53 protein-coding genes, 2 tRNA genes and 3 rRNA genes are annotated in these 57,671 nt (G+C 39.4%); 40 read left to right on the top strand and 18 right to left on the bottom strand.

Annotated elements, in window-relative coordinates; genetic code table 11:
- Window positions 1-100: 100 nt before the first annotated feature.
- A complete protein-coding gene (dnaA, locus tag G8E00_RS00005) occupies window positions 101-1,492 on the bottom strand; it encodes a chromosomal replication initiator protein DnaA (protein WP_166221147.1) in 1,392 nt (463 codons plus the stop codon).
- A gap of 662 nt (window positions 1,493-2,154) precedes the next feature.
- Between dnaA and rpmH the strand changes: the two genes are divergently transcribed.
- The 6 genes from rpmH to G8E00_RS00035 all read left to right on the top strand — a co-directional run bounded on the left by rpmH (window position 2,155) and on the right by G8E00_RS00035 (window position 6,767).
- A complete protein-coding gene (gene rpmH, locus G8E00_RS00010; RefSeq protein ID WP_000831329.1) occupies window positions 2,155-2,289 on the top strand; it encodes a 50S ribosomal protein L34 in 135 nt (44 codons plus the stop codon).
- Between the two features lie 38 nt (window positions 2,290-2,327).
- Window positions 2,328-2,720 (top strand): ribonuclease P protein component, encoded by a 393-nt coding sequence (gene rnpA, locus G8E00_RS00015; RefSeq protein ID WP_166012822.1) that lies wholly within the window; start codon window positions 2,328-2,330, stop codon window positions 2,718-2,720.
- Window positions 2,721-2,729: 9 nt separating this feature from the next.
- Window positions 2,730-3,050, top strand: coding sequence for a membrane protein insertion efficiency factor YidD (gene yidD, locus G8E00_RS00020; protein ID WP_166012823.1), 321 nt, complete (start codon window positions 2,730-2,732; stop codon window positions 3,048-3,050).
- Between the two features lie 5 nt (window positions 3,051-3,055).
- A complete protein-coding gene (yidC, locus tag G8E00_RS00025) occupies window positions 3,056-4,807 on the top strand; it encodes a membrane protein insertase YidC (RefSeq protein WP_166012824.1) in 1,752 nt (583 codons plus the stop codon).
- Between the two features lie 92 nt (window positions 4,808-4,899).
- Window positions 4,900-6,264 carry a tRNA uridine-5-carboxymethylaminomethyl(34) synthesis GTPase MnmE gene (gene mnmE / locus G8E00_RS00030; protein ID WP_166221149.1) on the top strand — a complete coding sequence of 455 codons (1,365 nt, stop codon included), beginning with the start codon at window positions 4,900-4,902 and terminating at the stop codon, window positions 6,262-6,264.
- Between the two features lie 143 nt (window positions 6,265-6,407).
- The gene (locus G8E00_RS00035) at window positions 6,408-6,767 is read left to right on the top strand and encodes a NirD/YgiW/YdeI family stress tolerance protein (RefSeq protein WP_166012826.1); all 360 of its coding nucleotides are present in this window, start codon (window positions 6,408-6,410) and stop codon (window positions 6,765-6,767) included.
- A 52-nt stretch (window positions 6,768-6,819) separates the two neighbouring features.
- On the opposite strand, the gene G8E00_RS00040 is transcribed toward G8E00_RS00035, so the two are convergent.
- On the bottom strand, window positions 6,820-8,010 hold the full coding sequence (locus G8E00_RS00040) for an MFS transporter (protein WP_166221151.1): 1,191 nt from the start codon (window positions 8,008-8,010) through the stop codon (window positions 6,820-6,822).
- Between the two features lie 367 nt (window positions 8,011-8,377).
- Window positions 8,378-8,644, bottom strand: coding sequence for a metal/formaldehyde-sensitive transcriptional repressor (locus G8E00_RS00045; protein WP_166221153.1), 267 nt, complete (start codon window positions 8,642-8,644; stop codon window positions 8,378-8,380).
- An 89-nt stretch (window positions 8,645-8,733) separates the two neighbouring features.
- Here G8E00_RS00045 and dmeF point away from each other — a divergent pair, with 89 nt between their 5' ends.
- Window positions 8,734-9,723, top strand: a complete 990-nt coding sequence (gene dmeF, locus G8E00_RS00050; protein WP_166221163.1) for a CDF family Co(II)/Ni(II) efflux transporter DmeF — start codon at window positions 8,734-8,736, stop codon at window positions 9,721-9,723.
- Between the two features lie 120 nt (window positions 9,724-9,843).
- Complete coding sequence (locus G8E00_RS00055) at window positions 9,844-10,545, top strand: DsbC family protein (RefSeq protein WP_166012830.1); 702 nt, start codon at window positions 9,844-9,846, stop codon at window positions 10,543-10,545.
- A 76-nt stretch (window positions 10,546-10,621) separates the two neighbouring features.
- On the opposite strand, the gene G8E00_RS00060 is transcribed toward G8E00_RS00055, so the two are convergent.
- The 3 genes from G8E00_RS00060 to guaD all read right to left on the bottom strand — a co-directional run bounded on the left by G8E00_RS00060 (window position 10,622) and on the right by guaD (window position 13,150).
- Window positions 10,622-10,873 carry a GlsB/YeaQ/YmgE family stress response membrane protein gene (locus tag G8E00_RS00060; RefSeq protein WP_166012831.1) on the bottom strand — a complete coding sequence of 84 codons (252 nt, stop codon included), beginning with the start codon at window positions 10,871-10,873 and terminating at the stop codon, window positions 10,622-10,624.
- 186 nt (window positions 10,874-11,059) lie between these two features.
- Complete coding sequence (gene hpt, locus G8E00_RS00065) at window positions 11,060-11,587, bottom strand: hypoxanthine phosphoribosyltransferase (protein ID WP_166012832.1); 528 nt, start codon at window positions 11,585-11,587, stop codon at window positions 11,060-11,062.
- A 246-nt stretch (window positions 11,588-11,833) separates the two neighbouring features.
- Window positions 11,834-13,150: a guanine deaminase gene (gene guaD / locus G8E00_RS00070; RefSeq protein WP_166012833.1), complete on the bottom strand. Its 1,317-nt coding sequence runs from the start codon at window positions 13,148-13,150 to the stop codon at window positions 11,834-11,836.
- A 167-nt stretch (window positions 13,151-13,317) separates the two neighbouring features.
- Here guaD and G8E00_RS00075 point away from each other — a divergent pair, with 167 nt between their 5' ends.
- Window positions 13,318-13,791, top strand: a complete 474-nt coding sequence (locus G8E00_RS00075) for a hypothetical protein (RefSeq protein WP_166221165.1) — start codon at window positions 13,318-13,320, stop codon at window positions 13,789-13,791.
- Window positions 13,792-13,859: 68 nt separating this feature from the next.
- On the opposite strand, the gene G8E00_RS00080 is transcribed toward G8E00_RS00075, so the two are convergent.
- Window positions 13,860-14,342, bottom strand: coding sequence for a DUF2938 family protein (locus G8E00_RS00080; RefSeq protein ID WP_166221167.1), 483 nt, complete (start codon window positions 14,340-14,342; stop codon window positions 13,860-13,862).
- 77 nt (window positions 14,343-14,419) lie between these two features.
- Here G8E00_RS00080 and G8E00_RS00085 point away from each other — a divergent pair, with 77 nt between their 5' ends.
- Window positions 14,420-14,797, top strand: a complete 378-nt coding sequence (locus tag G8E00_RS00085; RefSeq protein ID WP_166221169.1) for a MerR family transcriptional regulator — start codon at window positions 14,420-14,422, stop codon at window positions 14,795-14,797.
- 107 nt (window positions 14,798-14,904) lie between these two features.
- Here G8E00_RS00085 and G8E00_RS00090 read toward each other — a convergent pair whose 3' ends face one another.
- Both G8E00_RS00090 and G8E00_RS00095 read right to left on the bottom strand, forming a co-directional pair.
- Window positions 14,905-16,065, bottom strand: coding sequence for a glutathionylspermidine synthase family protein (locus G8E00_RS00090; protein ID WP_166221171.1), 1,161 nt, complete (start codon window positions 16,063-16,065; stop codon window positions 14,905-14,907).
- A 3-nt stretch (window positions 16,066-16,068) separates the two neighbouring features.
- A complete protein-coding gene (locus tag G8E00_RS00095; protein WP_166221173.1) occupies window positions 16,069-16,443 on the bottom strand; it encodes a hypothetical protein in 375 nt (124 codons plus the stop codon).
- Between the two features lie 229 nt (window positions 16,444-16,672).
- Between G8E00_RS00095 and G8E00_RS00100 the strand changes: the two genes are divergently transcribed.
- Entirely contained in the window at window positions 16,673-17,239 is a 567-nt protein-coding gene (locus G8E00_RS00100; protein WP_166221175.1) for a nucleotidyltransferase family protein, read from the top strand.
- 281 nt (window positions 17,240-17,520) lie between these two features.
- Here G8E00_RS00100 and G8E00_RS00105 read toward each other — a convergent pair whose 3' ends face one another.
- The 3 genes from G8E00_RS00105 to G8E00_RS00115 form a co-directional block, all read right to left on the bottom strand.
- Window positions 17,521-17,718, bottom strand: coding sequence for a hypothetical protein (locus G8E00_RS00105; RefSeq protein ID WP_166221177.1), 198 nt, complete (start codon window positions 17,716-17,718; stop codon window positions 17,521-17,523).
- A 12-nt stretch (window positions 17,719-17,730) separates the two neighbouring features.
- The gene (locus G8E00_RS00110; protein WP_166221179.1) at window positions 17,731-18,693 is read right to left on the bottom strand and encodes a TerC family protein; all 963 of its coding nucleotides are present in this window, start codon (window positions 18,691-18,693) and stop codon (window positions 17,731-17,733) included.
- A gap of 552 nt (window positions 18,694-19,245) precedes the next feature.
- Entirely contained in the window at window positions 19,246-20,448 is a 1,203-nt protein-coding gene (locus G8E00_RS00115; protein ID WP_166221181.1) for a sugar transporter, read from the bottom strand.
- 193 nt (window positions 20,449-20,641) lie between these two features.
- On the opposite strand from G8E00_RS00115, the gene G8E00_RS00120 reads away from it, so the two are divergent.
- Together G8E00_RS00120 and G8E00_RS00125 are read left to right on the top strand one after the other, a co-directional pair.
- On the top strand, window positions 20,642-20,929 hold the full coding sequence (locus G8E00_RS00120) for a GNAT family N-acetyltransferase (protein WP_166012843.1): 288 nt from the start codon (window positions 20,642-20,644) through the stop codon (window positions 20,927-20,929).
- Window positions 20,930-21,015: 86 nt separating this feature from the next.
- Window positions 21,016-21,300 (top strand): GNAT family N-acetyltransferase, encoded by a 285-nt coding sequence (locus tag G8E00_RS00125; RefSeq protein ID WP_166221183.1) that lies wholly within the window; start codon window positions 21,016-21,018, stop codon window positions 21,298-21,300.
- 61 nt (window positions 21,301-21,361) lie between these two features.
- Here the strand turns inward: G8E00_RS00125 and mpl are convergent, their stop codons facing one another.
- Window positions 21,362-22,726 (bottom strand): UDP-N-acetylmuramate:L-alanyl-gamma-D-glutamyl-meso-diaminopimelate ligase, encoded by a 1,365-nt coding sequence (gene mpl, locus G8E00_RS00130; protein ID WP_166221185.1) that lies wholly within the window; start codon window positions 22,724-22,726, stop codon window positions 21,362-21,364.
- Between the two features lie 254 nt (window positions 22,727-22,980).
- Between mpl and G8E00_RS00135 the strand changes: the two genes are divergently transcribed.
- Entirely contained in the window at window positions 22,981-23,319 is a 339-nt protein-coding gene (locus G8E00_RS00135; protein ID WP_166221187.1) for a DMT family protein, read from the top strand.
- A 49-nt stretch (window positions 23,320-23,368) separates the two neighbouring features.
- Here the strand turns inward: G8E00_RS00135 and G8E00_RS00140 are convergent, their stop codons facing one another.
- Window positions 23,369-24,679: a DUF2254 domain-containing protein gene (locus G8E00_RS00140; protein WP_166221189.1), complete on the bottom strand. Its 1,311-nt coding sequence runs from the start codon at window positions 24,677-24,679 to the stop codon at window positions 23,369-23,371.
- Between the two features lie 283 nt (window positions 24,680-24,962).
- On the opposite strand from G8E00_RS00140, the gene purE reads away from it, so the two are divergent.
- From purE to G8E00_RS00155, 3 genes are all read left to right on the top strand, one after another.
- On the top strand, window positions 24,963-25,475 hold the full coding sequence (gene purE, locus G8E00_RS00145; RefSeq protein WP_166221191.1) for a 5-(carboxyamino)imidazole ribonucleotide mutase: 513 nt from the start codon (window positions 24,963-24,965) through the stop codon (window positions 25,473-25,475).
- 27 nt (window positions 25,476-25,502) lie between these two features.
- Entirely contained in the window at window positions 25,503-26,624 is a 1,122-nt protein-coding gene (locus G8E00_RS00150; protein WP_166012849.1) for a 5-(carboxyamino)imidazole ribonucleotide synthase, read from the top strand.
- A gap of 681 nt (window positions 26,625-27,305) precedes the next feature.
- Window positions 27,306-28,598, top strand: a complete 1,293-nt coding sequence (locus G8E00_RS00155) for a lytic murein transglycosylase (RefSeq protein WP_166221193.1) — start codon at window positions 27,306-27,308, stop codon at window positions 28,596-28,598.
- Window positions 28,599-28,770: 172 nt separating this feature from the next.
- Here G8E00_RS00155 and G8E00_RS00160 read toward each other — a convergent pair whose 3' ends face one another.
- Both G8E00_RS00160 and G8E00_RS00165 read right to left on the bottom strand, forming a co-directional pair.
- Window positions 28,771-29,145: a hypothetical protein gene (locus G8E00_RS00160; RefSeq protein WP_166012851.1), complete on the bottom strand. Its 375-nt coding sequence runs from the start codon at window positions 29,143-29,145 to the stop codon at window positions 28,771-28,773.
- Between the two features lie 149 nt (window positions 29,146-29,294).
- Window positions 29,295-30,221: a matrixin family metalloprotease gene (locus G8E00_RS00165; RefSeq protein WP_166221195.1), complete on the bottom strand. Its 927-nt coding sequence runs from the start codon at window positions 30,219-30,221 to the stop codon at window positions 29,295-29,297.
- A 554-nt stretch (window positions 30,222-30,775) separates the two neighbouring features.
- Between G8E00_RS00165 and G8E00_RS00170 the strand changes: the two genes are divergently transcribed.
- The 12 genes from G8E00_RS00170 (at window position 30,776) to zupT (ending at window position 42,977) form a co-directional block, all read left to right on the top strand.
- A 16S ribosomal RNA gene (locus tag G8E00_RS00170) occupies window positions 30,776-32,313 on the top strand.
- Between the two features lie 61 nt (window positions 32,314-32,374).
- Window positions 32,375-32,451, top strand: a tRNA-Ile gene (locus G8E00_RS00175).
- A 74-nt stretch (window positions 32,452-32,525) separates the two neighbouring features.
- Window positions 32,526-32,601 (top strand) — tRNA-Ala (locus tag G8E00_RS00180).
- Window positions 32,602-33,073: 472 nt separating this feature from the next.
- Window positions 33,074-35,965 (top strand): 23S ribosomal RNA (locus tag G8E00_RS00185).
- 184 nt (window positions 35,966-36,149) lie between these two features.
- Window positions 36,150-36,264 (top strand): 5S ribosomal RNA (gene rrf, locus G8E00_RS00190).
- The 16S, 23S and 5S rRNA genes sit together here with 2 tRNA genes alongside, the layout of an rRNA operon.
- Window positions 36,265-36,435: 171 nt before the next feature.
- The gene (locus G8E00_RS00195; RefSeq protein WP_166221197.1) at window positions 36,436-36,846 is read left to right on the top strand and encodes a DUF2007 domain-containing protein; all 411 of its coding nucleotides are present in this window, start codon (window positions 36,436-36,438) and stop codon (window positions 36,844-36,846) included.
- A gap of 13 nt (window positions 36,847-36,859) precedes the next feature.
- A complete protein-coding gene (locus G8E00_RS00200) occupies window positions 36,860-37,582 on the top strand; it encodes an AAA family ATPase (RefSeq protein ID WP_166221199.1) in 723 nt (240 codons plus the stop codon).
- Between the two features lie 438 nt (window positions 37,583-38,020).
- A complete protein-coding gene (locus G8E00_RS00205) occupies window positions 38,021-39,469 on the top strand; it encodes an aldehyde dehydrogenase family protein (protein ID WP_166221201.1) in 1,449 nt (482 codons plus the stop codon).
- A 91-nt stretch (window positions 39,470-39,560) separates the two neighbouring features.
- The gene (locus G8E00_RS00210; protein WP_196781994.1) at window positions 39,561-40,145 is read left to right on the top strand and encodes a DUF1287 domain-containing protein; all 585 of its coding nucleotides are present in this window, start codon (window positions 39,561-39,563) and stop codon (window positions 40,143-40,145) included.
- 327 nt (window positions 40,146-40,472) lie between these two features.
- Complete coding sequence (locus tag G8E00_RS00215) at window positions 40,473-41,951, top strand: sodium-dependent transporter (RefSeq protein ID WP_166221203.1); 1,479 nt, start codon at window positions 40,473-40,475, stop codon at window positions 41,949-41,951.
- A gap of 10 nt (window positions 41,952-41,961) precedes the next feature.
- Window positions 41,962-42,075 carry a methionine/alanine import family NSS transporter small subunit gene (locus G8E00_RS00220; RefSeq protein ID WP_166012949.1) on the top strand — a complete coding sequence of 38 codons (114 nt, stop codon included), beginning with the start codon at window positions 41,962-41,964 and terminating at the stop codon, window positions 42,073-42,075.
- 92 nt (window positions 42,076-42,167) lie between these two features.
- A complete protein-coding gene (gene zupT / locus G8E00_RS00225; RefSeq protein WP_166226336.1) occupies window positions 42,168-42,977 on the top strand; it encodes a zinc transporter ZupT in 810 nt (269 codons plus the stop codon).
- 77 nt (window positions 42,978-43,054) lie between these two features.
- Here the strand turns inward: zupT and rsmB are convergent, their stop codons facing one another.
- On the bottom strand, window positions 43,055-44,359 hold the full coding sequence (gene rsmB / locus G8E00_RS00230; protein WP_166012948.1) for a 16S rRNA (cytosine(967)-C(5))-methyltransferase RsmB: 1,305 nt from the start codon (window positions 44,357-44,359) through the stop codon (window positions 43,055-43,057).
- Entirely contained in the window at window positions 44,356-45,318 is a 963-nt protein-coding gene (gene fmt / locus G8E00_RS00235; RefSeq protein WP_166221205.1) for a methionyl-tRNA formyltransferase, read from the bottom strand. The genes rsmB and fmt overlap by 4 nt, the downstream gene beginning before the upstream one ends.
- Before the next feature lie 614 nt (window positions 45,319-45,932).
- Here fmt and G8E00_RS00240 point away from each other — a divergent pair.
- The 11 genes from G8E00_RS00240 (at window position 45,933) to G8E00_RS00290 (ending at window position 54,573) form a co-directional block, all read left to right on the top strand.
- Window positions 45,933-49,436 (top strand): ESPR-type extended signal peptide-containing protein, encoded by a 3,504-nt coding sequence (locus G8E00_RS00240; protein WP_166221207.1) that lies wholly within the window; start codon window positions 45,933-45,935, stop codon window positions 49,434-49,436.
- The gene (locus tag G8E00_RS00245) at window positions 49,414-49,683 is read left to right on the top strand and encodes a hypothetical protein (protein ID WP_166221209.1); all 270 of its coding nucleotides are present in this window, start codon (window positions 49,414-49,416) and stop codon (window positions 49,681-49,683) included. Before G8E00_RS00240 ends, G8E00_RS00245 begins: the two co-directional genes overlap by 23 nt.
- Window positions 49,680-50,540 carry a hypothetical protein gene (locus G8E00_RS00250; protein ID WP_166221211.1) on the top strand — a complete coding sequence of 287 codons (861 nt, stop codon included), beginning with the start codon at window positions 49,680-49,682 and terminating at the stop codon, window positions 50,538-50,540. Before G8E00_RS00245 ends, G8E00_RS00250 begins: the two co-directional genes overlap by 4 nt.
- A gap of 120 nt (window positions 50,541-50,660) precedes the next feature.
- Window positions 50,661-50,987, top strand: a complete 327-nt coding sequence (locus G8E00_RS00255) for a hypothetical protein (RefSeq protein WP_166221213.1) — start codon at window positions 50,661-50,663, stop codon at window positions 50,985-50,987.
- Window positions 50,941-51,150, top strand: a complete 210-nt coding sequence (locus G8E00_RS00260) for a hypothetical protein (RefSeq protein WP_166221215.1) — start codon at window positions 50,941-50,943, stop codon at window positions 51,148-51,150. The genes G8E00_RS00255 and G8E00_RS00260 overlap by 47 nt, the downstream gene beginning before the upstream one ends.
- A gap of 116 nt (window positions 51,151-51,266) precedes the next feature.
- On the top strand, window positions 51,267-51,569 hold the full coding sequence (locus G8E00_RS00265; protein WP_166221217.1) for a hypothetical protein: 303 nt from the start codon (window positions 51,267-51,269) through the stop codon (window positions 51,567-51,569).
- Between the two features lies 1 nt (window position 51,570).
- A complete protein-coding gene (locus tag G8E00_RS00270; protein ID WP_166221219.1) occupies window positions 51,571-51,840 on the top strand; it encodes a hypothetical protein in 270 nt (89 codons plus the stop codon).
- On the top strand, window positions 51,830-52,501 hold the full coding sequence (locus G8E00_RS00275) for a hypothetical protein (protein ID WP_166221221.1): 672 nt from the start codon (window positions 51,830-51,832) through the stop codon (window positions 52,499-52,501). Before G8E00_RS00270 ends, G8E00_RS00275 begins: the two co-directional genes overlap by 11 nt.
- A gap of 104 nt (window positions 52,502-52,605) precedes the next feature.
- Complete coding sequence (locus tag G8E00_RS00280; protein ID WP_166221223.1) at window positions 52,606-52,761, top strand: hypothetical protein; 156 nt, start codon at window positions 52,606-52,608, stop codon at window positions 52,759-52,761.
- Complete coding sequence (locus G8E00_RS00285; protein WP_166221225.1) at window positions 52,745-53,398, top strand: hypothetical protein; 654 nt, start codon at window positions 52,745-52,747, stop codon at window positions 53,396-53,398. The genes G8E00_RS00280 and G8E00_RS00285 overlap by 17 nt, the downstream gene beginning before the upstream one ends.
- Window positions 53,332-54,573 carry a hypothetical protein gene (locus tag G8E00_RS00290; RefSeq protein ID WP_166221227.1) on the top strand — a complete coding sequence of 414 codons (1,242 nt, stop codon included), beginning with the start codon at window positions 53,332-53,334 and terminating at the stop codon, window positions 54,571-54,573. The genes G8E00_RS00285 and G8E00_RS00290 overlap by 67 nt, the downstream gene beginning before the upstream one ends.
- The last annotated feature ends 3,098 nt before the right edge of the window (window positions 54,574-57,671 follow it).

Genomic DNA, 57,671 nt, shown 5'->3' on the forward strand with positions numbered 1-57,671 from the left:
TTTCCTCTAAAAACAGAACAATTGAAGACAAAAAAGTATTTTTAGTCATGTACTATGCGGCACTTTATGCCGCATTGCAAGAATAGAATTTAATCAAATATTAACTTTGAAGTAAGCGCATTAAGTTCTTGTAATCCTCATTAAAAATAGGATCTTCAGCTCTTAAACTTTGCACTTTTTCACAGGCATGCATAACCGTACTATGGTCACGACCGCCAAAGGCCATACCAATTTCTGGGAAGCTATCGCCGGTTAATTCACGGGCTAAACCCATGGCCAACTGACGTGGACGTGCAAAAATTCGGGTACGTTTTGGACCGACCAATTCTTTAAGTGGAATACGGAAATATTCACTGACCACACGCTGAATATTTTCAGTGCTTATGGTACGGGCACGAATAGCCAATACATCTTTTAAAGATTCACGCACAATTTCCAAATCAATAGGTGTACCTTTGAAACGTGAAATTGCAACGACTTTATTTAAAGCGCCTTCGAGTTCACGAACATTGGCTACCACTTGCTGTGCAATAAATAATGCGCAGTTACGAGGTAACTCAATGCCGTTACTTTCTGCTTTTTTCAACAAAATTTCGATACGTGTTTCTATGTCAGGTGGCTCAACACCAACTGACAGTCCCCATGAGAAGCGTGAAACCAAACGAGGATCAAGCTCAGTCAATTCTTTTGGATAACGGTCAGAGGTTAGAATAATTTGCTTTGATTCATCCAATAACGCATTAAATGTATAGAAAAATTCAACCAGACTCGCCTCTTTACCAGCAAGTAAATGAATATCATCGACCAAAAGTAAATCTAAAGAGCGACAGTTTTTCTTAAATTCTTCCACTTTGCCTTTTTGCAAAGAGCTAACAAAATCTTGCACAAAACTTTCAGCAGTCATGTACATCACACGTGCATTCGGTTTCGCTTGTAATAAAGCGTTCCCCACCGCCTGCATTAAGTGTGTTTTACCCAGACCCGTTGGTCCATATAAAAATAAAGGATTGTGTTGTGACTCACCCAGCTGTGTTAACACTTTACGACACGTTTCAGCCGCCATTTGGTTAGAACGACCTTCAACGAACAATGCAAAGTTAAATAATGGATTGAGCAAACGCTTCTTGGAATTTTTATTCACGACAAGATCTTGTTCTTTGTCTTTGCGTGGTTTAGGCATTGAATTAGGTACAGACACCGATTCAAGCGCAGCAGTCGTTGTTGCAGGTTGTTCACTTGCAGACAAAATCGCACCAGGTCTTGAGTCAACCAAAATTTCAACTTTGCGTACACGTCCTTCAGACAATTGCTCTGCCAAAATGGTAATGAGTTCGAGATGATGTTCTTGAATATAACGAGTCCAATACGGATTAGGTGCATACAGTTTAAGTACGCCTTCAACCTCTTCCGCGACTAAAGGACGAATCCACATCGCAAAGACATTATCAGAGAGCTCTTGTCGCAAGCGAGTTAAGCAGTCTGTCCACAGCATGTGAAACCCCTTATTCCATTTTAAATTTAAAAGCCAACCCTACCGTATGAGGGGGTCGCCATTCTAACCAAGTTATCCACATCTGTCATGATAATTTCGCATACTCTGCGTTAAAAAAATAAAAAACCATGCGATTTTTAAATTTAAAACAGGGTGTGGATAAGCTTTTCCACAAGCTGTGGATAGTTTTTCAGCTCAAGTTATCCACAATTTCATAAATTGATAAAAACACAGTTATCAACAATCTAAATAAATGATTTATAAAATTTAAAAGCACATTTCCACAGAAAAAAGCGTCCCTAATAATAATAAATTTAAATTTATAAATTTGAATTTATATAATAACAAAGCGACCTTGTGTGGATAACCTCAAATAAATGAATTTAAATTCAAATTAACTAAATTAAATTTAAAACGTTAATAACACTATGGATAACTTTGTGGATATTTGTGTAGATATCTCATATTTATTTTAATAAATAAAGAGTTAAGTTGTGATTATTTTTTAAAATATTGACTTTTTTAAGATTCGTTTTAAATTCATTGCTTAACACGATGTATAACGCATTTTTATGTAACATTTGCTGTAATTTATTGACAGCACAAACAATGCACAATACAATCGCGAACCTTTATAGAACACCAATACTGGAGTTTCGAAAATGAAACGTACTTTCCAACCGTCTGAATTAAAGCGTAAACGCGTTCATGGTTTCCGTGCTCGTATGGCAACTAAAGCTGGTCGTCAAGTATTAGCTCGTCGCCGTGCTAAAGGTCGTCACAGCTTAACTGTTTAATTTTTTAAGCAGTTAGTCTCATCGACGATTTGGGTGTTATGACACTTTATAATTTCAGTCCAGAGGTTCGTATCCGCTGTGCTGCAGATTTCAAAGGTGTGTTTGATGGTGCGCTTTTTAAAGTGCATCAACCCCATTTTCTTTTTTTAGCAAAATGTACTGAACAGCCGAAAAGCCGTTTGGGTATTGTTGTTGCTAAAAAGAAAGTGCGTCGTGCGCATGAAAGAAATCGAATAAAACGTATTGCCCGAGAAAGCTTTCGCTTACATCAGCAAGAATTAGACTTATTGGATATTGTGGTTATGCCTAAAATAGGCATAGAAGCGATACCAAATGTTGAGTTGCATAAGCAGTTGCAAATTGCTTGGCAAAAGCTTCAACGTCTTGTCAAAAAACATCATAAAATACCCGTCTCCTCCCCTCAAAAATAGAGATGACCAATGGTTCGTATATTGCATTGGTTGATTCGTTTCTATCAAATTGCGATTAGTCCGCTCCTTGGACCACGTTGTCGTTATATTCCAACATGTTCTCAATATTCGTTAGAAGCAATCCATACGCATGGTTCAGTCAGAGGTGTGTGGTTGGCGACGAAACGTGTATGTCGATGTCATCCTTGGGGTGGAAGTGGTTACGATCCTGTTCCCAAAAAAGCAATTCGTTTTATTTCATTTCAGCAAATAGATTCTCAAATGACTCACGTTCATGTACCCTTGCGTGAGCAATTTTTGAACCAAAATCACTCTAACCATTTGGGGTAATCGATATGCAACAATGGGCCAGGTTTGCAATTCTCGGGGCCATGTTCGTCACCGCATATTTGCTCATTTTGGCTTGGCAAAAAGATTATGGTCATGCAGAAACTGTCGCACAGTCTAAACCGGCTGCTGTGGTTGCGCATGATGTATCTACTGATTTGCCAAATAGCCAAGCAGCGGCTGTATCTTCAGATATTCCGCAAGCAAATATTGCTGCTGCACAACACAACACAGCAGCGCCTAAAGCAGCTGTGAGTCAACAACTCATTTCAGTGCAAACTGATTTGTATCACCTTTGGATCAATCCAAAAGGTGGTGATATCGTTCGTATTGAATTACTCAATCATGACCAAAGCAAAAACAGCGATGAATCTTTTGTCATGCTTGAAAACGATGAAAAGCGTACTTATGTTGCGCAATCTGGTCTGATTGGTTTAAACGGTCCAGACAGTAGTCGTAATGGTCGTCCGACATTTGAAATTGAAAAATCTAGCTACACTTTAGCCGACGCAAAAACTGCTCAAGGCAAAGATCAAGCCACTAAAGTTTTATCTGTGCCAATGGTGCTTAAAACGGCTGATGGCGTAGAAATTATCAAGACTTTTACCTTTGAACAAGGTAAATACCCAATCAATGTCAGTTACCAAGTGGTAAACCGTAGTTCGCAAAACTGGCAAGGTCAAATGTTTGGTCAAATCAAACGTGACAACTCTGAAGATCCAGGTAAATCAGATCAAGGGATCTTTACCCTTGGGACTTACTTAGGTGGCGCATGGGGTACACCAGACGAGCACTACAACAAATTAAAATTTGCCAATTTTGCTGAAGAAAAACTCGATACCAATGCTAAAGGCGGTTGGGTTGCAGTGGTTCAGCATTACTTTGTAAGTGCTTGGATTCCAGGTCATTTTGGTAATCAAGAATACGTAGCGAAATTAGAATCTCGCAAATCTGCAGATGACATGAATATCATTGGTTTTACATCGCCAACGATCAATGTTCCTGCTGGTAAATCAATGACTGTTGATGCGACATTCTACTCAGGTCCTAAAGTTCAATCTGAATTGAAGGATTTGGCTGTTGGTTTAAACCAAACTGTAGACTATGGTTGGTTATGGCCAATTGCAAAATTATTGTTTGCTGGTTTGCAATTCTTCCATGGCATCGTGGGGAACTGGGGCTGGTCAATTATTCTATTGACGATTGTTGTGAAATTGATCTTGTGGCCGTTGTCGTCTAAGAGCTATCGCTCAATGGCGAAAATGCGCATCATCGGGCCAGAAATGCAACGTATGAAAGAAGAGTTCGGTGAAGACCGTATGCGCTTCTCTCAAGAAATGATGGCGCTGTATAAGCGTGAGCAAGTAAACCCATTGTCTGGTTGCTTACCATTGCTTCTTCAAATGCCTATTTTCCTTGCGTTGTACTGGGTATTGATGGAATCAGTTGAACTTCGTCATGCTCCTTGGTTAGCGTGGATTCAAGATTTATCTGCGATGGATCCATGGTTTATTCTGCCATTACTAATGGGTATTACCATGTACATTCAGCAGTCTTTGAACCCTCAACCTGCTGATCCAATGCAAGCAAAAGTATTCAAATTTATGCCGATCATTTTCACGGTATTTATGTTGTTCTTCCCTGCGGGCTTGGTGTTGTACTGGATCTGTAACAACAGTATTACGATCTTGCAGCAAGCACTGATTAAGAAAAGTGTCGAAAAAGAAACTGCAGCAAAAGAGGCGAACTCAGCAAACTAGTTCATCTAGCTCGCGCTGAATAGCTGAATCAATCCGCTTAAGATGGTATTCTTAGGCGGATTTTTTATTGCCTTTATTTTGAGTATTTCTCCATGACGATTGCACAACACCTCACTACTATTGCTGCTATTGCAACACCGCCAGGTCGGGGTGGTGTTGGTGTGATTCGTTTATCTGGACCAAACGCATATGCGATTGCAGAAGCATTAACGCAGAAGACATTGCCTAAAGCACGCTTTGCAGGTTTTCGTCAGTTCTTAGATGAACATGGCGAAGTCATGGATGAAGGTTTGGTCATTTGTTTCCCAAATCCAAACTCATTTACCGGTGAAGATGTGGTTGAGTTACAAGGTCATGGTGGCCCAGTGATTCAAAATGCATTACTGGGGCGTTTGTTGGCATTGGGAGCAACTGCTGCTAAAGCGGGCGAATTTTCCATGCGTGCCTTTGAAAATGGCAAAATGGATTTGGTTCAGGCTGAAGCGATTGCCGACTTAATTGATGCAACTTCTCAAGCAGCAGCACGTTCAGCGGTACGTTCATTACAAGGTGCATTTTCAACCAAAGTAAATGCCGTACTCGAAAAGTTAATTCATTTACGATTACACGTTGAAGCGGCAATTGATTTTCCAGAAGAAGAAATTGATTTTCTGGCAGATGGTAAAATTTTAGCTTTGCTTGAAGATGTACAGTCTTCTGTGGGTTTGGTACAGCAATCTGCACGTCAGGGACAATTACTCCGTGAAGGTTTACAGGTGGTGATTGCAGGTAAGCCGAATGCGGGTAAATCTAGCTTGTTAAATTCATTGGCAGGTGTTGAACGAGCCATTGTGACCGATATTGCAGGCACCACACGTGATGTACTGCATGAAAAAATCACTTTAAATGGTTTGCCGATTACCCTGACCGACACAGCAGGTCTTCGTGAAACAGGTGATGTGGTCGAAAAAGAAGGTATTCGACGTGCCATTAAAGAAATTGAAAATGCAGATTTATTGCTATTGGTGTATGACTTGAGCCAAGGCGATGATCCATTACATTTGGCTGAAAACTATTTTGCAGATCATATCGATGCTAAACGTTTAATGCTGATTGGTAACAAATGTGATTTGACTGATCAACAGGCAGAATTGAGTGATTTAAATGGATTTAGACATATTACGGTCTCTGCCAAGCAAGAAACAGGTGTTCAAGCGCTCATAGATGCGATTACAGCGCATGCAGGCTTCCAACCAGAAGAAGATACCTTTATTGCTAGAACACGTCATTTAGACGCAATGAAGCGCACTCAGCAGTATTTGGCAGAAGCGCATGAACAACTTACAATTTTCCATGCAGGTGAGTTGGTGGCTGAGTCTTTACGTTTAGCGCAAAATGCTTTGGGTGAAATTACAGGCGACTTTAGTGCAGATGATTTGCTCGGAGTGATTTTTGGATCGTTCTGTATTGGTAAATAAATAGATTTTATCTTTAAAAATTGTTTATTTAAGCTGGCAATTGTCAGCTTTTTTATCGCTTCGGTAATGCTTTGTTATTTGTCATTTACTTTAACGCATAAGTTGTTAATTTGAACATAACGCAATCTGAAAAAGGTGGAACAATGAAGAAAAGATCTTTGGTTCTAACTGTTATTTTGATGGGTATTACCGCCAGTGTTTGGGCGGGGAAAAGCGATCAAGCCATCATTAAAGAAGCGAGTAAAAATCAATTTACAGTTGCTCAAGCCACAAAAGCGACTGATGCTACAGGTGTGACTTTAACGGGAGAAATTGCCGCTCAACTGAAAGATGAACATTATCAATTCAAAGATAATACTGGCACCATTACAGTTGAAATTGATCGTGATTTAGCGACTCCTCAACAATTACAAAATGGTGTAAAAGTAAAAATCATTGGTGAAGTGGATACACACCGAGATAAACCTACGGATATTGAAGCGGTTCAAGTTGAAATTCTTTAATGTATGTCTTTAAAAAATAAACCCTTCATTGGGTTTATTTTTTTGAGAAAAGCTATTTTATAAGTGCTTTAAATTGCAATTCAATTTTAAGATGTCTCATAAACAAATACAGACATAGTAAACCCATCACCATGCTGAAGCTGACGATTCCAGCTGTAAAGCCAAAATGATCTGCAATATAGCCGACACTGACTATGGGTAATATGGTACCCAAATAAGCGATAAACAAATAGGTAGAAACCACAGCTGCTCGGTTGTGATCTGTGGTGATTTTTTGTATCACAGAAAAAGCACCAATAAGACCATAACCATGTCCCCATCCAACTAAAATCACACTAATAAAAAACAGCAGAGACCAATGAAAAATCATGCAAAAAGTCAAAAGAATAAAACTTAAAATGAGAGTGATTAAGCCTATATTTAAAGACGGATGCATAGCTTTGCTACGAGCAAAAAATTGGGCAACAGCAGATACCAATAGAATGCTTGAAATGGTCATACCGCTCACCAAAGGCCCATGCCACGGAATAATATCGCGAATAAAAGACGGTGCTAATGATGCAAATAAGCTAAAGCCTGCAAATGCACAGAAGGCGGTAAAACTTGCGATATAAAAAATCGGTTTAAATTGATGTTCTGGTGCTTCCAAATGCGGTGCAATGGAAAATGATTGCTTGGGCAAAGTTTTGGCTTGAATGAAAAATAAACTGATAAAACTCACGCTCGCCAAAATGATAATTGGAAGATATGGCGTTACCAAAGGATATTTCGAAAATTGAGCAATACTCCCCCCAACGAATGGACCCAAACCAAAACCGATGACCGTAATGATTGAGCTGATTTGAGCTGCATTTTGTTTATGAGAATCTGGAATGGTATAAATTAGACCTAACATCGCGGAAGTGCTGATCAGGCCTGAAGCAATTCCAATAATAAAACGTCCAATGCCTAGCACCAATGTATGTTCAGCGATCACTGAAAGGCTCAAGCCTGCAATAGCAACACATAATCCCGTCTGTAAAGTGCGTATATATCCAATGCTATTACTGGTACGCCCTAAAAATAATAATGTGGTCATACAACCAAACATATATGCGACAAACAGGTAAGTAATATCACTCGGTAATAACTGCCAGAGTGCTTGGTAGAGCGGATATAAAGGACTGGCCAATGCAGTACCGATGGTGCCGATACACAGCGCCAAACTGACCGTAATAAAGGGTCGCCACGCAGAGAAATTCATAGATGCATTCTTATAAAAAGAAAATGCCAGTCCTAAATAAAATAGACTGATATTGGAGTAAGATTTCCCAGATTAAAACCTAATCGGAATAGGGTCAATTAAAATAAAGATAATAAATTTCTTTCATAAATTATTTTTATCCAATTAAAATTTATCATAAAGTTACCTCTCCTTTTAGGAGAGGGCTAGGGAGAGGTTATTTTAAGCTTTAAATCCTTCACCTCTTGCGCAGCAAGCTGCTCATCCCAGAGGGAGAAGGAACTTTCGTTGTTACTTTAAATACGATTCAATGATCATTTTTTGATTTTTGTAAGAGATTTAATGATTTCAAATTTATAAAATCATTGAAAATATTTGATATTTATATTTAAGAATAACGTTTTAATAAGCTTAAAAATTCTGCCAATTCTGTTTCATTGATTTGCGTTTCATCTGTGATGACATGATGACGTAAATGACTTTCAATGAGTTCATTCATTAACCCATTGATGGCACCTTTAATAGCGGCAACTTGCTGTAAAACTTCAATACAAGACTGTTCTGGATTTTGAATCGCCTCTTCGACAGCGGATATTTGGCCTTTGAGTCGTTTCACACGATTCAATATTTTCTTGTCTTCATTTAAGTGACTCATCTTGATCTGTTCCCATTTCTATATACCCCCTTATAGTATATTTTGATTCTAACTCATATACTACTAGGGAGTATATTGGGTGAGTCATTATGCAATTTCAAAACTTAAATCGAAAACATTCGCATCAGTTTGATGAAGGTAATCCAATGGGGCAAAGAAAAATTTTATTTGCCACGATTTTGACTGGACTGATGATGGTATTTGAAATTTTTGGAGGTTGGTTATTTAACTCCATGGCTTTATTGGCTGATGGTTGGCATATGAGTTCGCATATGTTGGCTTTAGGTCTGGCGTATATGGCGTATCGAGCTGCACGGCATTTTGCGCATGATCAACGGTTTAGTTTTGGTACGTGGAAAACTGAAATTTTAGCGGGATATAGCAGTGCCATTTTATTGATGCTGGTTGCATTGCTCATGTTCTACCAATCCTTTGATCGTTTATTGCATCCGATTCAAATTCACTACAATGAAGCGATTCCTATTGCTGTCATTGGACTGATCGTCAATTTGGTTTGTGCTTGGTTATTACATAGCGGTGGTCACCATCATTCACATGATCATGGACATGCTCACCACGTACATGATCATAACAATCATCATCAACATGCTCATGGTGATCATGATCTGAATCAAAAAGCAGCGTTTCTACATGTGGTGGCAGATGCGGTGACCTCTGTATTTGCGATCATTGCTTTATGTGCAGCGAAGTTTTTTGGTTGGGATTTTTTAGATGCATTACTGGGGATCGTGGGCGCAATTTTGATTTGTAAGTGGTCTTATGGATTGCTCATCGAAACTGGAAAAACTTTATTAGATGCTGAAATGGATCACCCAGTTGTTGATGAAATACGCGAAGTAATAGCCTCTATAGATTCAAAAATTTCAATCACTGATTTACATGTATGGAAAGTGGGCAAAGGCAAATTTTCTTGTATTCTGGCTTTGGAAAGTGCAGAACATGCATTAAATGCAGATTTGATCCGTCAGGCATTGTCTATACATGATGAAATCGTACATATTTCAGTAGAAATCAATCATCCAGCCAAATTTAACTTTGTTTCACGTGAAACAGTTTGATTTTTTTATGAATACCTAAGCTGTATTTTTTTCTTAATTTTGAAACAGATTAGACACACATTGATGATCAATTAGAGCTAGAATTATTTGCAGAAATTCTTCAATCATGGTGTGTCGTTGATGTTAAAAAAAATATTGATGTTGAGCTTAGGCTTAGCAATGGCAAGTTCAAGTTTTGCCAATGTAGATTCTGTGAAAGCTAAACTGACTCAACAATTTCCAAATCTTCAGGTTAAAGATTTAAAAGCGACTGAAATGAAGGGAATGTACAGCGGTGTTTTAGATAACGATGTGGTCTATGTCAATGAAGATGCTCAACATGTGTTTATAGGATCTATGATCCGTATTAAAGATAAGCATAATTTAACCAAAGATTTGGTGATTCAAAACAACACCATCGACTTTAAAAAATTACCTTTGCAAGATGCCATAAAAACGGTTAAAGGTACTGGCAAACATGTCCTTGCGGTATTCTCAGATCCAAATTGCCCTTATTGTAAAAAATTGGATTCAGAATTGGCGAGCCTAAAAGATGTCACCATTTACACTTTTATGTATCCAATTAAAAACCAATCTGTGGTTCCATCGAAAAAAGTATGGTGTTCGCCAAATAAAGATTATGCATGGAATAAACTGATTCAAAATGGAACTCAACCCGCAGCTGGTTATGATTGTATTAATCCGATTGATCGTAATTTACAGTTAGGACGTACTTTAGGCATTCAGGGTACACCTGCAATTGTATTCTCAAATGGATTTAAAGTGACAGGTGCCTACCCTGCGACTGAAATTGAAAAAATTTGGAAAGAGTTTGGACTTTAATACACTGAACAATAGCAGATATAAATAAAGCACCTTATGGTGCTTTATTTTTAAATTGAATTGTATGTATTGGCACTTAGGATTTTTTTACAACCAAGTTGTAGATAAACAAGATAATAATTGCACCAATCACAGAGGCAATAAATCCAGCAGATGAACCTTCAGGATAAAGCCCGAGTAAACGGCCACCATAGGTTGCAAGTAATGATCCAACAATACCCAATAATGTTGTCACAATAAAACCAGCTTTATCATTCCCAGGATGAATCGCTCGCGCAATTAAACCCGCAATAAAACCAATGACGATTGCACCAATCAATGACATCATAAGACCTCTCCCTGTTGTTCTTGTGAATTTTAATATATTGATGAAATTCAAATGCTAAATTCATCATTATTGAATTTTGATTGTGTGGATAGTGCCACTTCGCTATTTATTGTATCTTTTTTGTTCGATAAAAGATGCAAAAAAGCGACCGAAGTCGCTTAGCAAATTCAATTGGTGGTCGCTACATTAAAGACCAATTTCACCAATAAATGGAATATGACGGTATTTTTGATCGTAATCTAAGCCATAACCCACAATAAATTTATCTTCAACTTCAAAACCTAAGAATTTCACATCTAAGTCAATTTCACGGCGCGAAGGCTTGCTGACGAGTGTACAAAGTTGAATTGAATTCGGTTGACGTGTTTGTAAAATTTCTAGAACTTTGCTTAGAGTGTTGCCTGAGTCAATAATATCTTCAACGACAAGAACATCCTTACCACGAATTTCACCATCTAAATCTTTTAAGATTTTGACATCACGTGATGAGGTTGTACCACCGCCATAACTAGAAACAGTCATGAAGTCGAGTTCGTGTGGTTTGCTAATGGTACGGCATAAATCTGCCATGAAAATAACTGAACCACGAAGTAAACCAATCAAAACGAGCTCTTTGTCACTTGTTGCATAATGAGCATTAATTTGATTACCAAGTTCAATAACCTTCGCTTGAATTTCTTCAGCGGAAATCATTACTTTCATTTCAACGGTCATGCTTAGATACCTAAAACAACGATTCAAAATTAAAAAAGGTGTTGACTTGCAACACCTGTAATATACGTTAATTTTAAAACATATCATCCTCAGATGCATCTATTTTAAGACCTGAAAATGTAATCAATGCATGACTAATGTGCATCCCGTTTTAAAAGCAATGCACAAACGACAAATAAACTGCCCATCAGAATGTATTTTTTCTTTGAAGATGGCTTTGGTGATTTATTTGAATTTTCAGTTTTTTCAGGCTTTTTGCTCATATGCTTTTTGTCCATAAATATAGGTCGCTTGGATATTTCGATCATCACCCATTGTGAATAATGCAAATAAAGCATCTTCAATATTCTTCGCACGTTGTTGACGCAAAGTCTGTAATGCCGTTGCATTTAAGTTTAACACCACAAAATCAGCTTCTTTGCCGACATTGAAATTGCCAAGTTTATCTTGCAAATGAAGGGCTTTAGCGCCGCCCAATGTCGCATGATAAAACGACTCAAAAGCAGACAGTTTGTCACCTTGAAGCTGCTGTACTTTGTAGGCCTCATTTAAGGTTTGAAGCTGATTAAATGACGTCCCTGCCCCAATATCTGTGCCTAAACCGACTTTGACTTGTTTTTCCCAAGTTTTTTTCAATGGGAATAAACCACTGCCTAAGAATAAGTTTGAGGTTGGGCAGAAAGCGATGGCTGAATCTGTGTCATGCATACAATCCCATTCATCTTCTTCTAAGTGTACACAGTGAGCGAACACAGAACGATTTCCTGTTAAACCATAATGATGATAAACATCTAAATAGCCTTTCTGTTCTGGGAAAAGTTCTTTGACCCATGCAGTTTCATTTTTATTTTCACTCAAATGTGTATGAATATAAACATCAGGATATTCAGCTTTTAACTGCCCTGCTTTTTCCAATTGTTCTGGTGTAGAGGTCGGTGCAAAACGAGGTGTAATGGCATAGAGGTTGCGTCCTTGACCATGCCATTTCTCGATCAGCGCTTTAGAGTCGTGATAAGCGCTTTCAGCTGTGTCGCATAGACCTTCGGGTGCATGACGGTCCATCATCACCTTACCTGCAATTAAACGCATGTGGTGGCGTGTTGCAGCTTCAAACAACGCATCGACAGATTGAGGATGTACGGTACAAAATACTAAGGCAGTCGTCGTACCATTTTTTAAAAGTTCATTGACAAAAAAATGTGCAATCTGGTCTGCATAGGCTTTATCTGAAAATTGAAGTTCCGTTGGAAATGTATAGGTATTGAGCCATTCTAAAAGTTGTTCGCCAAATGCGCCGACCATTTCGGTTTGAGGAAAATGGATATGTGTGTCAATAAATCCAGGGACGATCAATTGCTCTGGATAATGTTCAACAGTTATATCTGATGTCAATTGAGACTGCCCTTGTTCCCAAGAACCAAACCACTTGATCTGACCTTGTTCAGTAATGAGTAAACCATCTTCAATATAACGTACAGCTTGAGCAATCTGATCTGCTTGAGAAACAGTATGGGTAATATCAAGGAAGCGACCACGAATCGCAATTGGGGAGAGAGAAGACATAACAACCTACATTTATCATTTTTTCGATTGATTGTACCTGAAAAATGAAAATTCACCTTGAGCAATTACGAAAAAATGAACAATTTTAGGTGATCTATTGCGCTTTATCTTTTAGAAAATTATGAGTAAAGTGTGTTCAAAATATAAATCAAGAGAATACAGAATTTATGTACTTCTGGAACACGAAAGCTTTAGCACATGAGTTATCGGCAGATACTTTAGAGAAAAAACATTATAAAAATTATTATCTCATCGCAGCTTTAGTGGTGAGTGCGGTGTATTACTACGGCATGTATTCGCCATATTATGATGTCCGTGTGATTGGTATTGAATGTTTTTTGACTCTACTGATTATGTTTGTGGGCATTCAACGCTGTTACGTAGCCAATGGTGGTGATCAAGGGCAACATTTTATGAATCGAATTACAGCGCTTTCTTTTCCAATCTTGCTACAAACTACGGTTGCTGGAGTTGGCTTTGGTTTAGTTTTATATGTAATTTATGATTATTTTAAACTTGAGCAAACCTCTTTTGCACTGTGGTATGAATGGTGTGTTTCTGCATTTACGATTTTCTTGCAGGTCATTTTCTTTACCCGTTTAAATATGTATATGAAACGTGTGGCTGAGCATACAATTTAAAATGAATAAGTAAAAATAAAAGGATGTGATAGGCATCCTTTTTATATCTTGATGAATCATATCGGTGATTAAAACATTGGCCTAATCCACATATAAGATAAATATAAGCCAATACCAAAAAACAGATGGGCAAGAAGACTATTTTTAATACTGATGAGTGGGTTTGGTGTTTTTAAGGCAAAAAAACCAAATCCTAAAGCGGGTTGTAAAATTAAAAAAGAAATTAGAGTAGTGAGTAGTGAAAAAGAGATGCTACTTAGAAATAGACTATTAAAGTTTAAGAGATGATCTAATACCAAATACACATATACCCAGAAAATGCCAATGAGATAATGAATAAACCAGCCAATGACTCTTTCAAATTTAACGACAGGAACAAGCGTAATATTTTCATGAGTTAACGTCCCATCTTTCCAAAGAAGAATCCATCGACCAAGAAAAGCATAGTTAAGCGACCTGATTTGAAATAATTTTTCCCTTATGTATGCGATAACATCCATAAATAAAGTTGCAAATATACCTATAAAAATAATTTGAATCATTAAAAGCATAAGAACATTTACCTTATATATGATTAGATTGAAGTAGAGTGTGCTACTTCAAGTTAACTTTAAGTCAAGGTGTTTTTATGAAAGAAATTGATATAGGAGATTTATCTTTAAAAGCAGGTTTGTCTACGGCTACAATTCGATTTTATGAATCAAAAGGGTTGATAAAATCGATCGGAAGAAAAGGCCTTAGACGTCAATATTCAGAACACACCTTACTTACACTTTCATTCATTCAATTATTAAAAAAAGGAGGCTTATCCTTAAAAGAAATTGATGAAATATTTATCTGCAATGGAAAAATAAATGTAGATAGAGGACGTGTTGATGAGAAATCGGCCGATATCGAAGACAAAATTGAGAATCTAAAAAATTTATTGAGTGTACTTCAACACATTAAAAACTGTCCGTATAACGAACACTTATCCTGTCCAGATTTTTTAAAAATGCTGAATTGAATAAGAAAAAAAGAGAATATTCTTACAGGTTGACGCATAAAGTTGGGGGAGTTGCATGATGTAACGGAACTGTGTCTCATTACATCGGTTTTAAAATTATTTTTTACTTATTCCACAAAATAATGTGCTGCGAAATGTGCATCATTACCAATGACATCAAACACATCTTCACGTATCGACATCCCCGAACATTCATCACCGACCATCCAAAGCCCTAAGGTCGGTAACATACCTTCATGTAAAGGCGTTTTTACCCATTTCTGCATGACATAACCATGCTTATCATAATCTTCAAAGTGGAAACTGCCTGAAGCTGCACCGCAATCGACATCATTTTGAATAATATGAATATTTGCTCCTTCTCTCGCCAATATCGGTTTTTTGACCCATTTACCAGCATAGGATTGTTTCGGATCAAAAGCATGCGTTTCAAGCAATAGAGGATGATTTGGATAGCGCTTCCAAAGCTCGATTAAAATGGCTTTATTGGACAGCAACATTTTCCAACACGGTTCAATCCAAGTATTGTCAGGTTTTATATACTGAGAAAAATGTTCTTCCCAAATCCATTCCCAAGGATATAACTTAAATAAATTTTGAATCTTATCATTATTCAAATCAACAAAATCAGCACCATTCCAACCTAGATTTTCCATAGATAATTCAGACACGCGATGCCCTGCCTGAAATGCGGTGTCCATCAAATACTCTAAATTGCCCCAGTCTTCACGACCTGCTTCTTGGCAAGCAGCAAAATGAACATGAGCGTTTTGAGGCAAAATGCGACCCCAACGCTCAATCAAGTCCTCATGAATGCTGTTGAATTGATCTCGATGTGGAATATTGGCAACTTCTTCAATCCAATGCCACTGAGCTACTGAAGCTTCTAACAGCCCTGTTGGTGTATCTGCGTTATATTCCAGCATTTTGATATGTTGTCCGTCATAGGCAAAATCAAAACGTCCATACAGCATTGGTGCATTGTTTTTCCAAGAGTGTTCGATCAGTGGAATTGCTGCTTTAGGAATTTGAAAATAATCGGGATAATTGCCTCGTTGAATCAGATCTCGCACCACCTCTAGACACATTTGATGCAATTCATTGGATGCATCTTCCAGTTGTTCAATCTGCTTGAGTGTGAACTCGTATGCGACACCTTCAGACCAATAAATCGAACCATCGGTCGAGGGTAAATTGTAGTAATCGAAGCCAATGTCTTGATGTGATTGTTGCCAGTTGGGACGCTCATTGAATATGCGACGTTTCATCTATTACCCCCCAAATGATCCACCACTACGTCCAAAGCCACCCCGAATTGGCGAATAGGTTTTACCGTTGTAAGCGCGAACAGAAACACGTGGTTGTGTGACACTTCGATTACTTGTAGGTTCAAACACACGACCTAGGTATTTTACTTTACGGTTACCTTGATAATATTGAGGACCTAAGTACCGTCCTACATAATAGCCACCATGACTAGATGAACTTGAACCATTTTCATCATCTTCTGTTTCACACAGATCGGTTTGCCAATCCATTGCACAGTCATACTGATTATTATAGACATCTTGTTGTAATGTTTTTTGACCGCTACATGCTGACAATAAAATAGGAACAACAACCAGTGATATTTTTTTTGTTCGCATTCTTGAACAACCTTTATGGTTTGGTTTTTAAGCATAAAATGAAATTTTATGCTGACTCATGATATTTATTGAGCATGTTAAAGTACAGTGCAGAATTAAAATTAATCATGATCTGATCTATATTGTGCATAGATTGCGCTGTATTCAAAATGGTGTAAGCGTAATGGATTCATGTCTGTTTCTGATCAAATGCATCATATTTATATAGGCAAATTAAAGAGATCAAGTCATGGATAATGCATATGAAGATCAATTGATTGCATGGATTGAACAGAATCAAGCCATCATGCAGATCCTTAAGCATTTGTATGCCGTAGATGCACAGGCTTATATCGCGGCGGGTATTATTCGAAATACCATTTGGTCAAATTTGCATGGCACTGAATATGCACTAGATGGCACTGAAGTCGATGTGATTTTTTATGGTTTAGATGATGATGCTCAAGCGCAGTGCATTCAACAGACAATGCAAAATCATTTTCCACATATGGAATGGGATGTGACCAACCAAGCATTGGTTCATACTTGGTATAAAAAAGACAATGGTGAAAAAATTCCACCTTTAACATCGATTGATCATGCGCTTTCACTTTGGCCTGAAACTGCAACAGCGATTGCGGTGAGATTAAATGCACAGCATCAAATTGAATATGTCGCCCCGTTTGGATTGGAAGATTTATTCGAGCTGAAATTACGCTGGAATCCAACCTTGGTGAGTCATGAAGGTTTTATGAAAAGACTTGAATCTAAGCGATTTTTAGAGCGTTGGTCTCGATTGGTATTAATAAATGATTAAGCTTCTAGTACAAGCGTTATATCACCCAGTCTAAAGTGGTATAAGAAATCAGCTTTTGACCAATTTGTATCTATAATTTCTATGTGCATTTTATTTATCACATTCAATTTACAACGCGAATATTTTCTAAATTTAGAGATGACATCAGTTTTATTTAGGTGGCTTTCAAAGCCCGAATAAAAACATATTTTAAAACACAGCCCCTTGGCATTTTCGGAAATCATAATCAAGTCAGATGACGCATTAAAGCAAGAAAAATAACCTTTAAGACTCCAAATGTATTAGTTAGGAGAATATTCTGATTGAGTGAATTCACCATTTTTTAATGCATCAATAGTTATGGATTTAGAATCTAAAAAAACTTCTTTGTTTATAAAATCAATAGTGATTTCATTTTGATATTTTTTCATACTTTTATTGTTTGATATTTCAATGCTATTTTCAATAAAAAGCCCTCCAAAAGGAAGGCTTTTTCTCATTAATTTACAGTTTTATAAGGTGGTCTCATGATGCTTTTTACTGTGTCGAATTGATAACCAAGAGGTAATCGCAAGTACGATCACAATAAAGCCAAGTGAAATCCAAATTGGCATATGGAACACTTCCAGCATCAGCATTTTGAAACCAATGAACAATAAAATAATTCCTAAACCGTAGGGTAAATAGTGCATTTTTGACGCAGCACCTGCCAATAAAAAGAACATGGCACGTAAGCCTAAAATCGCCATTAAATTGGCTGTTAATACAATAAATGGATCACTTGTTACGGCGAAAATTGCAGGAATCGAATCCACTGCAAAAATAACATCAGATGCTTCAACTAAAATTAAAACCAAAAATAAAGGCGTTGCCCAAATTACACCATTTTGACGGACAAAAAACTTATTACCTTCTAACTTTGGCGTAATACGCATATGTTTACGTAACCATTTTAACAATGCCATATCTTCGATATTGGGATCTTCTTCTTGCCCTTTTAAAAATTTGAAACCCGTCCAAACCAAGAACGCACCAAAGATATAAAGCACCCAAGAAAACTCTTGAACAAACCATGCACCAATAAAGATAAAAATCGTTCTAAGAACAATTGCACCTAAGACACCGTAAAGTAGAATCTGACGTTGTAATGCAGGAGGGATCGCAAAAGCTGCAAAAATCATGAGCCAAACAAAGACATTATCAATCGCTAAAGATTTTTCCAGCAAATAACCTGCAAAGTATTCCATCACTTTGGTATTGGCGATGGCGATACCTGAAGTTTGTTGTAAATAAAGCCATAATCCACCACCAAAAAGAGTGGCAACCGAGACCCAAGCAATACTCCAGTAGGCCGCAGTTTTTACTTTGACCTGCTGACCTTCTTTTTGTTTAAAGCCTAAAAAATCAATCAGTAACATCATGGCAACGAGGCCAAAAAATACACCGTATAATCCAATACTGCCAATGGATTCCATAACCATCTCCATATCCAGCAAATGGTGCAGGCATAAAAAAACCTTGACCAGTTGCCAGATGAAAAAAACATCTGTGACAACATGATCAAGGTCTTGCCTACATTTAAACTCATTTACTGATGAAGATTTAAATGCTCAGATACCGACTTTTTGCAAAGTGTATTGACGATATACTGACACGTTATAAACAGTATTTATAACGCTGGAGGAGGCTACTCCCCTTGTTCAATTCTGTATTTACATGAATGTAAAGTATGGCTAATAATCCCACACATTGAATAATTGATCAATGTTTAAATGGGTTTTTTCGGTAATCAGAATATACTGACCATAAAATTACAACACCGATAAGGAGTAGAATCATAATCGCAATTGTTAAGAGATCCATTGGATAGAACCGTAACATCAAAACAGAGGCTAAATTATAACGGCATTCATGTAACTTTAAATAAGCACATTGTTAATATTTTATAAAAAATATTGCTCAATTTCATACTAATTAGTGGAAATTTGAAGTAAATAACAGCTCAATGATTAGTATAACTTTATAAACTAGTCTCCTTTTTGGTGGATAAGGAAATCTTTTCTCTGCACCAGAATAATGGCAAGGATCGTACCCAGAATTGCCAATAATCCTCCTGCTATTCCGATATAACTTAAGCCCAAATGTAGGCTGACATATCCGCCGAGTAATGCTCCACCACCAATGCCCACATTGTATAAACCTGAATAAATGGCCATGGCAACATCGGTTGCATCGGAAGCCAAATTCAAGGTCTTAGACTGAAGCGCTAAACTAAAAACAATGATACTGGCTCCCCAAAATAAACTGATTGCTGTGAGCTGAAATACTGAGTTCGACAGTGGTAAAATCATTAACATGGAGGCGGCTAATAACAGACTACTTAATGGAATAAACAGCTTAGGAAATTTAGCCCCAAGTTTGCCAAATAAAAATGAACCAATAAGCCCTGCTCCACCATAAATGAGTAATAAGGTCGTAGTTTGACTTGAACTAAAGTGTGCAATATTTAAGGAAAATGGTTCGATATAGCTATAGGCTGTGAATTGGGCTGTAATGATTATAATTGTTAATGCAAAGACCATCATCAAACTTGGACGGCGTGTAAAGTCCTTTAAACTGGATATTGACCCAGAATTGATGCTTGGTAATTTGGGAAGCACGCTGGCTAAAATAATACAAACGACTAAAGCACATAAGGCAATTAAACCAAATGTATTGCGCCATCCATACATTTCACCAATCATACGCCCGAATGGAATGCCCAATACCATTGCCAGCGCCGTTCCCGTGGCCAGTAAACCCAATGCTTGGAATTCTTTACCTTTTGGAGCCACACGCACAGCCAGTGAAGCTGTAATTGACCAAAACAATGCATGTGAAAATGCAATACCAATCCGACTGGCAATAAGAACATTAAAATCCCATGCCCAATACGACAACACATGACTGAAAATGAACACAATAAATAATGCAATCAACAAAAAGCGCCGTTCAATGTTCTTGGTTAAGAGCATAATTGGCAATGACATGGGGGCGACAACCCATGCATAAATGGTGATCATGATTCCAACATCAGTCGCAGGCATTGCAAAGCTTTGACCGATGTCGCTGAGCAACGCAACCGGAATAAATTCGGTGGTATTAAAAATGAATGCAGCAAAAGCTAGACTAATGACACTGATCCATTGTTTGGTTGAGTGAGGTGAATTTTCGATTTCAGCAAAGGACATGAAGTTACAACATGAAGAAGGTCAATAAAGTTTAGGCTGAATCAGTGACAATGTTAAGTTCTCCATTGAAAGTGACTATTTCATTACTAAATGTAAAAAAAATCACTTTAATCCTTGATTGATAAAAAAATTAACAATACTGAAAAATAAATCATGGCATGTTCGTTCTAGTCGTAATTAAAGGAAAAATAAAATGTTAGAAATTAAACATCATGATAATGGATCAAAAGGTGAATTTTATATTGGTGAGGAAGACCAACATTTAGCTGAAATGACTTATTCGTGGGCAGGTTCAGATAAATTTATTATTGATCATACTTGGGTAGATGATTCTTTACGTGGTCAACATGTCGGTCGTCATTTGCTTGATCAAGCCGTTGACCTTGCTCGCCAGAAAAAGGTTAAAATTTTACCCTTATGTCCTTTTGCAAAATCTGTATTTGATAAAGACACATCTATTCATGATGTATTGTTTAAATAATTGGTTTTTATGAACATTCAGCCCCGATCAATATACTGACGTGTAAAAATCTTCGTCTTAACTTATTTAAAAATGAAGGATGATCTATGCAATTTCAACATCAAGACAATGGTCAAAATGGTGAGTTTTTTTCTTTAAATGAATCAGGCGAGCGTATTGCAGAAATCAGCTATGTGTGGAGCAATGATCAGCAAATTATTGCCAATCATACATGGGTCGATCATTCCTTACGTGGTCAGGGTGTTGCGCGTCAGCTTTTAGATGCCTTGGTTGCTTTTGCACGTGAAAAGCATCTAAAGATTATTGGCACTTGTTCATATGTTGAATTGATTTTTAAACGTGATAAAAGTCTAGCGGATGTTGTTGGTTAGTATTGAGTGACTAGTTTTGAATAAAAAAGCCCGCATTGCGGGCTTTTTTACTGTTTCAACTTTATGCTTTTAATGCAGAAATGAGTTTTTGATGTAAGCCACCAAAACCACCATTTGACATGATTACCACTGCATCCCCCTCACCTGCTTCACTTGCCACAGTTTGAATAATGTCATCCAGTGAGCGAGCAACAACAGCTTTATTCGGTGCAGCATCAATCACAGGTTGTAAATCCCAATCTAAACCTTCAGGTTGATACCAAATTACTTGATCTGCTAAGCGAGCCGAATGTGCTAAACCATCTTTGTGACTGCCCATACGCATCGTGTTTGAGCGAGGTTCGATAATTGCCCAAAGTTTACGTTCGCCTAAGCGTTTACGTGCACCATCAAGTGTGGTTTCAATTGCTGTCGGATGATGCGCAAAGTCATCATAGACTTCGATACCACGTACAGTGTCGAGTAATTCCATACGACGTTTCACGCCACCAAAATTAGACAACGCTTCACATGCTTGTTCAATTGAAACACCAACATGTTCTGCCGCAGCAATGGTCGCCAATGCATTGGCTACACTATGTTGCCCTGTCATATTCCATTTGACTTCACCTTTGACTACGCCGTGTTGAAGCACTTTAAAGTGAGAGCCATCTGCAGACAGTTGCTCTGCATAAACCTCAGCTGAATCGTTGGCATCTAAACTGGTGCGAACCACGGGTGTCCAACAGCCCATCTCTAAAACTTCGTCAATATTGGTTTCTGAAATAGGCGCAATAATGCGACCTTGACTTGGAATAGTACGAACTAAATGATGGAACTGTTTTTGAATAGCGGCCAAATCATCAAAGATATCGGCATGGTCAAATTCAAGATTATTTAAAATGGCTGTTTTCGGATGGTAATGTACGAACTTCGAACGCTTGTCGAAAAATGCAGAGTCGTATTCATCGGCTTCGACACAGAAGTACTTGCCACCGCCTAAACGTGCACTTTCACTAAAACCTAAAGGTACACCGCCAATGAGAAAACCTGGTTCTAAGCCTGCTTGATCAAGTACCCAAGCCAACATCGTCGTGGTTGTGGTTTTACCGTGAGTACCCGCCACGCCTAAAACATGTTTGCCTTGTAAAACGTGATCTGCAAGAAACTGAGGACCTGAAATATACGGTAAACCTTCATCGAGCATATATTCGACGGCATCAATCCCACGTTTCATGGCATTGCCAACGATGACCAAATCTGGATGCGGTTGTAGATGGCTGCGGTCGTAACCTTGCATTAAGGTGATACCTGCGCTTTCAAGTTGGGTCGACATGGGTGGATAAACATTCTGATCCGAACCTGTCACTTTATGACCTAAGTCACGAGCTAAAAGTGCCAGTGAACCCATAAAAGTGCCACAAATACCCAAAATATGCAGATGCATGCGTTCTTACTCCACAGCTTTATAGACACATCACGTTGTTGTTGGTGGTGTTGTCGTGATTAATTCGATTTGAAAGCAACGATAGCAAGGCTCTTAGGGAAAAGATAGTTTTTCTTGTACATTCTGAGAAAAATCAATTCTATTTTTATCTGCTCTGATTGTGATTGATGGGATGAAATTATTGAACGATTTTACAGCGTAAAATTCAAAAGCACCGTAAAATAAATGCCATCACTTATGGCTCATTAATTGTTATGACATTGCCGTTTTTATTGCTCATTATTTCTAACTGTTTTATGACTTTGGCTTGGTATGGACATCTGAAATTTTTACACGATGCCCCACTTTGGCAAGCGATTTTATTTGGCTGGGCAATCGCCTTACTGGAATACAGTTTTATGATTCCTGCAACACGACTCTTGGCACAGCATGGTTGGTCCATGGGGCAAATGAAAATTAGCCAAGAAGTGGTGACGTTACTGGTCTTTGTACCTTTTATGATTTTCCTCTTTAAACAACCCTTTAAACTTGATTATTTATGGGCAGGTTGTTGTTTACTTGGCTGTGTATTTTTTGTATTTCGTAGTCAATAAAATCATGACTAAAGTTTTTATCCTAAGAATTTAGAACCTTACAATGGGTTTAATCTATGTCATTGAGATGAATGCTATTCGCCTGCTCGATTGATGAGTGAGGAAATTGCGCATTAAAGGTTTCGATTAAGATTTCACGATCTGGTTCAAATTCAAATTGAGTTAAACAGTGTTTCACAATATTAATCGCCATTTCCTCTGCCGCTACCTTTAATTCAGGTTCTGGCACATTTTGCTGAATCATCGCTAAAGATTTCAACATGCGAACATTGAGTTCAATATTGTTGACACAGTCTCGCGCCATCGGTGCAAACGAGCCAAAAATAAGTTCTTTAATATCAAATTGATGCATACTCATATGCGGATAATCTAGTTTGTTCACCTCAGCGTGAGGCTGGCTATCAATCAGAATACGGGTTAAAGCATTAATGGCACTAATTCCAGAACCTACATCATTAATGGCGGAAGACATCGCTTTTTGACCGACTTCGCTCATCACCAAAAGCCCAAATCTTGGATCTTGTAAAAAACTCCGATTGGCTTCAATAATAAACTTATTCGTGATCTGGAGTTGTAGACTGTCCTGTTCCTCTTTTGTCAGATGATTTTGAGCATAGACAAGAATGATGGGTGTTTGCGGATCTAAAAATTTGCCTGGTGAAACATTCAGATGAAAGTGCAAATCTTGAGCGCTGGCAAGTTCCTCTAACCCAATAATATCGAAATGGGTTAAATATCCAGTTTTAGCGCTATAAACCTCAAAAGTTGGAGTTTTTGATGGTTTTTGACCTGTTGCACCATAATTGGGTTGAGTACGATATTCAATTAAAGCTTCAGATGCAGCCTGTTCAATTTTATCAATCGTGGTGGTTAGTGTCCCCAATTTTGAGAGCGTGTGTACCCAGCGAATTAAGGTATAAATCAGATAAATCAGGACCAGAATGGTACTAACGAATAGAATAAAACGACCAGACGTCCCGTAATATTGTAAACCCAGTGCAATTTTAGCAATCACCGCATAAATAAAAGCAGAAATAAAACTGGTGATGGCAAGCCGCGTATTATCATCACTCATCATGAGTTTATAGGCACGTGGTGTCCCACTTGATGATGCAGAGGCAAACGCTGCGACCATAATAGACAAAGAAAATGTTGTTACCGCCAGCATGCTGGAAGCAATGATGTCTAATAAACTGCTGAGTGTTTCTATACTGATATTGGGTACAGCATTGGATGGAATAAAGTAGCGACTAAATGTGGCGAATAAAGAAAAGAATGTGGCAAAAATTGCACCTAATGCTGGTGTTAGCCATAAGTTTTCAGATGGATTCTTCAACCAAATCTTTAATTTGAACCACATGATCATCCCCTTTATTATATAAATTTTAAGATTGATGAATGATGAAAAAACGGCTTAAAGCTACATTTTATAATGCCTTGAGCTTACATGATTATTGTAAATAAGAGTATTTGAACAAAATTACAATTTGTAATTCTTGTTAATTTCCAAAAATATAATTTTAATTTTAATTAACTCGACTAACTTTAGGCAAACTCAAAATCAGTCTATAATATAGGGCTCTTATTAAAGCTTGGCGCTAGTCGAGATTTATCTCTCTTAACTAATCTCTGGAAACATTGCAATGAATGCGGCCGCTTCACAAGACACTCCTCTCGTTGGAATTATTATGGGTTCTCAGTCTGACTGGGCGACTCTAGAACACACTGCCAATATGCTCAAACAACTTGGCGTTCCATTTGAAGCGGAAGTGGTTTCTGCTCACCGTACCCCAGACCGTTTATTTGAATATGCTGAACAAGCGCGTGACCGAGGTATTCAGGTGATTATTGCAGGTGCAGGTGGCGCAGCGCATTTACCAGGTATGTGTGCAGCAAAAACAGATTTACCTGTACTTGGTGTTCCTGTGAAGTCATCCATTTTAAATGGTGTCGATTCATTGCTTTCAATTGTACAAATGCCTGCAGGTATTGCAGTTGGCACACTTGCGATTGGTCCTGCTGGTGCAACCAATGCGGCGATTATGGCAGCACAAATTTTAGGTTTAACACGTCCTGACATTGCAAAAAATGTTGCAGATTTCCGTTCTGCGCAAACTGACAAAGTTGCGAGCAACAATATTCCAGGTCAACCCTAACGCCAAGCTAGAAATGGGATACAGATTATGAATAAAACCATCGGTATTTTTGGTGGCGGTCAGCTTGGTCGTATGATGGCGCAAGCGGCATTACCCCTCAATATTCAATGTACTTTTTTTGAAGCAGCGACAGACTGTCCTTCATCGGCATTGGGTCAAGTTTTTTCGACCAAAGCAGATGATGGTTTACAACAGTTTATTGAAAGTGCAGATGTCTTCAGTTTAGAGTTTGAAAACACGCCGTTGACCGATGTTGATGTGCTTATCAAACAAAAAGATTTGCATCCACCACGTCAAGCTTTAGCTATTGCACAAAATCGCTTATCTGAAAAAGCATTATTTGATGAATTACAAATTCCAGTAGCACCGTATAGTGCTGTTGATTCATTGGATAGCTTAAAAAAAGCTGTAGAAGATTTGGGTTTACCAATCGTTCTAAAAACAGCGACAGGCGGTTATGACGGTAAGGGACAATTCGTTTTACGTTCAGTAGATCAAATCGAGCAAGCATGGCAAGAACTGGGTCCTGCGGGTTCACTCATTGCCGAAAGTTTTGTGACTTTCTCTCGTGAAGTATCAATCATTGCTGTACGTGGTCAAAATGGTGATGTAAAAACTTGGCCATTGGCAGAGAATCATCATCACAATGGTATTTTATCGCATTCGATTGTTCCTGCCCCAAACAGCACAGATTTACAACCTGTGGCGCAAGACTACATCACTCGCCTGCTCAATCATTTGAACTATGTTGGTGTATTAACTTTAGAGCTATTCGTCACTGAGAAAGGTTTATATGCCAATGAAATGGCACCACGCGTCCACAACTCTGGACACTGGTCTATTGAAGGTGCTGTGTGTTCGCAGTTTGAAAACCACGTTCGCGCTGTGGCAGGTTTACCTTTAGGTTCTACAGAAGTAGTGCGTCCAACGGTGATGGTGAACATTATTGGACAATATCCGAAGTCTGAAGATGTTTTGGCTTTAGAGGGTGCACATTTACACCTTTATAATAAGTCAGAGCGTGAAGGTCGTAAGATTGGTCACATTACGTTAATGCCAAATGATTCAGCACAATTAACGCATTTATGCCGTCAACTGGCGTTGATTCTTCCAAATCCATTGTCATTGACTCAAGATATAACCATCTAAACTTAAAGTTGTTGTTTATTAAAGCGATCACGACAGTGGTCGCTTTTTTATTGGCAATCATTCAGGCATGATTGCGCCTCCTTAAAAGTCAGCGCCTTTTATCGGAACAATATAAAAATAAATTGTATTTAAAATGATCAATGAGTATAAATATATTGTATAAAAATGAATCAATTGGGGTTGGCAATTCTGTCAAGAAGATTCATTTTTTAAATTCAAATAATAAGAAAATGAATTTAAATATTGAGCTTTGAATTTAAAGTGAATCATCAGAATGAATTCAAAAAAATCACAAAGCGACTTATGAATTCAAAACAATGAATTTAAATTTAAAACTTTAGATGTTTTGAATTTAAAAGTTGAAGTTTTAAATTCATAGTTATGTGATTGATTAAACTTATCCACATGTGAAAATGCAAATACAATCATGTTTTGAATTTAAAGTTCTTAATTTAAATTTAAAATAAATTTCTTTTGAATTTAAAACTGAATGCTACTCATCTTGTGGATATCTATACTGTGGATAAGTATTTAAATTTAAATCGCCCTAAATGAATTTAACTGTTTTAAATTTAAAATTTTAAGAGAATGAATTTAAAGTTACGTTTCAATGCTTTTCTTTCTGCACCAAAATGATATGTTGAAAGCATAATTTGAATTTAAAAATACAAATGGAACGTTATGCGCCTTTTGCCGATTTTTTTGGGTACGCTGTTTTTGTCAATCTCGCAGGCTTATGCAGATTTGATCATTAATGGTAAATCTGTATCTGTGGACTCTAGTTCACAAATGTATGCAGGTGAATCTGATTCATCACAAAACAATTTTCAAAGTTGTATCGCAAATTTACGCTCACAAGCAATTTCATCTGGTGTGAGTGCTGCAACATTTGACCGCTATACGCAAAATTTAGTTCCAGATTATTCAGTGATAGAAAAATTGAATTATCAACCGGAATTTACAACGCCTATTTGGGATTATTTATCTGGATTAGTGGATGATGAGCGAGTCAATGTAGGACGCCAGAAATTGGCTCAACACAGTGAGGTTTTAAACCGTGTTGCACAATCCTATGGTGTTCCAGTCGAAACAGTGGTGGCGGTTTGGGGTGTTGAAAGTAATTTTGGTGACATTTCTGGAAAATATCCGTTATTACAGGCTTTAGGTACGTTGAGTTGCGAAGGGCGTCGTCAAAGTTATTTCCGTGGGGAATTCTTTGCCACGATGCGTATTTTACAACGTGGCGATTTACGCGAAGATCAATTAAAAGGCTCATGGGCGGGTGCATTTGGTCATACTCAGTTTATGCCTTCAACTTATGAAGAACTGGCTGTTGACTTTGATGGGGATGGACGCCGAGATTTGGTTTCAAGTACCACAGATGCCTTGGCTTCGACAGCAAACTTCTTAAAAAAACGTGGTTGGCAAACAGGTCAACCTTGGGGATTTGAAGTCGTTGTGCCTGAAGGAATGTACATACAGGGCGAAAGTCGCCGTAATAAAAAACCACTGAGTTATTGGGTGAGTCAAGGATTGACACGTGCTGATGGTTCACCGTTGATTCAAGGAGCGTTATTTGAAACGTCTCAAGCAGGTTTAATGTCACCAGCTGGTGCTTCAGGTCCCAAATTTTTAGTCTTTAAAAATTTCGATGCTATATATAGTTACAATGCTGCTGAAAGTTATGCATTGGCGATTGCTCATTTATCTGACCGTTTACAAGGGCAGGGTTCAATAAGAGCTGCTTGGCCGACAGATGACCCTGGCACATCACGAGCTGAACGTCGTGAAATCCAAAACTTCTTATTAAAGCGTGGTTATGATATTGGTGAAGCAGATGGGTTAATTGGTGATAAAACTCGTCAAGCCATTCGCCAAGAACAAAACCGATTGGGTTTAAGTCCAACAGGGCGTGCAGGTCAAAAAATCTTACAAGCATTTCGTCAAGATAATGCGAGACAATTAATGCAATAACGACAAATCGTTGGGATGCTGATGATTTAAATTCAATTTTGAACATCTGTTCAAAAAATCCAAAAGGTCTGCTAAAGCAGACCTTTTGTTTATCTATATTTATCTTTAACTAAGATGTCTTAACCTATGTAATAAAACCTATAACAGGATAGTTTAAGATTAATGACTCTAATTAAGGTTCAGCGTGTTCAATTTTCACCGCTTCTAAAATGTCAAAAATCACGTGTGTGACATCTTGGCTTAAGTCGCGATCATTAAAAATTTCATACGCTGTAATGGTTATATCGGTATCACTTGGGAGCTGTTTTTGTTCTTCTGTAATTAAATCTTGAATCGGAAGTAGGGTTTGTTTGACTTGTAAATGAAGGATATCTTCATATTTGATGTATTCATCTTCCAGCTCAATCAGTTGTTTGTTAAAAAAAGGCTGAATGATAGAGAATAGATAAGGTTGGATTTCAACTATATCAAAAATTTCGATATCACGCGTTTGTTCGATCGTGCTGATATGATCATTTACTTCTAGAATAATATGATAATAACTCACCTTGATCTCCTCTTATCTACTTATACATCACAATAACATGATGATGAAAAAATTAAATTTTTAGCGTCTATCTATTGCTTAAGATACATGATTACTCATTAAAATTTTAGTTATAACTGAGTTAAATCGAATTTAATTTGTATGAAAGCTTATCTACGACTGTTTAGAAGCTGTAAATCTGCGGGACGAAGAGAGAAATCATCTATATTCTGTTTTTCCATCATTGGATACATTAAAGAATAGGGATCATCGGTATGCAGCATACCTAAGGCATGCCCCAATTCATGTGCCAATGTGAGTTTTAAATCATTGATTGAGTTGAATTCATAAATATTAATCTCTCGACCGTTAAAGATACCCTTGTCAAATTGTCTAGGTTGGAATTGAGTATTAAAACGATCTACAGCATGGTTGATTTCATTTTTCATACTATTAATCATGTCAACTTGTTGATTGAGCTGAGCAACTCTTTCATTAAAGAAGTCAATTTGTGCCTGAATTTGAGCTTGTTCACTTCTTAATTGCTCTTTTTCATATTCAATTTGATTCATTGTGTTTTGGTTATAAGCTCGGTTATGTTGATTTAATGAATTGATCCATTGGTTATAAGTATCGACCTTGGTGGTGTAATTGACTCTGAGTCTTTCAATCTCTTGATGGTAATAATCTAACTGATCTCTTAATTCATCCAATTTCGCTCTTTCTTCTTTAATAGATTGTTTTGAATGTTCAATCTGTTCTAACTCGTTGCGCCTAGCTTCGGATTCAGATTGTCTTTCATCGTAAACAAGATTAATTGAAAGCTTCGCATTGGGATCATAAATAAAATATTGCTGATGAGTACCTAAATGCCAAATGTCAGCTGCTTGCTGGGCAAGAGTAATGAGTTCAGATTTTGAAAGATTAAATCGAGGATCAATTTCTCCAATACGATAACGAACACGTGAATCGAAAGGATGTTGAATACGATCAGTAAGCGAATTGAATTTGAGTTGCGGGTAAATTTTGAGTTGAACAGCAAAATAACCGACAAATATGATCAAAACGAACAGTGTCGAAAAACGTAAATGACTCATTCAATGATTTGAGCAGTAAATAATATGCATAGATTCTGCACCTTGCTAATAATTTGATCAATATATACAAGTGATTAAAGCTTAAATTTGAATATTTCAAAAAATAGGGTGTGGAACTTGAGTGGTTTTATTTGATGAACTACATTTAATTTTAAAAAACATTATGAAATTTGGCTAAATAATGATTGAAAAGTAAAGTTTTTATTAAAAATAGAATAAAAAACCAACAGGCAGTGAAATTAAGTGAAATAAGGGGTTGCAAGAGTTTTTAAAGTGTATAGAATGCACCCCATACCGACGAGATAGACGGAAACGAACGAAGCACGAAGTGCTGAGTTGTTTGAGTTTATCGAAGTCCAGCTCTTAATACTGACGAAGTGTTAAGAAGATCATTAAGAGATTATGAAGAACAACTTGTGTGGATTTTTACTGGTTGATTGATCGAAATTATTTTCATTGATTGATGGTAGAAATTACTCGAAGTTTATTTGAGAAATTAATGTCAGAAAATTGATGAGCCAAGATTGGCGCCCTTTAAGGCGCTACGAAGTATTAAACTGAAGAGTTTGATCATGGCTCAGATTGAACGCTGGCGGCAGGCTTAACACATGCAAGTCGAGCGGGGGAAGGTAGCTTGCTACCTAACCTAGCGGCGGACGGGTGAGTAATACTTAGGAATCTGCCTATTAGTGGGGGACAACATCTCGAAAGGGATGCTAATACCGCATACGCCCTACGGGGGAAAGCAGGGGATCTTCGGACCTTGCGCTAATAGATGAGCCTAAGTCGGATTAGCTAGTTGGTGGGGTAAAGGCCTACCAAGGCGACGATCTGTAGCGGGTCTGAGAGGATGATCCGCCACACTGGGACTGAGACACGGCCCAGACTCCTACGGGAGGCAGCAGTGGGGAATATTGGACAATGGGGGGAACCCTGATCCAGCCATGCCGCGTGTGTGAAGAAGGCCTTTTGGTTGTAAAGCACTTTAAGCGAGGAGGAGGCTACTTGGATTAATACTCTGAGATAGTGGACGTTACTCGCAGAATAAGCACCGGCTAACTCTGTGCCAGCAGCCGCGGTAATACAGAGGGTGCGAGCGTTAATCGGATTTACTGGGCGTAAAGCGTGCGTAGGTGGCCAATTAAGTCAAATGTGAAATCCCCGAGCTTAACTTGGGAATTGCATTCGATACTGGTTGGCTAGAGTATGGGAGAGGATGGTAGAATTCCAGGTGTAGCGGTGAAATGCGTAGAGATCTGGAGGAATACCGATGGCGAAGGCAGCCATCTGGCCTAATACTGACACTGAGGTACGAAAGCATGGGGAGCAAACAGGATTAGATACCCTGGTAGTCCATGCCGTAAACGATGTCTACTAGCCGTTGGGGCCTTTGAGGCTTTAGTGGCGCAGCTAACGCGATAAGTAGACCGCCTGGGGAGTACGGTCGCAAGACTAAAACTCAAATGAATTGACGGGGGCCCGCACAAGCGGTGGAGCATGTGGTTTAATTCGATGCAACGCGAAGAACCTTACCTGGTCTTGACATAGTAAGAACTTTCCAGAGATGGATTGGTGCCTTCGGGAGCTTACATACAGGTGCTGCATGGCTGTCGTCAGCTCGTGTCGTGAGATGTTGGGTTAAGTCCCGCAACGAGCGCAACCCTTTTCCTTATTTGCCAGCGGGTTAAGCCGGGAACTTTAAGGATACTGCCAGTGACAAACTGGAGGAAGGCGGGGACGACGTCAAGTCATCATGGCCCTTACGACCAGGGCTACACACGTGCTACAATGGTCGGTACAAAGGGTTGCTACCTAGCGATAGGATGCTAATCTCAAAAAGCCGATCGTAGTCCGGATTGGAGTCTGCAACTCGACTCCATGAAGTCGGAATCGCTAGTAATCGCGGATCAGAATGCCGCGGTGAATACGTTCCCGGGCCTTGTACACACCGCCCGTCACACCATGGGAGTTTGTTGCACCAGAAGTAGGTAGTCTAACCGTAAGGAGGACGCTTACCACGGTGTGGCCGATGACTGGGGTGAAGTCGTAACAAGGTAGCCGTAGGGGAACCTGCGGCTGGATCACCTCCTTAACGAAAGATTGACGATTGGTAAGAATCCACAACAAGTTGTTCTTCATGAAGATGTATCTGAGGGTCTGTAGCTCAGTTGGTTAGAGCACACGCTTGATAAGCGTGGGGTCACAAGTTCAAGTCTTGTCAGACCCACCATTCTGACTAACGCAGTATGAAAGTACTGAGGCGAACAGAGCGTAAAGATATATCGAATCTATAGATGATAAGCTGGGGACTTAGCTTAGTTGGTAGAGCGCCTGCTTTGCACGCAGGAGGTCAGGAGTTCGACTCTCCTAGTCTCCACCAGAGTTTCGAAATAACAAAGCAACGCTTTGTCGAAACGCAAGACAAGCAGCTACGCTGCGCGTAGTGTTTGATCATATAAGTACTGCTTTGCGCAGGCTTTAATCGAACGAAGTCGTAGATTATAGAATTTAATAAGAAGTTAGCGTAATATGCGCGTCTTGTTAACTTCTGTGATTTATCACAGTTGACCACGATCTGACGAAGACGTGGTGAATCATTAACAGAATATATTTGAGTTGAAATAATTTGTTCAAACTCATACAAAAGCGGAAACGAAGTAACGCAAGTTATGGAGTTGAAGTGATTGAATGAGAACTAGCGAAATTAACTGAATCAAGCGTTTTGGTATATGAATCTAATTGAAGCTGTATAGTGCTTAAGTGCACAGACGCCAACTGTATGATTGACTAAGAAATTGGTTGATCTGTTGCTTATCCTGCTTGTAGGGATGAACGACTGTTTGGGGTTGTATAGTCAAGTAATTAAGTGCATGTGGTGGATGCCTTGGCAGTCAGAGGCGATGAAAGACGTAATAGCCTGCGATAAGCTTCGGGGAGGCGGCAAATATCCTGTGATCCGAAGATTTCTGAATGGGGAAACCCACCGATCATAAGGTCGGTATCGTATGATGAATACATAGTCATACGAGGCGAACGAGGGGAAGTGAAACATCTCAGTACCCTTAGGAAAAGAAATCAATTGAGATTCCCTCAGTAGCGGCGAGCGAAAGGGGAAAAGCCCATTAAGTCATATCAGCTTTAGTGGAACGCTCTGGGAAGTGCGACCATAGTAGGTGATAGTCCTGTACACGAAAGGGCTGATATGATGATGTCGAGTAGGGCGAGGCACGTGAAACCTTGTCTGAATATGGGGGGACCATCCTCCAAGGCTAAATACTCCTGACTGACCGATAGTGAACCAGTACCGTGAGGGAAAGGCGAAAAGAACCCCTGTGAGGGGAGTGAAATAGATCCTGAAACCGCATGCATACAAGCAGTGGGAGCCGACTTGTTCGGTGACTGCGTACCTTTTGTATAATGGGTCAGCGACTTACATTCAGTAGCAAGGTTAACCGCATAGGGGAGCCGTAGAGAAATCGAGTCTTAATAGGGCGTTTAGTTGCTGGGTGTAGACCCGAAACCAGGCGATCTATCCATGAGCAGGTTGAAGGTTGGGTAACACTAACTGGAGGACCGAACCCACTGTCGTTGAAAAGCCAGGGGATGACTTGTGGATAGGGGTGAAAGGCTAATCAAGCCTGGTGATAGCTGGTTCTCCCCGAAAGCTATTTAGGTAGCGCCTCGGACGAATACCATTGGGGGTAGAGCACTGTTTCGGCTAGGGGGTCATCCCGACTTACCAAACCGATGCAAACTCCGAATACCAATGAGTACTATCCGGGAGACAGACTGCGGGTGCTAACGTCCGTAGTCAAGAGGAAAACAATCCAGACCGCCAGCTAAGGCCCCAAAATCATAGTTAAGTGGGAAACGATGTGGGAAGGCATAGACAGCTAGGAGGTTGGCTTAGAAGCAGCCACCCTTTAAAGAAAGCGTAATAGCTCACTAGTCGAGTCGGCCTGCGCGGAAGATGTAACGGGGCTAAAACTATGTGCCGAAGCTGCGGATTTGCAATTTATTGCAAGTGGTAGGGGAGCGTTCTGTAAGCCGATGAAGGTGGATTGAGAAGTCTGCTGGAGGTATCAGAAGTGCGAATGCTGACGTGAGTAACGACAAAACGAGTGAAAAACTCGTTCGCTGAAAGACCAAGGGTTCCAGTCCAACGTTAATCGGGGCTGGGTGAGTCGACCCCTAAGGCGAGGCCGAAAGGCGTAGTCGATGGGAAATTGGTTAATATTCCAATACTTCTGTGTAATGCGATGAGAGGACGGAGAAGGTTAAGTCAGCCTGGCGATGGTTGTCCAGGTGAAAGGTTGTAGGCATGTATCTTAGGCAAATCCGGGGTACTCTATGCTGAGAACTGATAGCAAGCTAATTTATTAGCGAAGTGGCTGATACCATACTTCCAGGAAAAGTCTCTAAGCTTCAGTTACACAGGAATCGTACCCGAAACCGACACAGGTGGTCAGGTCGAGTAGACCAAAGCGCTTGAGAGAACTCTGCTGAAGGAACTAGGCAAAATGGTACCGTAACTTCGGGAGAAGGTACGCTGTCGACGGTGATTCCCCTTGCGGGATGAGCTATTGACAGCCACAGAAACCAGGCCCCTGCAACTGTTTATTAAAAACATAGCACTCTGCAAACACGAAAGTGGACGTATAGGGTGTGATGCCTGCCCGGTGCTGGAAGGTTAATTGATGGGGTTAGCGTAAGCGAAGCTCTTGATCGAAGCCCCAGTAAACGGCGGCCGTAACTATAACGGTCCTAAGGTAGCGAAATTCCTTGTCGGGTAAGTTCCGACCTGCACGAATGGCATAATGATGGGGGCGCTGTCTCCAGCAGAGACTCAGTGAAATCGAATTCGCCGTGAAGATGCGGTGTACCCGCGGCTAGACGGAAAGACCCCGTGAACCTTTACTGCAGCTTGACATTGAACTTTGATCTTACTTGTGTAGGATAGGTGGGAGGCTTTGAAGTCGCGACGCTAGTTGCGATGGAGCCAATCTTGAAATACCACCCTGGTAATATTGAGGTTCTAACTCTGCTCCATAATCTGGAGCGAGGACCATGTCTGGTGGGTAGTTTGACTGGGGCGGTCTCCTCCTAAAGAGTAACGGAGGAGTACGAAGGTGCGCTCAGCGTGGTCGGAAATCACGCGTAGAGTATAAAGGCAAAAGCGCGCTTAACTGCGAGACCCACAAGTCGAGCAGGTACGAAAGTAGGTCTTAGTGATCCGGTGGTTCTGTATGGAAGGGCCATCGCTCAACGGATAAAAGGTACTCTGGGGATAACAGGCTGATACCGCCCAAGAGTTCATATCGACGGCGGTGTTTGGCACCTCGATGTCGGCTCATCTCATCCTGGGGCTGAAGCAGGTCCCAAGGGTATGGCTGTTCGCCATTTAAAGAGGTACGCGAGCTGGGTTTAGAACGTCGTGAGACAGTTCGGTCCCTATCTACCGTGGGCGTTGGAAATTTGAGAGGATCTGCTCCTAGTACGAGAGGACCAGAGTGGACGAACCTCTGGTGTACCGGTTGTGACGCCAGTCGCATCGCCGGGTAGCTATGTTCGGAAGGGATAACCGCTGAAAGCATCTAAGCGGGAAGCCTACCTCAAGATAAGATTTCCCAAGGACTATATGTCCTCTAAAGAGCCGTTGAAGACTACAACGTTGATAGGTTGGATGTGGAAGCATAGTGATATGTGAAGCTGACCAATACTAATTACTCGTGAGGCTTGACTATACAACACCCAAACAGTTGTTGTATAAAGCTCGATTGATTCGAAATCAAACTGATCAAACTTGATTTAGTTAAATAAACCGCTAAACTGAACGAATTAAACAAACTCAAGTATCTCTGTTAATCACTCATTTGGAAAAACACTTAGCATAAAGGTAAGACTAAGCGAGTATCCATAAACAGTTGTGCTGGCGACAATAGCAAGAGTGAACCACCTGATCCCTTCCCGAACTCAGAAGTGAAACCTCTTCGCGCTGATGGTAGTGTGGCGTTTGCCATGTGAGAGTAAGTCATCGCCAGCTCATTATTCGAAATCCCCCTGACCATAAGGACAGGGGGATTTTTTTATGAGCGAAAGTTAGGTCTAAAGCTTCAATCTAAATCCCTTACATTTTATAAAAAATATGGCGGTTCATTTCGGTTAGACTTTAAGCGAAACTCATTAAAAATCTAAAAAACATGAGGAATTGCTTATGTCATGGAGGGTCGTTGCAACGTATTCATTCCCATATGAAGCTCAGATTGCGAAAGCGCGTCTAGATTCTGTTGGTATTCCATCTCAGATAGAAAATGAACATACCATTAACATGAACTGGATGTATTCAAATGCACTAGGTGGGGTCAGAATTGCAGTGCCTTTATCCTATATTGATGATGCAATATTCTTATTGGAAAGCGATTTTAGCCAAGATTTAAAAGAACAACTTCAATTCACAGATCCTTTGTGTCCAAAATGCCAGAGTTTAAATATTGAGCCTTATACAGAAGGTAAAAGAGCTGCCTTTTTAGTTTTTACACTATTGGGATTTCCTTTATATCATTATAAACATGGCTATCTATGTCAAAATTGCGGTCATTTTTTCACATATTGTGATGATGTATAAGTCGAGTGAATGAATGAAGCATTTACCTTATGTGCGCTCGATTCAAATCAAGTCAGCTGAAAGCATAGATTGGTCGATCTATCCTTATAACATTCCGACAGTCAATGATATTGAAAAAATTGAATTTCATCCTAAAGTTACATTCTTCGTTGGTGAAAATGGCTCTGGAAAATCCACAATTTTAGAGGCATTGGCTTTGGCACTGGGTTTCTCTGAAGAGGGAGGGACTTTAAATGTGATGCTAAATTCAGCCAGTTCTGCATCGCCTTTACATGAATCATTAAGGCTGATAAAAAGTTTCAAAAAACCGAAAGATTATTATTTTCTTAGAGCTGAAAGTTTTTACAATGTTGGCACTTATATGAATGCGCTGAATTATTTGGTTGAATATGGGGGGAATATTCACGAACGCTCTCATGGTGAAGCATTTATTAAAGTATTAACCTCTAAGTTAAAGGGCAAAGGTTTGTATCTGATGGATGAACCAGAAGCGGCATTGTCTCCGAGTATGCAAGTGATGGCTTTATCTGCTATTCATCAACTCTGTGAAGATGATTCTCAGATGATTATTGCCACGCATTCACCCATTTTATTGGCCTATCCCGAGGCTAAGATTTACCAATTTACAGATACGGGTATGAAAGAAGTGCGTTATGAAGATACAGATCATTATCGAATAACCAAGGATTTTTTGAATTGTTATGAAAAACGAATTAAACAATTACTTGAAGAATAAAATGATGAATAAATTGATATAAAAAAGCCCTTACATCCTGTAAGGGCTTTTTTAGTATTGGTGGTACGGTAGAACATCCTGTTTTACCTTGTTGATTTACTTTTTATATTGTTATTTATTTTCATTTTCCATTTGGGGGTATTCAGGAAACTCCCTGTTTCCTATGAAGTAAGAATAGAGAATTTAAGGTTGCTGAACTATAGGTAAAAGTCACATTGTCATGTACGTTTAAGCCTACAAATTTTAAAAGAATGATTATGTGAAACAGTAGTGATTTGTTTTAAAAGCTGATTTTAAATCAGATAAATACAAGGATTTTCTATACTGTAGAAAGTAATGAAAGTTTGGTTACTTAAAAAGCATTTTAATCTGCTGTCTTCAACGTGCATGATATAAAGTAGATGAAAAGCGCTATCGACCAAAACACGAGGATCATTTATGGCAACTTCAGCACAACAAGAGATTCTAGAATTTCCCTTATATGTCGCAAATAAGGCTGTAACTTCTGGACAATGGTTAGAAGTACATCATAAATATTCTGGTGAAGTTTATGCCAAAGTTGCTTTAGCAGATCAAGTTATTCTAGAAAAAGCGATTTCAGCATCAGTAAAAGCAGAAAAAGAAATGGCTGCACTGAAACCTTTTCAAAAGCAAAAAATATTATTACATTGCGTAAAACGTTTTAATGAAATGCGCGAAGAGCTAACCGATTTACTGATTATAGAAGGTGGTAAACCGAGAACAGCTGCAGCTGCTGAAGTTGAGCGTTTGATCAATACTTTCCAAATTGCAGCGGATGCAGTGAGTCAATTAGATTCAGGGCGTTTAATTCCATTGGCAGTGACACAAGCCGCTTCGGCCTATCAAGGCATGATTAAACATGTACCTATCGGTGCTATTTCTTTAATCAGTCCATTCAATTTTCCACTGAATTTAACTGCACATAAAATTGCACCCGCCATTGCAGCAGGTTGTCCTTTTGTTTTGAAACCAGCCAGTTTAACGCCTATTTCCGCACTTAAAATTGCTGAAGTTTTAGCAGAAACAGATTTGCCAAAAGGTGCATTTTCAATACTGCCTTGTCCACGCGATCTAGCGGATGTATTGGTTACAGATGATCGTTTTAAATTGCTGAGTTTTACTGGGTCTGATGTGGTCGGCTGGGACATGAAAGCACGAGCAGGTCGTAAAAAAGTCACCTTAGAACTAGGTGGCAACGCAGCAGTCATGATTGAACCAGATACCGAAATGAATGATGCATTGATCGATCGAATCATTGGTGGTGCATATGGGCATGCAGGACAAGTCTGTATTAGCGTACAACGTATTTTGGTACATGCAGACATTTACACAGAATTGAAAAAACGTTTGCTGACAAAAATTAAAAAACTCAGTGCTGCAGATCCCAATTTAGCGAGCACTTTAGTGGGTCCAATGATTAAAGAAGCTGAAGCAGTACGCTTAAAAAAATGGGTTGATAAAGCCCAGAAAAAAGGTGCAAAACTGCTTGCTGGTGGCACGCTTAAAGGGGTTTTATTTGAACCAACGCTATTAGAAGGTGTCGATGAAAAGCTTGAAATTTATAAAGACGAAGCATTTGGCCCTGTTGCAGTGATTGAAAAATACAAAGACTTTGAAAAGGCGATTACTAAGATCAATGCCAGTCGTTTCGGTTTACAAGCAGGTATATATACGCAAAATCTGAATAAAATGCTATATGCATGGGATCATTTGCATGTTGGCGGTGTGATTATCAATGATATTCCAAGCTTCCGTGTAGACAACATGCCTTATGGTGGTGTGAAGGATTCAGGTCTAGGACGAGAAGGTATTCAGTCTGCGATTCGTGATATGCAAGAAGAACGTTTATTGGTAATAAAACAGTAAAACTAATCGCCATGAAAATATGAAGGAGCTTCGGCTTCTTCATGTCCAATTGAAAGTTTAATACTTTAAAAAAATAAAAATGAGCATAACCATGAAAAAATTATTTTTAAATCTCACATTTATTCTCTGCATTGCAACCTATAGCCTTTCAGCTTGGGCATTTAAAACGGAGCAATTGGTGACTGATGCACGTTCACAAATTGGTCGGACTTTATATTATGATCCTGCCTACACTTCACTAAAATATCCGATGGGCGATGTCCCAATCATTAAAGGCGTATGCACAGATGTGGTGGTTCGTGCATTACGTCATCAAGGTTTAGATTTACAGCAACTCATTCATGAAGACATGAAGCAAAACTTTAAAAAATACCCACAAAAATGGAGCTTAAAAGGTCCTGATAAAAATATCGATCATCGTCGTGTGCCGAACATCATGACCTATTTTCAGCGCAAAGGTTATCTGGTGAAAGAAAAAAATTATTTGCCTGGGGATATCGTGACATGGGATCTGGGCAAAGGATTGGTGCATATAGGAATTGTTTCTGACAAAAAGACCTTAATTTCGAAAACGCCTTTAATTATTCATAATATTGGTTTAGGTACACAGGAAAATGATATTTTGCATGACTATAAAATCATTGGTCATTATCGATTAACCAATCAAGCCAAATAAGTGAAAAACATGCGAAGCATTATAAATTGAATAGAAAAACAGTGAGTTAAAATTTTATTTTGTAAAATAAAAAATGACCGAATTATATTCTGCAAAGACCTGAAATAAATTACAGAAAAAGCCTGAGAAAAACGGTATTGTTGCAAGATTAAGCTATGATCAAAATTCAGCTTTACCAAGGATGGTTGAACAATTATCTGGTGCTGTATGGTGTAAAAATTGCAGGATTTTGATATTGCTCAGTAAGCATGATGAATGTCACTGTACTTTGCATTCTAAAACGAAAATAAAAAGTGCAGTGAACATAAGGATAATTGAAGGTGTTCTATGACAGAAAAACGTGAAAATTGGTCTGCCAGATCGGGATTTATTATTGCAGCCATAGGGTCTGCAGTGGGCTTGGGAAATATTTGGCGTTTCCCGTATGTGGCCTATGAAAATGGTGGTGGTGCCTTTCTTATTCCTTATCTGATTGCATTATTGACTGCTGGTTTGCCTTTATTGTTTTTAGATTATGCGGTTGGGCATCGAAGTACAGGGTCTCCTCCTAAAGCATATAAACAATTGCTAAAACCTGCAGAAGCCTTAGGTTGGTGGCAAGTTTGTGTTTGTATCATCATTGCATTGTATTACGCAGGTGTACTGACTTGGGCGGGAAGCTACGTTTATTTTTCCGTCGGGCAAGTGTGGGGCAGTGACCCAGAAGCTTTTTTCATTAAGCAATATTTGCAAAATTCTTCTGCTGAAAATTTTGATATGACCTTCATTGGTCACTTATTCTGGCCCCTTATTGCTGTTTGGGCTGTCATTCTGGTGATCTTATTCGGTGGTGTGAAAAAAGGCGTAGAGCTTTCAAATAAAATATTTATGCCATTACTGATCGTTTTATTTACCATTTTGGTGATACAAGCGCTGCGTTTACCTGGCGCGGTTGATGGCTTAAATGCATTTTTTACACCGAATTGGAAAGCCATGATGGACTATAAAGTCTGGCTTGCAGCTTATGGACATATCTTTTTTAGTTTGTCGGTCGGTTTTGGGATCATGGTGACTTATGCATCATATTTAAAACCGAAAACTAATTTAACGGGTGCAGGCTTTATTGTTGGATTTGCCAATTCATCATTTGAAATTTTAGCGGGTATTGGTGTATTTGCAGCTTTAGGCTTCATGGCGCATAGTGCAGGTACAACGGTTCAAGATGTTGTGAGTGGTGGTATTGGTCTGGCTTTTATCGCTTTTCCAAAAATTATCTCAAGCTTAGGTGCAGGTGCAGATCTATTTGGAATTTTATTCTTCACATCATTATTTGTGGCAGGGATCACCTCCATGGTGAGTATTCTCGAAGTGCCTATTGCTGCGATGCAGGACAAATTAAAGTGGAGTCGGGTAAAAGCTGTGAGCATTATTGGTGGCGGAACAGGCTTAGTCTCAATTTTCCTGTTCTCAACTGTCAATGCCATCAAACTGGTCGATATTATTGATCACTTTATTAATAATATTGGGATTGTCTCAGGTGCACTCATTTCAATTATTATGGTTTCATGGTTCAAGCGCTCATTAATGACTGAACTTGAAATGCATATTAATGGTATTTCAACCATTCAACTGGGTCGAACTTGGGAATTTACCCTGACTATTATTACCCCTGTGGTTTTATTGTCGACGCTCGTGATGACCTTGGTCGCATTACTGCAAAAAGGCTATGGTGATTACTCATTTGGATTACAAATGTGGTTTGGATGGGGCAGTATCATCTTCTGTGCCTTAGGTGCGTTGTTATTTTCTAAATTAAATGATCGCTAGGAGTATACACATGAATAATTCAGCAATCGTGATGATGGTGATTTCAATCGTATTTTTATGGGGCGGATTGTTAATGGCGATTTTACATTTGGTAAAACACCCTGAAAGTCTAGATGATGAATAAATAAAACACGTATAAATATCAATTCACATATGTAAATGAAAGTCATTATCATTTATGATAATGGCTTTCTTATTGTGAAATTGAACATTGCTATGGGCAATATTTTTGAAAATCATGTTGTAATTGCATTTGCAGTAACCTTACTAGCAGGTTTAGCAACAGTGATTGGCGGTGCTTTAGTTTTATTCTTTAAACAACCCAATGCGAGACTCTTATCTTTCGGTTTGGCTTTTTCAGCAGGGGCAATGGTTTATGTTTCCCTAACAGAAATTTTAAATAAATCAATTTCTTCCTTTGCTGAAACGTTTAATGAACAGCATGCCTTTGCCTATGGCACATTTTCATTTCTATTGGGTGTGATCTTTGTTTTACTGTTAGATCATTTTATCCCCAATCCCCATGAGCGGTTAGAAAAGAATGTAGCGTCAGGTTTGAATCATCAGCAATTGCTACGTACCAGTTTAATGACTCTATTTGCCATTACTGCACACAATTTACCAGAAGGTTTGGCTACATTCTTTGCGACTTTATCGAGCCCAACGTTAGGTGCTCCTTTGGCTGTGGCTATTGCAATTCATAATATTCCTGAAGGTGTCGCAATTGCTTTACCTGTATATATGGCAACACAAAGTAAGAAGTTCGCGATATTGGCGAGTTTAGTGTCAGGTTTAGCAGAGCCCTTTGGTGCAGCTTTAGGGTATTTCATTCTGCAACCTTATTTGAGTGCAAATTTATTTGGTATTGTCTTTGGTCTCATCGGCGGAGTGATGGTGTATTTGGCACTCGATGAATTGTTACCGACAGCAAAACGTTATGCCAAAGGGCATGAAACGGTTTATGGCTTAGTTTCAGGTATGGCCATTCTTGCCAGTAGTTTGGTGATGTTTAAATTCACGGTTTAATTGATCAGATGAAAGAATATGAAAAATAAAAAAGGTGGCTTGAGCCACCTTTTCAATTGAATCATTGCCCATCAAATTTAGATTTTTTTGATTAAGCAGTAATAGAAGCCATCACCACGATCTGTTTCTGGGAATAACTGACGACCATGGACTTGTTCAATACCCCAATCTGCCTCAATTTTAATTTCTTCAGCATCTGAGTGTGTAGTGAAGAAATCAATCATTTGCTGCTCATTTTCAGCTTTTAAAATCGAACAGGTAATGTAAAGCAATGTGCCACCGACTTTAAGTTGTTGCCACATATTTTCAAGAATGGCTTTTTGCAATTCTACAGTTTTGGCAATGTCATTTGATTGACGTAATAAACGAATATCTGGATGACGACGCATCACACCAATAGCAGAACAAGGTGCATCAAGCACAATACAGTCCACCTCAGAAGGGGCTTGCCAAGTTGTTGCATCGGCTGCCAAGATTTCAACATCTGCGTATTCATTTAAACCTAAGCGTTCTAAATTTTCTGCAACACGAACCAGGCGTTTCGAATCCTGATCAATCGCATACAACTTTTTAGGGCTATATTTTTCTAAGATATGCGCTGTTTTACCACCAGGTGCAGCACAAGCATCAACAACAACTTGACCTTCTAAATTAGGCAATAAAGTCGCGCAAAGTTGTGCATGTTCATCTTGTACCGAAAAACCACCTTCTTCATAGCCAGGTAGATTCGGAATATGTACGTTTTGTTCGAGCACAATACCTACGTCTGAAAGTTCACATAGGCGTGCTTCAAAGCCATCCTCATGTAAAATTTCAAGATATTCAGCACGGCTGACTTGATTGATATTTACACGTAAAGTCAGTGGGGCAGTTTGCTTTAAATGATATGAAATTTCAGGAAGTTGTTCTTTCCAGTCTTTCTTTAAGCGCTTGAATAACCAACTTGGTAAACCATGTGCTTGCTCAAGACCTTCACTAAATTCCTCTGTTTCACGTGAAACTCGACGCAAAATCGCATTGACTAGACCACTAAGTGGTTCAAAGCCCAGTTGTTTTGCTGCTGTCACTGTTTCTGAAATAGCAGCATGCGCTGGAATACGCGTACATAAAATTTGGTATAAACCTAAATATAAGCAGCTTTCTACAGCTGCATTATCTAAAGGCTTAGTCAGTAAAGGCAATGTGATGGCTTTAAGACCATGCCATTGACGTAAACAACCCAAAGTGAGTTCATGATACAAACCACGATCACGTTCAGACACAATATTGATATGCTGATTTAAAACAGATGCCAATGATTGACCATTTTGTACAGCTAGAAGTGTTTTTACGACTTGTGCACGCAAATTCAAATTTTTAGATGATGATTGAATTTGGCTCATGCGAATATATATCCTACAGATAGTTTTTGTGTTTGATTAATTTGAACAGCATTTAAAGGCTTACCACCTGGCCATTGTAGATGGGTTAAGCACACGGCTTTACCATCTCCGCATAAGACATGGACACCTTGTTTATCGAGTGCAATCACTTCGCCTGCCTGAGCAGTATTTGATGTTTGAGTAGACAATAATGAATTCCAAACACGTAGATTGTTGCTTTCATCAAGTGGCGTAAATGCCACTGGCCACGGGTTAAATGCACGGATATTTCGGTCAATGTCGATTGCTGTTTGCTTCCAATCGATCTGTGCTTCAGCTTTAGAAAGTTTATGGGCATAAACCGTGAAAGCTTCGTCTTGTACTTCACGATTTTCTAAATAATGTTTCAGCGTTTCTTCAGTTTCTAATATTTGAACCAATGCATCAGCACCTTGTTGTGCCAATTTGTCATGCAGTGTTGCAGAGGTATCTGTGGCTTCAATCGGGCAGAGGGTTTTCAACATCATATCGCCGGTATCTAAACCCGCTGCCATTTTCATGATGGTCACGCCAGTTTCTTGATCACCTGTAGCAATTGCACGTTGAATGGGTGCAGCACCACGCCAGCGTGGTAGTAAAGAGCCATGAATGTTGAGACAGCCGTATTTCGGAGTATCTAAAATCACTTGAGGTAAAATGAGACCATAAGCCGCAACCACCATGACATCGGCATTTAAAGCTGCTAATTCTTTTTGTGCAGCTAAGCCTTCTTCCGTTGAAGATTTAAAATGTAGAGGTTGATACACAGGTAAATTGTGTTCTAGAGCCAATTGTTTAACCGCTGATGCTGTCAACTTTTGACCACGCCCAGCTTTACGGTCTGGCTGAGTATAGACAGCGACAATTTCATGTTCGGTGTTTAACAATGCTGCTAAAGCATTTGCTGCAAATTCAGGAGTTCCAGCAAAGATGATTTTCACATGTAGGCTCTATAACTAAGAAGCTTTCTATTATAGCAAAGCTCAGTTCAGCTGTTAAATTTTGAGTTTTATTTTCATCATTTATATTTAAATAAAATAAAAAACACGAATTTAAAATAATGAAAAACATTATAAATAAAATTAAAAATATAATTAATTTATATTAAAAAGAATAATAAAAAGTGTAATTTATTTAAAGTAAGAGTTTAATAAATATATATATTTAATTTTTTTATTGGTATGAATAACAAAAAAGTAGAATAAAATTTGATTTTTAATGTTTAAAAATTGATGAAATTGTACGAATGATGTTAAATAAAAATATATTAATTAATAGATCTATTTCATAAGTGGTTTTTTGCTATTTGAAATTTATGATGAAAATTCGAACTCCTTACACAAGATAAGAAGCAAAGCTTTTAAAAGGGAGAAGTAATTCAAGCATTGCCCCTCTTAAAATTAAATTATCATATGATTTATAAGGACTTTTGTTAAAAATTTAAATGCTAATCAATAATCATTCTTGAAAGAACTTTAAGAGAACGAAGATTTTAAAAAAAGATTCAAAAATCTGTAGAAATTAAAAACAAAAGAAAGCCCATGGGGAAATATAAATGAATAAAGTCTATAAAGTGATTTGGAATTCAACTCTAGAGACATGGGTGGCTGTTTCTGAGCTGGCAAAAGGAAAAACGAAATCTTCAAAAGTGAAAGCGATTGTTGGAACTGTCAGCGTTTCAATGATGGTAACTTTTAGCCCAAGTATTGGTGCTGCGTGGATTAACACAAGTACTGGTGGCGGTAATAATCCTAGTGGTACTGCATACACAACAGGCTCAAGTAGTTCATCTATAGCAATAGGGAATGGTGTTTATTTAGCCTCTGCTCCAGGTGAGAAATCAATTGCTATTGGTGGTAATTCACTTGCATCAGGTAATGGATCTATTGCTATAGGGGACTCAGCTAGAATAAGTACTTTATCTAATGTGAATCCTGAAGGCGCTATTGCTATTGGACGCAACACAGTTGTTTATGGTTCAGGGAGTATCGCACTTGGAGATGGTGCCCAAGCATCGGGTGGCTATCAGGATATAAACTCAATTGCGATAGGGAAAAATGCTAGAAGTTGGGGACAAAGCTTTGCTTTGGGAACGGAGGCATCAGCAGACTCGGCGACTTATGATGTCAATGATAGTAGTGTGGCGATAGGGGCTAAATCTAAAACAACATCCTTAACTACACAAGCTGTAGCTATAGGTGTTAATGCTGAAGTTACGAGTAGAATTGCTGGTTTAGCCATTGGTAGTGGTGCAAATGCTTCACAAAACTATAGTACCGCTATTGGAGCATCTGCAAATGCTTCGGCTGACAATGCTATTGCTATTGGTAAACAGTCTATAGCATCGGCTACGAACTCAATTTCCATAGGTGACAGCAGTGCTTCAGCAAATTATTCAGTAGTTCTTGGTTCTGGATCTAGTGCTACAGGGAATAACTCTTTATCTTTGGGGCGGACGAGTGAATCGAGTGCTGATAACACTATTTCAATAGGAACCTCTGCTAAAGCAACAATAAAACAAGCTATTGCAATTGGTGCTGATTCTAAAGCTCAACAAGAATTTACAACAGCAATAGGTAATGCTGCTTCATCCACTGGGAAATATGCAGTAGCGATCGGGGGGAATGAATCAGATAAGGCTGTAAAAGCAAGTGCAGACGGGGCTGTTGCAATTGGTGGAAATGCTACAGCAGGTGCTCAGGCTACGGGTATTAACTCAGTGTCTATTGGGGCGGAATCACTTGCTAGTGGTGACAATACAGTTGCGATAGGACTAAATACTCAAGCTATTGCTAATAATAGTATTGTATTAGGATCCAATGCAAAGTTAACCTCAACTGAAGCTATAAGATCTGTGGCGATAGGGAATAATGCTAGTGTAACTAATATGGACTCTGTTGCAATAGGTTATAACTCGCAAAGTGTGGGTAATGGTGCTTTTGCAATAGGAGCGAGTAGTTTAGCTACAGGGAACAATGCTTTTTCAATAGGAACTTCTTCTCAAGCAACATTCAAAAAAGCTGTCGCAGTCGGTGGTGATGCAAAGGCTCAGCAAGAGTTTGCTACAGCAATAGGTAACGCTGCTTCATCCACAGGGAAATATACAGTGGCAATTGGGGGGAATGAAACAGATAAGGCTGTAAAAGCAAGTGCAGATGGTGCTATTGCTATTGGTGGAAATGCTACAGCAGGGGCAATAGCATTAGGAAATGATGCTATAGCAATTGGGGGGCAATCACAATCTACAGGTAGTGGTTCAATTGCTATAGGCATCGCTTCTTATACCAAGGGTAATAATGAAACAGCCGTTGGATCGAACGCTAAAGCTTCAGGTAATGCATCATTAGCGATGGGTTACAATAGTAATGCCTTAGGTGCTGCGTCATCCGCTATAGGTAATGGCGCAGCAGCATTAGGTAATGCATCTTTAGCATTTAGTGGTGGTGCTGGAGGGAAGGAGCTTAAAAATATTACTCTTCAAAAAGATAATAATAATAATGATGTTCCTTATTACAATAATGGACTAAGACAAATTGTTTTAGATAAAGTTTACGACACTGGCGATACCAAGATAAAAGGCGTGGCAAAAAATAATGGAAATGGTTCGGCAGCAGATTTTGTTTTCACACTTGATTCTGGAGGAAAAATAACTAGCGTAGACTTTACTGTAAATGGAGTTTCAAAAAGTTTAACCGGAGAAAAAGCTTTAGCGATTTACAATGCTTTGTCTTCTGGTGCAGCAATAGCATTAGAATCAAATTCAACAGCCATAGGATATAGCGCTTTATCTACAGGTAATGCTTCAAATGCTATTGGTGCTGGTGCAACTGCTGCAGGAGACTCTTCAGTCGCTTTAGGTCGAGCATATAGTGAAGGTTTGTATTCTGTTGCAATAGGATATGGCGCTCAAGCGCTTGGTAATCAGTCTATCAGTATTGGTAAAGGTAACATTGTTAAGGGAGATAACTCAGGTGCGATAGGAGACCCAAGTACGATTAATGGAAATAACTCATATTCTGTTGGTAATAATAATAAAATAGCGACTGGTACTACAGATGTTTTTATTCTTGGAAACAGTGTTGATATCGATAAGTCTTATGCTGTGGCTTTGGGAACTCAATCTGATGTTACGCAAGTGGGTGGTGTTGCTTTAGGTTATCAATCTATAGCTGATAGAGCAGCTGGAACGGCTGGCTACGATGTAGCAAAAAAAGCGAATTCTACAAATACATCCTCTACATGGAAGGCGACAAATGCTGCAGTTTCCGTAGGTAATGGAACCATAGTCACCAGACAAATCACCAGTGTGGCAGCAGGAACAAATGATACTGATGCTGTTAATGTAGCTCAGTTAAAAGCATCGGGTCTCAAATTTTCAGGAGACGCTTCAAGTGGCGTAAATAACGATTTTACACGTTTGCTTGGAGAAACAACAAAAATTACAGGAGGTGTAACCTCTCCAAGCTTGCTAACAGATAATAATATTGGTGTTGTATCAAATGGTGTAGATACTTTAACCGTCAAACTAGCTAAAAATATTAATTTAGGTGCACAAGGCAGTATTCTGGTTGGTTCAACATCTATCGTAAATGGTGCGGTTACAGGTTTAAGCAATACCACTTGGACGGGAACCAATGTTCAAGCTGATCGAGCGGCAACGGAAGGTCAACTTCAACAAGTCTCTCAAGCACAGATTGAGACTAATAATACTGCTGTGAAATATGCAACCTCGGAACAAAATGGCAATACGGTTGTTGATTATCAAAATATTGTCCTTGCTGCACCTGAGGCTATTGTTTCCAAGGATGCAACGACCAATAAAATCTCCACCACAGGTGGTACAACCATCAGTAATTTGGCAAGTGCAGGTGACTACACCAATGTCGATAATGCGACCAAAGCGGTCAATGCGGGTGATCTAAATAATGCTGTATTAGATGTGGTAGATAAAGGTTTAACCTTTACTGCAAATAGTGGTACTGCGCATAAGGCAACCCTGGGAACCAGCATTTCAATTAAAGGCGCTGAAGACAATAGTGCATTTAGCACACGAGTCTGATCAGGGTAAAAACATTTATACCCAGGTGGAAACAGATGGCACCATTCGTATTGGATTGGCAAATAATCTAGATTTAGGTGCACAAGGCAGTATTCTGGTTGGTTCAACATCTATCGTAAATGGTGCGGTTACAGGTTTAAGCAATACCACTTGGACGGGAACCAATGTTCAAGCTGATCGAGCGGCAACGGAAGGTCAACTTCAACAAGTCTCTCAAGCACAGATTGAGATAATAATACTGCTGTGAAATATGCAACCTCGGAACAAAATGGCAATACGGTTGTTGATTATCAAAATATTGTCCTTGCTGCACCTGAGGCTATTGTTTCCAAGGATGCAACGACCAATAAAATTTCCACCACAGGTGGTACAACCATCAGTAATTTGGCAAGTGCAGGTGACTACACCAATGTCGATAATGCGACCAAAGTGGTCAATGCGGGTGATCTAAATAATGCTGTATTAGATGTGGTAGATAAAGGTTTAACCTTTACTGCAAATAGTGGTACTGCGCATAAGGCAACCCTGGGAACCAGCATTTCAATTAAAGGCGCTGAAGACAATAGTGCATTTAGCACCGAGTCTGATCAGGGTAAAAACATTTATACCCAGGTGGAAACAGATGGCACCATTCGTATTGGATTGGCAAATAATCTAGATTTAGGTGCACAAGGCAGTATTCTGGTTGGTTCAACATCTATCGTAAATGGTGCGGTTACAGGTTTAAGCAATACCACTTGGACGGGAACCAATGTTCAAGCTGATCGAGCGGCAACGGAAGGTCAACTTCAACAAGTCTCTCAAGCACAGATTGAGACTAATAATACTGCTGTGAAATATGCAACCTCGGAACAAAATGGCAATACGGTTGTTGATTATCAAAATATTGTCCTTGCTGCACCTGAGGCTATTGTTTCCAAGGATGCAACGACCAATAAAATCTCCACCACAGGTGGTACAACCATCAGTAATTTGGCAAGTGCAGGTGACTACACCAATGTCGATAATGCGACCAAAGCGGTCAATGCGGGTGATCTAAATAATGCTGTATTAGATGTGGTAGATAAAGGTTTAACCTTTACTGCAAATAGTTACTGCGCATAAGGCAACCCTGGGAACCGCATTTCAATTAAAGGCGCTGAAGACAATAGTGCATTTAGCACCGAGTCTGATCCGGGTAAAAACATTATACCCAGGTGAAACAGATGGCACCATTCGTATTGGATGGCAAATAATCTAGATTTAGGTGCACAAGGCAGTATTCTGGTTGGTTCAACATCTATCGTAAATGGTGCGGTTACAGGTTTAAGCAATACCACTTGGACGGGAACCAATGTTCAAGCTGATCGAGCGGCAACGGAAGGTCAACTTCAACAAGTCTCTCAAGCACAGATTGAGACTAATAATACTGCTGTGAAATATGCAACCTCGGAACAAAATGGCAATACGGTTGTTGATTATCAAAATATTGTCCTTGCTGCACCTGAGGCTATTGTTTCCAAGGATGCAACGACCAATAAAATCCACCACAGGTGGTACAACCATCAGTAATTTGGCAAGTGCAGGTGACTACACCAATGTCGATAATGCGACCAAAGCGGTCAATGCGGGTGATCTAAATAATGCTGTATTAGATGTGGTAGATAAAGGTTTAACCTTTACTGCAAATAGTGGTACTGCGATAAGGCAACCTGGGAACCAGCATTTCAATTAAAGGCGCTGAAGACAATAGTGCATTTAGCACCGAGTCTGATCAGGGTAAAAACATTTATACCCAGGTGGAAACAGATGGCACCATTCGTATTGGATTGGCAAATAATCTAGATTTAGGTGCAAGGCAGTATTCTGGTTGGTTCAACATCTATCGTAAATGGTGCGGTTACAGGTTTAAGCAATACCACTTGGACGGGAACCAATGTTCAAGCTGATCGAGCGGCAACGGAAGGTCAACTTCAACAAGTCTCTCAAGCACAGATTGAGACTAATAATACTGCTGTGAAATATGCAACCTCGGAACAAAATGGCAATACGGTTGTTGATTATCAAAATATTGTCCTTGCTGCACCTGAGGCTATTGTTTCCAAGGATGCAACGACAATAAAATTCCACCACAGGTGGTACAACCATCAGTAATTTGGCAAGTGCAGGTGACTACACCAATGTCGATAATGCGACCAAAGCGGTCAATGCGGGTGATCTAAATAATGCTGTATTAGATGTGGTAGATAAAGGTTTAACCTTTACTGCAAATAGTGGTACTGCGCATAAGGCAACCCTGGGAACCAGCATTTCAATTAAAGGCGCTGAAGACAATAGTGCATTTAGCACCGAGTCTGATCAGGGTAAAAACATTTATACCCAGGTGGAAAACAGATGGCACCATTCGTATTGGATTGGCAAATAATCTAGATTTAGGTGCACAAGGCAGTATTCTGGTTGGTTCAACATCTATCGTAAATGGTGCGGTTACAGGTTTAAGCAATACCACTTGGACGGGAACCAATGTTCAAGCTGATCGAGCGGCAACGGAAGGTCAACTTCAACAAGTCTCTCAAGCACAGATTGAGACTAATAATACTGCTGTGAAATATGCAACCTCGGAACAAAATGGCAATACGGTTGTTGATTATCAAAATATTGTCCTTGCTGCACCTGAGGCTATTGTTTCCAAGGATGCAACGACCAATAAAATCTCCACCACAGGTGGTACAACCATCAGTAATTTGGCAAGTGCAGGTGACTACACCAATGTCGATAATGCGACCAAAGCGGTCAATGCGGGTGATCTAAATAATGCTGTATTAGATGTGGTAGATAAAGGTTTAACCTTTACTGCAAATAGTGGTACTGCGCATAAGGCAACCCTGGGAACCAGCATTTCAATTAAAGGCGCTGAAGACAATAGTGCATTTAGCACCGAGTCTGATCAGGGTAAAAACATTTATACCCAGGTGGAAACAGATGGCACCATTCGTATTGGATTGGCAAATAATCTAGATTTAGGTGCACAAGGCAGTATTCTGGTTGGTTCAACATCTATCGTAATGGTGCGGTTACAGGTTTAAGCAATACCACTTGGACGGGAACCAATGTTCAAGCTGATCGAGCGGCAACGGAAGGTCAACTTCAACAAGTCTCTCAAGCACAGATTGAGACTAATAATACTGCTGTGAAATATGCAACCTCGGAACAAAATGGCAATACGGTTGTTGATTATCAAAATATTGTCCTTGCTGCACCTGAGGCTATTGTTTCCAAGGATGCAACGACCAATAAAATCTCCACCACAGGTGGTACACCATCAGTAATTGGCAAGTGCAGGTGACTACACCAATGTCGATAATGCGACCAAAGCGGTCAATGCGGGTGATCTAAATAATGCTGTATTAGATGTGGTAGATAAAGGTTTAACCTTTACTGCAAATAGTGGTACTGCGCATAAGGCAACCCTGGGAACCAGCATTTCAATTAAAGGCGCTGAAGACAATAGTGCATTTAGCACCGAGTCTGATCAGGGTAAAAACATTTATACCCAGGTGGAAACAGATGGCACCATTCGTATTGGATTGGCAAATAATCTAGATTTAGGTGTGCAAGGCAGTATTCTGGTTGGTTCAACATCTATCGTAAATGGTGCGGTTACAGGTTTAAGCAATACCACTTGGACGGGAACCAATGTTCAAGCTGATCGAGCGGCAACGGAAGGTCAACTTCAACAAGTCTCTCAAGCACAGATTGAGACTAATAATACTGCTGTGAAATATGCAACCTCGGAACAAAATGGCAATACGGTTGTTGATTATCAAAATATTGTCCTTGCTGCACCTGAGGCTATTGTTTCCAAGGATGCAACGACCAATAAAATCTCCACACAGGTGGTACAACCATCAGTAATTTGGCAAGTGCAGGTGACTACACCAATGTCGATAATGCGACCAAAGCGGTCAATGCGGGTGATCTAAATAATGCTGTATTAGATGTGGTAGATAAAGGTTTAACCTTTACTGCAAATAGTGGTACTGCGCATAAGGCAACCCTGGGAACCAGCATTTCAATTAAAGGCGCTGAAGACAATAGTGCATTTAGCACCGAGTCTGATCAGGGTAAAAACATTTATACCCAGGTGGAAACAGATGGCACCATTCGTATTGGATTGGCAAATAATCTAGATTTAGGTGCACAAGGCAGTATTCTGGTTGGTTCAACATCTATCGTAAATGGTGCGGTTACAGGTTTAAGCAATACCACTTGGACGGGAACCAATGTTCAAGCTGATCGAGCGGCAACGGAAGGTCAACTTCAACAAGTCTCTCAAGCACAGATTGAGACTAATAATACTGCTGTGAAATATGCAACCTCGGAACAAAATGGCAATACGGTTGTTGATTATCAAAATATTGTCCTTGCTGCACCTGAGGCTATTGTTTCCAAGGATGCAACGACCAATAAAATCTCCACCACAGGTGGTACAACCATCAGTAATTTGGCAAGTGCAGGTGACTACACCAATGTCGATAATGCGACCAAAGCGGTCAATGCGGGTGATCTAAATAATGCTGTATTAGATGTGGTAGATAAAGGTTTAACCTTTACTGCAAATAGTGGTACTGCGTATAAGGCAACCCTGGGAACCAGCATTTCAATTAAAGGCGCTGAAGACAATAGTGCATTTAGCACCGAGTCTGATCAGGGTAAAAACATTTATACCCAGGTGGAAACAGATGGCACCATTCGTATTGGATTGGCAAATAATCTAGATTTAGGTGTGCAAGGCAGTATTCTGGTTGGTTCAACATCTATCGTAAATGGTGCGGTTACAGGTTTAAGCAATACCACTTGGACGGGAACCAATGTTCAAGCTGATCGAGCGGCAACGGAAGGTCAACTTCAACAAGTCTCTCAAGCACAGATTGAGACTAATAATACTGCTGTGAAATATGCAACCTCGGAACAAAATGGCAATACGGTTGTTGATTATCAAAATATTGTCCTTGCTGCACCTGAGGCTATTGTTTCCAAGGATGCAACGACCAATAAAATTTCCACACAGGTGGTACAACCATCAGTAATTTGGCAAGTGCAGGTGACTACACCAATGTCGATAATGCGACCAAAGCGGTCAATGCGGGTGATCTAAATAATGCTGTATTAGATGTGGTAGATAAAGGTTTAACCTTTACTGCAAATAGTGGTACTGCGCATAAGGCAACCCTGGGAACCAGCATTTCAATTAAAGGCGCTGAAGACAATAGTGCATTTAGCACCGAGTCTGATCAGGGTAAAAACATTTATACCCAGGTGGAAACAGATGGCACCATTCGTATTGGATTGGCAAATAATCTAGATTTAGGTGCACAAGGCAGTATTCTGGTTGGTTCAACATCTATCGTAAATGGTGCGGTTACAGGTTTAAGCAATACCACTTGGACGGGAACCAATGTTCAAGCTGATCGAGCGGCAACGGAAGGTCAACTTCAACAAGTCTCTCAAGCACAGATTGAGACTAATAATACTGCTGTGAAATATGCAACCTCGGAACAAAATGGCAATACGGTTGTTGATTATCAAAATATTGTCCTTGCTGCACCTGAGGCTATTGTTTCCAAGGATGCAACGACCAATAAAATCTCCACCACAGGTGGTACAACCATCAGTAATTTGGCAAGTGCAGGTGACTACACCAATGTCGATAATGCGACCAAAGCGGTCAATGCGGGTGATCTAAATAATGCTGTATTAGATGTGGTAGATAAAGGTTTAACCTTTACTGCAAATAGTGGTACTGCGCATAAGGCAACCCTGGGAACCAGCATTTCAATTAAAGGCGCTGAAGACAATAGTGCATTTAGCACCGAGTCTGATCAGGGTAAAAACATTTATACCCAGGTGGAAACAGATGGCACCATTCGTATTGGATTGGCAAATAATCTAGATTTAGGTGCACAAGGCAGTATTCTGGTTGGTTCAACATCTATCGTAAATGGTGCGGTTACAGGTTTAAGCAATACCACTTGGACGGGAACCAATGTTCAAGCTGATCGAGCGGCAACGGAAGGTCAACTTCAACAAGTCTCTCAAGCACAGATTGAGACTAATAATACTGCTGTGAAATATGCAACCTCGGAACAAAATGGCAATACGGTTGTTGATTATCAAAATATTGTCCTTGCTGCACCTGAGGCTATTGTTTCCAAGGATGCAACGACCAATAAAATCTCCACCACAGGTGGTACAACCATCAGTAATTTGGCAAGTGCAGGTGACTACACCAATGTCGATAATGCGACCAAAGCGGTCAATGCGGGTGATCTAAATAATGCTGTATTAGATGTGGTAGATAAAGGTTTAACCTTTACTGCAAATAGTGGTACTGCGTATAAGGCAACCCTGGGAACCAGCATTTCAATTAAAGGCGCTGAAGACAATAGTGCATTTAGCACCGAGTCTGATCAGGGTAAAAACATTTATACCCAGGTGGAAACAGATGGCACCATTCGTATTGGATTGGCAAATAATCTAGATTTAGGTGTGCAAGGCAGTATTCTGGTTGGTTCAACATCTATCGTAAATGGTGCGGTTACAGGTTTAAGCAATACCACTTGGACGGGAACCAATGTTCAAGCTGATCGAGCGGCAACGGAAGGTCAACTTCAACAAGTCTCTCAAGCACAGATTGAGACTAATAATACTGCTGTGAAATATGCAACCTCGGAACAAAATGGCAATACGGTTGTTGATTATCAAAATATTGTCCTTGCTGCACCTGAGGCTATTGTTTCCAAGGATGCAACGACCAATAAAATTTCCACCACAGGTGGTACAACCATCAGTAATTTGGCAAGTGCAGGTGACTACACCAATGTCGATAATGCGACCAAAGTGGTCAATGCGGGTGATCTAAATAATGCTGTATTAGATGTGGTAGATAAAGGTTTAACCTTTACTGCAAATAGTGGTACTGCGCATAAGGCAACCCTGGGAACCAGCATTTCAATTAAAGGCGCTGAAGACAATAGTGCATTTAGCACCGAGTCTGATCAGGGTAAAAACATTTATACCCAGGTGGAAACAGATGGCACCATTCGTATTGGATTGGCAAATAATCTAGATTTAGGTGCACAAGGCAGTATTCTGGTTGGTTCAACATCTATCGTAAATGGTGCGGTTACAGGTTTAAGCAATACCACTTGGACGGGAACCAATGTTCAAGCTGATCGAGCGGCAACGGAAGGTCAACTTCAACAAGTCTCTCAAGCACAGATTGAGACTAATAATACTGCTGTGAAATATGCAACCTCGGAACAAAATGGCAATACGGTTGTTGATTATCAAAATATTGTCCTTGCTGCACCTGAGGCTATTGTTTCCAAGGATGCAACGACCAATAAAATCTCCACCACAGGTGGTACAACCATCAGTAATTTGGCAAGTGCAGGTGACTACACCAATGTCGATAATGCGACCAAAGCGGTCAATGCGGGTGATCTAAATAATGCTGTATTAGATGTGGTAGATAAAGGTTTAACCTTTACTGCAAATAGTGGTACTGCGTATAAGGCAACCCTGGGAACCAGCATTTCAATTAAAGGCGCTGAAGACAATAGTGCATTTAGCACCGAGTCTGATCAGGGTAAAAACATTTATACCCAGGTGGAAACAGATGGCACCATTCGTATTGGATTGGCAAATAATCTAGATTTAGGTGTGCAAGGCAGTATTCTGGTTGGTTCAACATCTATCGTAAATGGTGCGGTTACAGGTTTAAGCAATACCACTTGGACGGGAACCAATGTTCAAGCTGATCGAGCGGCAACGGAAGGTCAACTTCAACAAGTCTCTCAAGCACAGATTGAGACTAATAATACTGCTGTGAAATATGCAACCTCGGAACAAAATGGCAATACGGTTGTTGATTATCAAAATATTGTCCTTGCTGCACCTGAGGCTATTGTTTCCAAGGATGCAACGACCAATAAAATTTCCACCACAGGTGGTACAACCATCAGTAATTTGGCAAGTGCAGGTGACTACACCAATGTCGATAATGCGACCAAAGTGGTCAATGCGGGTGATCTAAATAATGCTGTATTAGATGTGGTAGATAAAGGTTTAACCTTTACTGCAAATAGTGGTACTGCGCATAAGGCAACCCTGGGAACTAGCATTTCAATTAAAGGCGCTGAAGGCAATAGTGCATTTAGCACCCAGTCCGATCAGGGTAAAAACATTTATACC

The organism is Acinetobacter shaoyimingii, assembly GCF_011578045.1.
Taxonomy (GTDB): Bacteria; Pseudomonadota; Gammaproteobacteria; order Pseudomonadales; family Moraxellaceae; genus Acinetobacter; species Acinetobacter shaoyimingii.

Bases quoted from the DNA above. Each gene is read 5' to 3' on its own strand.
- dnaA (WP_166221147.1), bottom strand. From the start codon at position 1,492: ATGCTGTGGACAGACTGCTTAACTCGCTTGCGACAAGAGCTCTCTGAT.
- rpmH (WP_000831329.1), top strand. From the start codon at position 2,155: ATGAAACGTACTTTCCAACCGTCTGAATTAAAGCGTAAACGCGTTCAT.
- rnpA (WP_166012822.1), top strand. From the start codon at position 2,328: ATGACACTTTATAATTTCAGTCCAGAGGTTCGTATCCGCTGTGCTGCA.
- yidD (WP_166012823.1), top strand. From the start codon at position 2,730: ATGGTTCGTATATTGCATTGGTTGATTCGTTTCTATCAAATTGCGATT.
- yidC (WP_166012824.1), top strand. From the start codon at position 3,056: ATGCAACAATGGGCCAGGTTTGCAATTCTCGGGGCCATGTTCGTCACC.
- mnmE (WP_166221149.1), top strand. From the start codon at position 4,900: ATGACGATTGCACAACACCTCACTACTATTGCTGCTATTGCAACACCG.
- G8E00_RS00035 (WP_166012826.1), top strand. From the start codon at position 6,408: ATGAAGAAAAGATCTTTGGTTCTAACTGTTATTTTGATGGGTATTACC.
- G8E00_RS00040 (WP_166221151.1), bottom strand. From the start codon at position 8,010: ATGAATTTCTCTGCGTGGCGACCCTTTATTACGGTCAGTTTGGCGCTG.
- G8E00_RS00045 (WP_166221153.1), bottom strand. From the start codon at position 8,644: ATGAGTCACTTAAATGAAGACAAGAAAATATTGAATCGTGTGAAACGA.
- dmeF (WP_166221163.1), top strand. From the start codon at position 8,734: ATGCAATTTCAAAACTTAAATCGAAAACATTCGCATCAGTTTGATGAA.
- G8E00_RS00055 (WP_166012830.1), top strand. From the start codon at position 9,844: ATGTTAAAAAAAATATTGATGTTGAGCTTAGGCTTAGCAATGGCAAGT.
- G8E00_RS00060 (WP_166012831.1), bottom strand. From the start codon at position 10,873: ATGATGTCATTGATTGGTGCAATCGTCATTGGTTTTATTGCGGGTTTA.
- hpt (WP_166012832.1), bottom strand. From the start codon at position 11,587: ATGACCGTTGAAATGAAAGTAATGATTTCCGCTGAAGAAATTCAAGCG.
- guaD (WP_166012833.1), bottom strand. From the start codon at position 13,150: ATGTCTTCTCTCTCCCCAATTGCGATTCGTGGTCGCTTCCTTGATATT.
- G8E00_RS00075 (WP_166221165.1), top strand. From the start codon at position 13,318: ATGTACTTCTGGAACACGAAAGCTTTAGCACATGAGTTATCGGCAGAT.
- G8E00_RS00080 (WP_166221167.1), bottom strand. From the start codon at position 14,342: ATGCTTTTAATGATTCAAATTATTTTTATAGGTATATTTGCAACTTTA.
- G8E00_RS00085 (WP_166221169.1), top strand. From the start codon at position 14,420: ATGAAAGAAATTGATATAGGAGATTTATCTTTAAAAGCAGGTTTGTCT.
- G8E00_RS00090 (WP_166221171.1), bottom strand. From the start codon at position 16,065: ATGAAACGTCGCATATTCAATGAGCGTCCCAACTGGCAACAATCACAT.
- G8E00_RS00095 (WP_166221173.1), bottom strand. From the start codon at position 16,443: ATGCGAACAAAAAAAATATCACTGGTTGTTGTTCCTATTTTATTGTCA.
- G8E00_RS00100 (WP_166221175.1), top strand. From the start codon at position 16,673: ATGGATAATGCATATGAAGATCAATTGATTGCATGGATTGAACAGAAT.
- G8E00_RS00105 (WP_166221177.1), bottom strand. From the start codon at position 17,718: ATGAGAAAAAGCCTTCCTTTTGGAGGGCTTTTTATTGAAAATAGCATT.
- G8E00_RS00110 (WP_166221179.1), bottom strand. From the start codon at position 18,693: ATGGAATCCATTGGCAGTATTGGATTATACGGTGTATTTTTTGGCCTC.
- G8E00_RS00115 (WP_166221181.1), bottom strand. From the start codon at position 20,448: ATGTCCTTTGCTGAAATCGAAAATTCACCTCACTCAACCAAACAATGG.
- G8E00_RS00120 (WP_166012843.1), top strand. From the start codon at position 20,642: ATGTTAGAAATTAAACATCATGATAATGGATCAAAAGGTGAATTTTAT.
- G8E00_RS00125 (WP_166221183.1), top strand. From the start codon at position 21,016: ATGCAATTTCAACATCAAGACAATGGTCAAAATGGTGAGTTTTTTTCT.
- mpl (WP_166221185.1), bottom strand. From the start codon at position 22,726: ATGCATCTGCATATTTTGGGTATTTGTGGCACTTTTATGGGTTCACTG.
- G8E00_RS00135 (WP_166221187.1), top strand. From the start codon at position 22,981: ATGACATTGCCGTTTTTATTGCTCATTATTTCTAACTGTTTTATGACT.
- G8E00_RS00140 (WP_166221189.1), bottom strand. From the start codon at position 24,679: ATGTGGTTCAAATTAAAGATTTGGTTGAAGAATCCATCTGAAAACTTA.
- purE (WP_166221191.1), top strand. From the start codon at position 24,963: ATGAATGCGGCCGCTTCACAAGACACTCCTCTCGTTGGAATTATTATG.
- G8E00_RS00150 (WP_166012849.1), top strand. From the start codon at position 25,503: ATGAATAAAACCATCGGTATTTTTGGTGGCGGTCAGCTTGGTCGTATG.
- G8E00_RS00155 (WP_166221193.1), top strand. From the start codon at position 27,306: ATGCGCCTTTTGCCGATTTTTTTGGGTACGCTGTTTTTGTCAATCTCG.
- G8E00_RS00165 (WP_166221195.1), bottom strand. From the start codon at position 30,221: ATGAGTCATTTACGTTTTTCGACACTGTTCGTTTTGATCATATTTGTC.
- G8E00_RS00195 (WP_166221197.1), top strand. From the start codon at position 36,436: ATGTCATGGAGGGTCGTTGCAACGTATTCATTCCCATATGAAGCTCAG.
- G8E00_RS00200 (WP_166221199.1), top strand. From the start codon at position 36,860: ATGAAGCATTTACCTTATGTGCGCTCGATTCAAATCAAGTCAGCTGAA.
- G8E00_RS00205 (WP_166221201.1), top strand. From the start codon at position 38,021: ATGGCAACTTCAGCACAACAAGAGATTCTAGAATTTCCCTTATATGTC.
- G8E00_RS00210 (WP_196781994.1), top strand. From the start codon at position 39,561: ATGAAAAAATTATTTTTAAATCTCACATTTATTCTCTGCATTGCAACC.
- G8E00_RS00215 (WP_166221203.1), top strand. From the start codon at position 40,473: ATGACAGAAAAACGTGAAAATTGGTCTGCCAGATCGGGATTTATTATT.
- G8E00_RS00220 (WP_166012949.1), top strand. From the start codon at position 41,962: ATGAATAATTCAGCAATCGTGATGATGGTGATTTCAATCGTATTTTTA.
- zupT (WP_166226336.1), top strand. From the start codon at position 42,168: ATGGGCAATATTTTTGAAAATCATGTTGTAATTGCATTTGCAGTAACC.
- rsmB (WP_166012948.1), bottom strand. From the start codon at position 44,359: ATGAGCCAAATTCAATCATCATCTAAAAATTTGAATTTGCGTGCACAA.
- G8E00_RS00240 (WP_166221207.1), top strand. From the start codon at position 45,933: ATGAATAAAGTCTATAAAGTGATTTGGAATTCAACTCTAGAGACATGG.
- G8E00_RS00255 (WP_166221213.1), top strand. From the start codon at position 50,661: ATGGCAAATAATCTAGATTTAGGTGCACAAGGCAGTATTCTGGTTGGT.
- G8E00_RS00260 (WP_166221215.1), top strand. From the start codon at position 50,941: ATGCAACGACCAATAAAATCCACCACAGGTGGTACAACCATCAGTAAT.